Genomic DNA, 57,393 nt, shown 5'->3' with positions numbered 1-57,393 from the left:
GCGACCGGCTCGGGGAGGTCGGCCGGCACGTCGTACTCGCAGACCTCGTCGGCGAAGATGTACTTGGCCTCGAAGTCGTACCAGTCGCGGTCGCCGATCATCCGTACCTCGGCGAGCACCGACGCCTCGGGAGCGCCACCCGCCTCGCCCTCCAGCACGCCGCACTCGATCTCGCGGCCCACCACCGCGCTTTCGACGAGCACCTTGCTGTCGATCTCGCGGGCGGTGACGAGCGCGGCGTCCAGGTCGGCCCAGTCGTCGACCTTGGTGATGCCGAACGAGGAGCCGGCCCGGGACGGCTTGACGAAGACGGGCAGGCCCAGGCGCTCCTGGTCCTCCTCGCTCAGCGACATGCCGGCGCGCAGCACCGCGTACGGGCCGACCGGGATGCCCTCGGCGGCGCAGAGCTTCTTGGTGAACTCCTTGTCCATGGCCGCGGCGGAGGCGAACACGTTCGCGCCGACGTAGGGGAGGTCGGCCATCTCCAGCATCCCCTGGATGGTGCCGTCCTCGCCGTACGCCCCGTGCAGCACCGGGAAGACCACGTCCACGTCGGCGAGCGCCACCGGCCCCTGGGCCGGGTCGAGCACCATCAGGCCGCCGAGGGCGGGGTCGGCGCGCAGCACCAGTTCGGCGCCGGAGCCGGCGGTGATCTCGGGCAGTTTGCGGTCGGCGATGGCGAGCCGGCTCGGGTCGCCGTTGGCGAGCACCCACTGGCCCTGCCGGGTGATGCCGACCGGGATCACCTCGAACTCGTCCGGGTCGAGCGCGGCCAGCACGCTGCCCGCGCTGACGCAGGAGATGCCGTGTTCGGGGCTGCGGCCGCCGAAGACGATCGCCACACGGGTCTTACCTGGGGTGGTCATTGTCACCTCATCGTTCGCGGCTGCGGCTGGCCGTGCTCGCCGGTGGCGCTCACCCGACTGACCTTACTGTGCGTTGCCGCAAGCGGTGGTCGTTACCCGGAGAGAGGCGGAGTCGCGTGGCAAACGGTCAAGGTGACATATACGGGGAGTAACGGAACGGTGCTCACCAGGCCGGGTGCCGGGGCCTGCGGCCGACCGCGATGACCTTCACCCGCTGCCGGCCGGCCCGCACCATGCCCAGCGCCATGAAGGCGCCGGCGATCCGGTCGGCCGCCTCCCGGCTGCTCGCGCCGACCACCTGACGGCGGCGCTCGGGACTGGTCCGTTCGTCGCGCCACGCACTCGGACGCACGTCGGTGAGGACCACGAGGAACCTGGTCATCGCGGATCCCCTCCCCGTCTCGTGGGGCCAGCAGGGGCACGCGGCGGCCGGATCGTGGGGGAGTAAGAGATCCGGCCACCGCGCGCCCCGTCCCCTCCGGTCGCTCACCGCCACCGTCGCCACGACAACCGACGGTGAGGACGCCGTCACACATTGGCATGTTTACAAGCATGAATGCAACTCTCATCGACTTTCTCTCATGCCCGCTTTCCCAAAAGATGTGCGATCATCGATACATGGCGCCGAAGACCGCCCGGGCCCGACGGCTCGGCATCGCCCTGCGAACCCACCGGGAAGCCGCCGGGCTCACGCTGGAAGCCGCGGCTGACGAGATCAACAGCACCCGGAGCACGCTGTCCCGCTACGAGAACGCCCAGACGCTCGTCAGTCCCGCCACCGTGCGCGCGCTGCTGACCAGCTACGGCGTCGACCCGGCCGACATCGCCGCGGCGGTGGAACTGGCAAAGGACGCCCGCAAGCCGGGCTGGTGGGTCTCCTACTCGTACCTGCTGGACCGCCGCACCATCGACTTCATCGCGCTGGAGGCGGAAGCCACCGGCATCGCGAACTTCGAGCCGTCGGTGGTGCCCGGTCTGCTCCAGACCGCCGACTACATCCGCGGGGTGATGCGCGGCGGGCCGCACACGCTCAGCGACGAGCAGGTGGAGCAACGGGTCCGGCTCCGGCTGGATCGCCAGCAGCGGCTCTCCGGCGCCGAGCCGCCGATCCTCGACGCCATCATCGACGAGGCCGCGCTGCTGCGCCCGGTCGGTGACCGCTCGGTCATGTCCGGCCAGCTCCAGCACCTCCTGAAGACGATCGAGCTGCCGAACGTGACGGTGCAGGTGATCCCGCTGGCCGCCGGCTACCACCGGGGCACCCGGGGATCACTGCACATCCTGGAGTTCGCCGACCCGGAGGATCCGATCATCGCCTCGGTGGAGACCGTCGCCGGGCAGATGATCCTGGACCGGCCGGGTGACCTGCGCACCTGCGTCAAGATCATGGAGCACCTGCGGACCGTTGCGCTGAGCCCGGCGGCCAGTCGGGACCAGCTCCTCCGCCTGGAACGAGAGGTGACCAGATGAACGGCACGAACCGCGCCGCCCCGGCGCCGGCCGGCTGGCGTAAGAGCAGCCACAGCGGCGACGAGGGCGCCTGCGTGGAGGTGGCCTCGCTGACCGGCGCGGTGGCGGTCCGCGACTCGAAGGATCCGGCCGGCCCGGTGCTGGTGTTCGCGCCGCACGCCTGGGCCGCGTTCACCGCCGCGCCGCCGGGCGCCTGAGCGGTCCGCGTCAGCCGAGAGGGGCGGCGGCGGTGCGGGTGCCGCGTACCGCTTCCAGCGCCGCGATGGCCACCCCGCGCGCCCCGGCCATGTCCCGGTCCGGCACCAGCGCGAAGGTGGAAACCGCCCGCTGCTCCTCCCGGAGCACCGTGTGCTCGGCGACGGTGGCGAGGAACCAGTCCCGGAACTCCGGCGCCGCCTCCACCACACCCCCGCCGACGAAGTACGCGTGCGGATCGGTGAAGTTGGCCGCGATGGTGAACAGGCGGCCCAGCGCCTTCGCCTGCTGGGTGAACACCAGGCGGGCCAGCGGGTCGCCCCGCTCGCCGTATCCGCGCAGCAGCTTCGCCGCCCGGTCCGGCTCCTCCGCCGCGAGCGGGTGCTCCGGGTGCCGGGCCAGCCAGTACGGCAGCAGGTTGCGCCGGATCGCGGTGAGCGAGGCGACGCTCTCCGCGTCCCCGGTGAAGCCGCAGGCGCAGACCGGCGCCGCCTGGTCCGGCTCGACCAGGCCGTCCAGCGGGATGTGCACGTGCCCGAACTCGCCGGCCATGCCGGCCGCGCCGCCGACCACCCGGCCGGACTCCACCACGCCGCCGCCGAGTCCGGTGCCGACGATCGCCGACACCGACGACCGTGCCATCGCCGCGGCGCCGAAGTGCACGTGATGGGCGTAGAGCGCGGCGGCGTTGCCGTCGTTCGCGTACACCACCGGCAGGCCCAGCCGCCGCTCCAGCGCGCTGCGCACGTCGAAGCCGCGCCAGGCGGGCTGGGAGAAGTTCGTCGAGCCGCGGGAGGAGATGACGCCGGTGGCGCTGGCCGGGCCGGGCGTGTCCAGCCCGACCGCGCGGACCAGGTCACGCGGCACGCCGGTGTGCGCCAGCACGCCGTCGAACGCCCGCGCCAGCGCCTCCACCGCCGCCTCCGGGCCGGCGCCGACGTCGCTCGGGATCTCCAGCAGCCCGTCCACCAGGAACCGGCCGTCGACGGTCAGCACCGTGGCGTTGTCGCTCGTGCCCCCGTTGTCCAGCCCCACCACCACCGGCACACCTGCGCTGTCCACCGCCACCGCCTCCCGCCGCGCCTGATCCGAGGCTAGTTCCCGTCCTGGCCACCCGTCACGCCCCCGCGCGGACTCCCGTAGCGGTCAGCCGGGACGGCGGGCGGTGACCGCCGTGGCGTCCCACTCCTCGTCGCGTACCACTTCCGGGTCCAGCCCGGCGGCGGTGAACACGGCGCACAGCGACGGGGCCTGTGCGGCGCTCGCCTCGACCACGACGTGCCCGCCCGGGGCGAGCCACTCGGCCGCGCCGGCGGCGACCCGGCGCAACACGGCCAGGCCGTCCGCGCCGCCGTCCAGGGCCACCGGCGCCTCGTACAGGCGTGCCTCGGCCGGCAGCGAGGCCACTGCGGCGGTCGGCACGTACGGCGCGTTCGCCACCACCAGGTCCAGCCGGCCACGCCGGCCGGCCGGCAGCGCGTCGTACAGGTCGCCCTGGTAGACCGGGACGCCGAGTGGTTCGAGGTTGCGCCGGGCGCAGGCCACGGCCACCGGATCGATGTCGGCGGCGGCCAGCCAGCGCGGCGCGAGCCGCTCGTGCAGCACCACCGCGGCGGCGCCGGAGCCGCAGCACAGGTCGAGCACCGCCGGCGCCGGCCCGGCCAGCGCCGCCGCCGTGTCGACCAGCAGCGCGCTACGACGGCGCGGCACGAAGACCCCGGGGTGTACGGCGATCCGCCGGCCGCAGAACTCGGCCCAGCCGAGCAGGTGCTCCAGCGGCAGGCCGGCGACGCGACGGTCGACCAGCCGGGTCAGCGCCGGCGCCGAGTCGGCGGCGGCGATCAGCAGGTCCGCCTCGTCCTCGGCGAAGACGCAACCGGCGGCGCGTAACCGCCGGACGAGGGCCGGACGATCGGGAGTGAATACCGTGGATGCCATGGCAAGCCTTTCGGGAAGCGCTCGTCGGCGCCCCCGGCGTCGCCTCAGCTCCGAGGCGACGCGGACTCGGAGGGAGCGCCGGTCCTCTGCTTGGGAATCGGACTCACCTCCTCGGGTCGGGGCCGCACGGGCCGTGGCTGCCCGTCACCATAGCCCAGCGGCAGTCGCGCCGTCAGCCCGCCGCGTCGAGCGCGGCGGCCACGTCGGCGAGCAGGTCGGCGGTGTCCTCGACGCCGCAGGAGAACCGCACGAAACCCGGTGTGGTGGCATCGCCCCACTGGGCCCGCCGGTCGGCCGTCGTGTGCAGCCCGCCGAACGAGGTCGCGGCGGCCACCAGCCGGGAGGCGCCGAGGAACCGGGCCACCCGGCCCTCGTCGCCCAGGTCGAACGAGAGCACGCCCGGCACGCGCCGCATCTGGGCCGACGCGACCGGGTACGCCGGGTCGTCCGGCCGGCCGGGCCACCGCACGCCGGTGACGTCCGGCCGGGCCGCGAGCAGATCGGCCAGCGCCCCCGCGTTCGCGGTATGCCGGGCCAGCCGCAGGTCGAGCGTGGCCAACGAGCGGTGGGCCAGCCAGCAGTCGAACGCGCCCGGCACCCCGCCGGTGGTGGTGCGCCAGGTGGTCGCCGAGTCCCGCAGCCCGGCGTCCCGGGTGACCAGGTAGCCCAGCAGCAGGTCCGAGTGGCCGGTCAGCGCCTTGGTGCCGGAGGCGACCACCACGTCCGCGCCGAGATCCAGCGGGCGCTGCCCGAGCGGCGTGGCGGTGGTGTTGTCCACCGCCACCAGCGCACCGGCGGCGTGCGCGGCCCCGGCCACCGCCCGCACGTCGACGACGTCCAGGCCGGGGTTCGCCGGGGTCTCCAGCAGCACCAGCCGCACACCCTCGAACGACGGGTACGGCCCGGCGGTCGGCACGAGCACCACGCGCACGCCGAGCCGCTCCAGCGCGTCGGAGGCGAACGAGCGCACCGCGTAGTAGCCGTCGGCGGGCAGCAGGACCGTGTCGCCGGGGCGCAGCAGGGCCAGCAGCAGCCCGGTGATGGCGGCCTGCCCGCTGGCGAAGACCCGGCAGTCGCCGCCCTCCAGCTCGCCGACAGCGGTCTCCAGCAGCCGCCGGGTGGGGTTGTCCGGCCGCCCGTACTCGTCCGTCGCCGCCGACGGGCCGCGCTCCGGATCCAGGTGGTACGGCGCGGCGAAGACCGGGCCGGGCAGGAACGGCTGCCCGGGTACGGCGTCCGGCAGCCCGGCGTGCACGCTGCGCGTGCCGTCGCCCCAGTGCTCGCTGCCCATCCCGGCTCCCCTCACTCGTACGACTCGGGCTTGGCGGTACGGCTCATCAGCGCGTCCACCGCCAGGCGCGGATCCATCCCCTCGTGGCAGATCCGCTCGATCTGCTCGGTGATCGGCATCTCCACCCCGTGCGCCCGGGCCAGGTCACGGATGGCCAGGCAGCTCTTGACGCCCTCGGCGGTCTGCCGGGTGGCCGCCTGGGCCTGCTCCAGCGTCTCCCCCCGCCCCAGGTGCTCGCCGAAGGTGCGGTTGCGGGCCATCGGCGACGAGCAGGAGGCGACCAGGTCACCCATGCCGGCCAGCCCGGCGAACGTGATCGGGTCGGCGCCGAGCGCCACGCCCAGCCGGGCGGTCTCGGCCAGGCCGCGGGTCATCAGCATGGCCCGGGTGTTGTCGCCGAAGCCCATCGCGGTGGCGATGCCGTACGCCAGGGCGATCACGTTCTTCACCGCGCCGCCCAGCTCGCAGCCGATCACGTCGTCGTTCGTGTACGGGCGGAGGTACGGGGTGCGGATGGACGCCTGCACCAGCGCGGTCCGCCGGCTGTCGGTGCCCGCGACCACTGTGGCGGCCGGCTGCTCGGCGGCGATCTCCGGGGCCAGGTTGGGCCCGGAGACGACCACCACCTGGTCGGCGGGCACCCCGGCGGTCTCCATGATCACCTGGCTCATCCGCTTGGTGGTGCCCAGCTCGATGCCCTTCATCAGCGAAACCAGCGTGGCGTCCGGCGCCAGGTACGGCGTCCAGTCGCCGAGGTTGCCGCGCAGCGTCTGCGACGGCACCGACAGCACCACCACCTCGGCGCCCTCGATCGCCTCGGCGGCGTCGCCGGTCGCGGTCACCCGCTCGGGCAGCCGCACGCCGGGCAGGTACTCCGGGTTGTGCCGCCCGGTCCGGATCGCCTCGGCCACGGCGGCCCGGCGGGCCAGGACCGTGACGTCCCGCCCGGCGTCGGCGAGGATCTTGGCGAACGCGGTCCCCCAGGAACCGGCGCCCAGCACGGCGACGTGCCCGCTCATTCGGTGACCTCCCGGATGCCGGTGCGGGCGGGCCGCTGCCACAGCGGCGGTGGCGTGCCGCCGCGGATCTCCGCGACCAGATCCCGGATGCGCAGCATGATGGTGTCCGTCATCTCCTCCAGGATCGGCCGGGTCGGCGTGGCGCCGGCCCAGGGGCTCAGGTCCACCGGCGGCCCGGCGATCACCGTCACCGAGGTACGCGGGCGCAGCCCGAACCGGGCCGTACGCGGGTCGAACATCCGTTCCGGGCCCACCATGGCGATCGGGACCACCGGGGCGCCGGTGGCCAGCGCCAGCCGGGCCGCGCCGGTCTTGCCCTTCATCGGCCACAGGTCCGGCTCGCGGGTGGTGGTGCCCTCCGGGTAGATCACCACCGCGCCCCCCTCGGCCAGCGCGGCGACCAGCTTGTCCAGCGACTTGACCGCCTCGACGGTGTCGCGCTCGACCGGGATCTGCTGGCACCGGTGCAGGATCCAGCCGACCACCGGCACCCGGAACACGCTCGCCTTGCCGAGGAAGCGCGGCCAGCGCCCGGCGTCGTAGACGAAGTGCGCGACCACGAGCGGGTCGGCGTGCGAGATGTGGTTGGGCACGAGGATCACGCCGCCGTCGTGGCGCAGGTGTTCCATGCCCCGCCAGGCGCGCCGGGTCCAGACCGTCATCAGCGGCTTCACCAGCACCACGGCGAGCCGTCGCCAGAACCCCAGCCTCCGCCGTGCCACTGTGCCTCCTCGATCCGCCCACGCGCCCCGGGACAGAATCATGCCTGTTCGCCCCCGCTGCGGCCAGTGCGGGTACCGGCGCTCTCCGCTGGCAGGATGGTCGGCGTGTCTGAGGCCCGCTGGACCGTGGTGACGCCGGTGAAGCGCCTTCCGGCGGCGAAGAGCCGGCTGCGGGGCGCGCTGCCCGGCGTACCCCATGAGGAGCTGGCGCTGGCCCTGGCGGCCGACACGCTGCGCGCGGTGCGGGCGTGCCCGGCGGTCGCCGGGGTGCTCGTGGTCACCGACGACCCGCGGGTGAGCGCGGCGGCCGGCGCGGCCGGCGCCCGCGTCGTCGGCGACCCCGGCGGCGGGCTGAACGCGGCGTTCCGGCACGGCGCGGCAGCGGCCGGGCCGCGCGCCGCCGTGGCCGGCCTGACCGCCGACCTGCCGGCGCTGCGACCGGCCGAGCTGGCCGCCGCGCTGCGGGCCACCCACGGGGTACGCGGGTTCGTGGCGGACGCCCCGGGCGCAGGCACGGTGCTGCTGGCCGCGCCCACCGGGGCGGCGCTGGCGCCCTGCTTCGGGCCGGGCTCGGCCGCCGCGCACGCGGCGAGCGGGGCGCTGCCGCTGGCCGGCGACTGGCCCAGCCTGCGCCGGGACGTGGACACCCCGGCCGACCTGGCCGACGCCGCCGGGCTGGGCGTGGGGCCGCACACCGCCGCGCTGCTGGACCGGGTCGCCGGAGCGGTCCGGTACGGTGCTGGCATGCAGGGCACGGTGGCGACCTACGACGCGTCGACCCGCAGCGGCGTGCTGCTGCTCGACGACGGCACCGAACTGGCGTTCCCGGCCCGCGCGTTCGACGCCTCCGGGCTGCGGTTGCTCCGTTTGGGGCAGCGTGTCCGGATCGAGCGGGACGCCGACGGCGAGGTGGTCCGGGTCACCCTGCCGACGATGGCGTGAACAACCTGGCCCGAGTTCATTTTCCGTTCACCCTCTTCGGGGAATCATGAGGTGGTGAGCACCCCTCGCGAGCACCCCGACAGCCCGCCGCCGATCCTCGACCCCGGCACGCCCCGCAACGGCAGCCCCACCCGCGGCCAGGACGGGCGGTTCCGCCCGACCCGGCCCCCGGAGGAGCGCCTCGGCGCCGATCCGGACGCGGCCGGCGCGACCGGGCTGGACGAGCCGCTCGACCCGGTGGAGGGTCCCGGCCCGGCGGACGAGACCGCTGCGGACGCCGGCCCGCGGGCCGCGCCGCCGCTGCCGGAGGACCGCTTCCTCAACCGGGAGCTGTCCTGGCTCGACTTCAACGCCCGGGTGCTGGCGCTCGCCGAGGATCCGCGTACCCCGCTGCTGGAACGGGCGAAGTTCCTGGCAATCTTCGCCAGCAACCTGGACGAGTTCTACATGGTCCGGGTGGCCGGGCTGAAGCGGCGGCTCTCCGCCGGCCTGCCGGTACGCGGCGGTGACCGGCTGCCGCTGCGCACCCAGCTCGAACTCATCACCGAGAAGGCCGCCGGCCTGGTCGCCCGGCACGCCGCCTGCCTGGTCGACGACGTGCTGCCGAAGCTCGCCGCCGAGGACATTCGCATACTGCGCTGGAGCGACCTGGACGACGCCGAGCGGGAACGGCTGCGCACGTGGTTCCGGGAACACATCTTTCCGGTGCTCACCCCGCTGGCGGTCGACCCGGCGCACCCGTTCCCGTACATCTCCGGCCGGTCGCTGAACCTGGCCGTGTCGGTACGCGACCCGGACGGCGGCTCGGAGCTGTTCGCCCGGGTCAAGGTGCCGAACAACGTGCCCCGGTTCGTCCGGGTGCACCGCGACCAGCCGGGCGTGCGGTTCCTGCCGGTGGAGGACCTCATCTCGGTGCACCTCGGCCAGCTGTTCTCCGGCATGCAGGTGGTCGAGTGCCACCTGTTCCGGGTGACCCGCAACGCCGAGGTGGAGGTGGACGAGGACCGCGACGAGGACCTGCTCCAGGCGCTGGAGCGGGAACTGGCCCGGCGCCGGTTCGGCCCGCCGGTACGCCTGGAGGTCGCCGCCTCCGTCTCCGACCGCATGCTTGAGCTGCTGGTCCGCGAGCTGGACATGGACGGCCACGACGTGCTGCGCGTGCGCGGCCTGCTCGACCTGTCCGCGCTCTGGCAGGTCTACGGCGAGGCCGACCGGCCCGACCTGAAGGACCCGCCGTTCGTGCCGGCCACCCACCCGCGGCTGGCCGAGGGTGAGGTGCCGCGCAGCGTCTTCGCCACGCTGCGCGACGGCGACGTGCTGGTGCACCACCCGTACCACTCGTTCGCCACGAGCGTGCAGCGCTTCGTCGAGCAGGCGGCGGCCGACCCGAACGTGCTCGCCATCAAGCAGACGCTCTACCGCACCAGCGGCGACTCCCCGATCGTGGACGCGCTGGTCGACGCGGCCGCCGCCGGCAAGCAGGTGGTGGTGCTGGTCGAGCTGAAGGCGCGCTTCGACGAGGTGGCGAACATCGGCTGGGCGCGCACGCTGGAACGGGCCGGCTGCCACGTGGTGTACGGCCTGGTGGGGCTCAAGACGCACTGCAAGACCGCGCTGGTGGTACGCCAGGAGGGCAACCAGATCCGCCGCTACTGCCACATCGGCACCGGCAACTACCACCCGAAGACGGCCCGGCTCTACGAGGACTTCGGCATGCTCACCGCCGACCCGGAGATCGGCGCCGACCTGACCGACCTGTTCAACGTGCTCACCGGCTACAGCCGGCAGACCGCGTTCCGGCGGCTGCTGGTGGCGCCGCAGGGCATCCGCAGCGGCCTGATCGAGCGCATCGACCGGGAGATCGGACACGTCCGGCTGGGCATGCCCGGGCTGGTGCAGTTCAAGGTGAACTCCCTGGTGGACGAGGAGATCACCGACGCGCTCTACCGCGCGTCGCGGGCCGGCGTGCACGTGGACCTGCTGATCCGGGGCATGTGCACGCTGCGGCCGGGCGTGCCGGGGCTGTCGGAGAACATCCGGGTCCGTTCGATCCTCGGCCGGTTCCTGGAACACTCCCGGATCTTCCGGTTCGGCAACAAGGGCGACGCCGAGTTCTGGATGGGCTCGGCCGACCTGATGCACCGCAACCTGGACCGCCGGGTGGAGGCGCTGGTGCAGGTGAGCGACCCGGTGGCCCGGGCCGAGCTGGACCACGTACTCACCGCCGCGTTCGATCCCGGCGTGGACGCGTTCGAGCTGGCCGCGGACGGCACCTGGCACCGCCGCGCCGGGGACGGCGACACGGCGCTCACCCACCTTCAGGATCTGTTGCTGCGCCGGGTCGGCGGAAGGGCGGACTGAGCGGACCGTGGCGCGTGGCGGGCGGACATACGGTGAGCGGGTGAGCGACGACGAACCGGTACGGATCCGGGCCGCCGGCGGCGTGGTGTGGCGCCCGGGTCCGGCCGGCGTCGAGGTGTGCCTGGTGCACCGCCCCCGGTACGGCGACTGGTCGCTGCCGAAGGGCAAGCTGGATCGCGGCGAGCACCCGCTCGTGGCCGCCGTCCGCGAGGTGGCCGAGGAGAGCGACGTCCGCGCCGTTCCGCAGGTACGCCTGCCCACCGTCCGCTACCGCAGCGAGGGCCGCGCCAAGGCGGTCGACTACTGGTCCATGCGGGCCGTCGGCGCCGGCGGTTTCCAGCCCGGCACCGAGGTCGACGACGTGGCCTGGTTCCCGGTCGACGACGCGGTACGCCGGGTCGACTACCCGCACGACGCCGAGGTGATCGCGGCGTTCGCGGCGCTGCCGCCGGTCACCGCGACGGTGCTGCTGGTCCGCCACGCGCACGCCGGCAGGCGCGGCACCTGGACCGGCCCGGACCACGGCCGCCCCCTCGACGAGCAGGGTTGGGCGCAGGCGCGGGCACTGGTCCCGCTGGTGACGCTGGTGCGCCCGGCGCACCTGTTCTCCGCCTCGGCCCGGCGTTGCGTGCAGACGCTGGACCCGGCGGCGGCCCGCCTGGACCTGCCGATCGAGGTCTGCGGCGACTTCGACGAGCCGGTGCCGGGCCAGCAGGCCGAGGAGTGCGCGCTGGCCGCCGCGGCGCGGCTGACCGCGCTGGCCCAGGCTGTCGGGACGGCGGCGGTGTGCAGCCAGGGCAAGGTGATCCCGGGCGCGCTGGAACGGCTCACCGGCCGCGTGGACGACGACTTCACCACCGCCAAGGGCGGCGGCTGGCTGCTGCCGTTCGCCGGTGACCGGCTGGTCCTCCCCGACCGGTTGTGAGGCGGGCCGCGGCCGACGCCTGTTGTCGCGGCGGGCCGCGGCCGACGCCCGTTGTCGCGGCGGGCTCCGGGTCGTGCGGCGTCGGCTCAGGGCAGCGTGACGGTGAGCGTCACCGGGAGGTGGTCGCTGGCCCCGGTGCGCGGCGCGCGTACCTCGGCGGCGGTCAGGCCCGGCGAGACGAAGACGTGGTCGATCTGGGTGCGCGGATCGTCGGCCGGGCTGGTCCGCAGCGGCCGGGCCGGAGCCAGCGCGTCCACCAGACCCGCGCCTGTGAACTCGGCGAACGCCGGATCGTCCGGCTCGGTGTTCAGGTCGCCGCCGACCACGAGTGGACGGCCGTTCGCGTACCGGCGGGCGAACTCGGCCACCTCGCGTGCCTGCTCGACCGGATCCCGGCCGGGCGGCGGTTGCAGGTGCGTGGCCACCACAGCCAGTTCCCGGCCGCCGAGGTCGAGCGTGACGCCGAGAGCCTGCGCACCGGTCGGCGCACCGTGCGCGGTCAGCCGCCGGGTCTGCCCGGAGCGCGCCGGGAAGCGGCTGAGCACCGCGTCGCCCCAGACCGGGTCGGCGGCGGGCGCGAAGACGTACGGCATTCCCAGCCGCCCGGCCAGCAGCGCCAGCGTGTCGTGGCCGCCGTTGAGCCACCAGCCCCGGTCGACCTCGCTGAGCAGGATCACGTCCGAGCCGTGCAACTCCCGGGCCACCGCGTCCAGGTCCAGCCGGCCGTCCAGGCCGAATCCCATCCGGATGTTGTACGCGGCCACCCGCACCGCCGCCGGTGCGGTGGCGGCCCGGGCGTTTGTCGGTGGCACGTGCAGTGTGGCGGCGAGCCCGGCCAGCGCGGTCAGGCCGCCCAGGGCCGCCACCCGGACCAGGGTGGGCAGCACCGGGGCGGATGACGTCGCGCCAGGCACCGCCGGGACGGACCGGAGGGACGCGCCGACCGCCACCAGAGCCACCAGGAGGGCCGTGGCCACCGGTGCCCACCCGTTGGGGTACCCCAGGTCGTAGGCGGCGTAGTAGGCCACCGTGGCCACCGCGAACACCAGCATCCCGAGCGCCGCCGCCCGCCCGCGCCGCGCCCCCGCCCGCACGTCGCCGGCGGGCCGCTCGTCGGCGGCGGCCGAGTCGGCGAGCGCCAGGCAGCCGCCGAGACCGGCGGCGGTGAGCAGGTACGCCGGGACGAGGCGCCCGGTCACGAACAGCACCGAACCGGCGAGCAGCGCCAACGGCCACACCACCCGGGCCAGGCGCAGCGGCGCCCGGAACAACGCCGTCGCCAGGAACAGCAGCACCGCGAACGCGCCCGGCAGGACTCCGTTACCAGGGCGGGCGAGTCCGGGGAAGTCGGGCGATCCGGTGCCGGCGGCGGCGTTCCACAGCGCCGGGGCCAGCGCCACCTGGCTGGCCAGCAACAGTGCCGGCCCGCACAGCAGCCAGGCCCGCCGGCCCGGGGTACGCATGTGCGGGGCGGCGTCACCGTCCCCCACGCCCGCCGACGCGGCCGGCCGCCGACGCCGCGCCACCGTGGACGCGGCCAGGAACGCCGCCACCAGCAGGGCGCTCAGGCTCCAGCCGAGCGCGCCGCCGCGCCACACCAGATCCTCGGTGCCCAGCAGGGCGTGCCCGACCGCGTTGCCGGCAAGGCCGAGCGCCAGACCGGCGGCCGGGCGGGGCACCGACGCGGCGACGGCGGCGAGCCAGACCAGGCCGGCGAGCAGCCCGGCGCAGGCGAGCCAGAGCTGGGCCGGGCCGCCGGGTTGCGCGGTGAGCGCCAGCCGGGCCGCCGCCAGCACACCCGCGGCGACGAGTCCGACCGGGCCGGAACCGGCACGGCGGACCAGGGTGGGCGCGGCGAGGGCGAGCAGGAACCAGCCGAGCGCGAACGCGCCGAGCAGCTCGGCGGGCGTCTCGGCGGCCCGCCCGAACAGGGTGATGACCGAGGGCAGCCAGACCCGCAGCACGTCCAGCAGGACCGCGATGCCCAGCGCGAGCGCCAGGGTGGAGAGGTGACGGTGCCGCACGGGGCGCCTCTTCTCGTGACCGACGGGGGTGTTCGGCACGGCGATTCTGCGGCGCGGGGCGCCGGGCGGTCAACGCGTACCCATGCGAAAGGGCGTCCACCGCGAACGGTGGGCGCCCTTTCGTGGGTCGTCCGGTCAGCGCCGGGTGGCGGCCTTCTTGGCCGGCGCCTTCTTCGCGGGCGCCTTCTTGGCCGCCGTCGTCTTCTTGGCCGTGGCGGACTTCGCCGCGGTCGTCTTCTTGGCGGCGGTGGTCTTCTTCGCCGCGGTGGACTTCGCCGCCGTGGTCTTCTTCGCCGCCGTGGTCTTGGTCGCGGCGGCCTTCTTCGCCGGCGCGGCCTTCTTGGTCGCGGTGGTCTTGGTGGCCTTCGCCGCCGTGGTCTTCTTCGCGGCGCCGGTGGTCTTCTTCGCGGCGCCGGTGGTCTTCGCCGCCGTGGCCTTCGCGGCCCCGGTGGTCTTCTTCGCCGCGGCGGTGTCCTTCGGCACCTTGCCGCTGGCCACCATCTCCTTGAAGCCCGCGCCGGCCCGGAACGTCGGGACGGAGGTCTTCTTGACCTTCACCGCCTCGCCGGTTCGCGGATTGCGCGCTGTTCGGGCTCCCCGGACGCGCTTCTCGAACGCTCCGAAACCGGTGATCGCCACCTTCTCGCCCTTGGTGACCGCCGCCTGGACCTCAGCGAGAACCGCGTCGAGCGCGGCCGTCGCCGTCTTCCGGTCCCCCAGGCGAACGGCGAGCGCCTCGATGAGCTCGGCCTTGTTCACGACTTCCTCCCGATTGTGCAACTGACTCGACGCGAGCCATTCTGCGCGCACGGTATGCCCTGTGCTGCCTGGACACAAACATTCGGTGGAAAAAAGCCCTTGTGTCGCAACGGATTCGCCCCCACCGGATGCATCCGGTGGGGGCGAGAAGCGGTCTGGGGTCAGGCTACCGACGGCAGGAACGACGGCCGGGACGCCTCGAAGGCACTGATCTCGGCCTCGTGCCGGAGGGTGAGTCCAATGTCATCCAAGCCCTCCATCAACCGCCAGCGGCTGTGGTCGTCCAGCGGGAAGGCCCAGGTGGCATCCCCGGCGCGGACCTGGCGGGCGGCGAGGTCGACAGTGATCGGAGTGCTCGGCTCCGATTCCACGAGGTCCCAGAGTTCTTCCACGGCCTTCAATTCCAGCTCTACCGGAAGGAGGCCTTCCTTGAGCGAGTTGCCCCGGAAGATGTCGCCGAAGCGAGGCGAGATGACGGCCCGGAAGCCCCAGTCCCGCAGCGCCCAGACGGCATGCTCCCGGGAGGACCCGGTGCCGAACTCGGGACCGGCGATGAGAATCGACGCGCCCGAATGGGCGGGATCGTTGAGCACGAATGACTGCTCCTCCCGCCACGCGCTGAACAGCCCGTCGGCGAAACCGGTCCGGGTCACCCGCTTGAGGTACACCGCCGGGATGATCTGGTCGGTGTCCACGTTGGATCGGCGCAGCGGCACGGCGGTGCCGGTGTGGGTGGTGAACTTGTCCATCTCTCGGCTGCCCTTCTACAGGTCGGCGGGAGCGGCCAGGCGGCCGACCACCGCGGTGGCGGCGGCGACCGGCGGGGACACCAGGTGCGTACGCCCGCCCCGGCCCTGCCGTCCCTCGAAGTTGCGGTTGGAGGTCGAGGCGGAGCGCTGGCCCGGCTTCAGGGTGTCCGGGTTCATGCCCAGGCACATCGAACAGCCGGCGAAGCGCCACTCCGCGCCGGCGTCGGTGAAGACCTTGTCCAGCCCTTCAATCTCGGCCGCCTCCCGGACCGCGGCGGAGCCCGGGACCACCAGCATGCGTACGCCGTCGGCGACCCGCCGCCCGCGCAGCACCTCGGCGGCGGCCCGCAGGTCCTCCAGGCGGCCGTTCGTGCAGGAGCCGACGAACACCACGTCGACCGCGAGGTCGCGCAGCGGGGTGCCCGGGGTGAGGTCCATGTACGCCAGCGCGCGCCGGGCGGCGACCCGCTCCGGCTCGGTGACGAACTCCTCCGGGTCCGGCACCGTGGCGCCCAGCGGCAAGCCCTGCCCGGGGTTGGTGCCCCAGGTGACGAACGGCGTGATCCGGCTCGCGTCGAGCGTGACCTCGGTGTCGAAGGTCGCTCCCTCGTCGGTGGGCAGCGTCCGCCAGTACTCCAGCGCCGCGTCCCAGTCGTCGCCCTGGGGCGCGTTGGGCCGCCCCTTCAGGTACGCGAACGTGGTCTCGTCCGGCGCGATCATGCCCGCCTTGGCGCCCCACTCGATGGACATGTTCGCGATCGTCATCCGCCCCTCCATCGAGAGGTCGCGGATCGCCTCGCCCCGGTACTCGACGATGTGGCCGCGCCCGCCGCCGGTGCCGACCTGCGCGATCAGCGCGAGCACCAGGTCCTTTGCGGTGACGCCGGGCGCCAGCTCGCCGACGACGTTCACCGCCATGGTCTTCGGGCGGGCCTGGGGCAGCGTCTGCGTGGCCAGGACGTGTTCGACCTCACTGGTGCCGATGCCGAACGCCAGCGCCCCGAACGCGCCGTGAGTGGCGGTGTGCGAGTCGCCGCACACGATCGTCATGCCGGGCTGGGTGAGGCCGAGCTGCGGGCCGATGACGTGCACGATGCCCTGGTTCTCGTCGCCCAGCGGGTGCAGGCGGATGCCGAACTCGGCGCAGTTGCGGCGCAGCGTCTCGATCTGGGTGCGGGAGGTGGGGTCCGCGATCGTGAGCAGGTCGCCGCGCCGGGAGCGGAACGCCGGGTCGTCGTACCCGGTCGGGGTGTTGTGGTCCTCGGTCGCGATCGTCAGGTCGGTACGGCGGACCCCGCGCCCGGTCAGACGCAGCCCGTCGAACGCCTGCGGGCTGGTCACCTCGTGCAGCAGGTGCAGGTCGATGAAGAGCAGGTCCGGCTCGCCGGCGGCGGAGCGGACCACGTGTGCGTCCCAGACCTTCTCGGCCAGGGTCCTCGGTTGAGTGACTCCCACCATCTGGACATCCTAAATTCTGGGAGGTAAATTTCGGCTTGTGGGACACAGTATGAGCGGTGTCGGCGTTCTCGACAAGGCGGTGGTCATCCTGGCCGCCTGTGTCGACGGCGCCAGCCTGGCCGAACTCGTTGAACGCACCAAGCTGCCCCGGGCCACCGCGCACCGGCTGGCGCAGGCGCTGGAGATCCACCGGATGCTCGTCCGGGACACCCAGGGGCGCTGGCGCCCGGGTCCACGCCTGGGCGAGCTGGCGAACGCGGCGCCGGACGTGCTGCTGACCGCCGCCGAGCCGCTGCTCGCCGCGCTACGGGACGCCACCGGCGAAAGCGCCCAGCTCTACCTGCGCCGCGCCGACGAGCGGATCTGCGTGGCCGCCGCCGAGCGCGCGAGCGGCCTGCGGGACACCGTCCCGGTCGGCTCGGTGCTGCCGATGACCGCCGGTTCGGCGGCGCAGATCCTGCTGGCCTGGGAGCCGCCGGAGGCGGTCATGCCGCTGCTCCCCCGCTCCAAGTTCACCGGCCGCACGCTGGCCGAGGTGCGGCGGCGCGGCTGGGCGCAGAGCGTCGCCGAGCGGGAGGCGGGTGTGGCAAGCGTCTCAGCGCCGATCCGCGATCGCACCGGCCGGGTGATCGCCGCGATCAGCATCTCCGGCCCGATCGAGCGCCTCGGCCGCCGCCCCGGCGAGCGCCACGCCATGGCCGTCGTCCGAGCCGGCCAGCGCCTCTCCGGCCTCTGACCCACCCCACCCCTCGCGTTGATCATGAAGCTAGCGGCATTTTTGATCTCCCCGACTGCCGCTACCTTCATGATCAACGGAGCAGGGCGGGGAAGGGCGGGAATGCGGAACGGCCCGCCTCGCTCGACGCGAGACGGGCCGTTCGATGAACGTAGCCCCGACCGGATTCGAACCGGCGCTACCGCCTTGAGAGGGCGGCGTCCTGGGCCGCTAGACGACGGGGCCAGGCACTTTTCGTGCTTCACCGCCCTGCCGGGCGGCGCGGCAGTAGTCTAGCGGCATCGCGTCCGGCGTCACGCGGAGGGGGTCACCCCCTGCGCACGTGGGCCGGACAGCAGAAAGCCCGCCCCGGAAGACGGGACGGGCTGTCGGTGCTGTAGCCCCGACCGGATTCGAACCGGCGCTACCGCCTTGAGAGGGCGGCGTCCTGGGCCGCTAGACGACGGGGCCAGAACCTTCATTGCACTCCGACAGTGTGAGCTGCCGGAGTCCAGCGGCCGAGGATTCTCGCGAAACCTCGGTTGCGCTGGGGTACCAGGACTCGAACCTAGACTAACTGAACCAGAATCAGTCGGGCTGCCAATTACCCCATACCCCATTGGCCCCTTGCGGCGCCGGGAATGAACTTTACCCTCCCGGTGCCGACAGGCCAAATCCAACCCCTCGAAACCCACCTGACCAGCGGAAACGAGGCATCGGACCGAATCAGGCGACCGGGACGACAGGGTTGCTGAGCTCCCCGATCCCCTGGATGCGCACGGTGACGGTATCCCCCTCGGTGAGCGGGCTAACCCCCGCCGGCGTGCCGGTCAGGACCACGTCGCCGGGCAGCAGCGTCATGACGTGCGAGATGTACGACACCAGCCCCGGTACGTCGAACACCATGTCCTTGGTCCGGCCGATCTGGCGTACCTCCATCTCCTCCGGGTTGCGGCCCACCTCACAGCGGATCTCCAGGTCGCTGACGTCGAGCCCGGTGGTGATCCACGGCCCGATCGGGCAGAACGAGTCGAAGCCCTTGGCGCGGGTCCACTGCCCGTCGGAGCGCTGGAGGTCCCGCGCGGTCACGTCGTTGGCGCAGGTGTAGCCGAAGATGGCCCGCTCCGCGGCGGCCCGGTCGGCCCGGCGGGCGCCCGGGGCGCCGATCACCACGGCCAGTTCCGCCTCGTGCTCGACCTGCTTGGAGAAGATCGGCAGCCGGATGGCGTCGCGCGGGCCGATCACCGAGGTGGACGGCTTGAGGAAGAGCAGCGGCTCCTTCGGCACCTCGCTGCCGTGCTCGGCGGCGTGCTCGGCGTAGTTACGGCCGACACAGACCACCTTGCTGGGCAGGATCGGTGACAGCAGCCGGACGTCGGAGAGCGCCCAGCGGGCGCCGGAGAACTGGATCTGTCCGAACGGGTGGCCCTCGATCTCGGCGATGGTCAGGCCCTGCGGCCCGGCCTCCGGCTCGCCCTCGACGACCCCGAACGACATTCCCTTGGCATGAGCGAAACGAGCGATACGCACCCGGCCAATCTATCCCCGCCCGGCTGCGCCCGGTGACAGGCGGCATGCCCCGGCCGCCGCGCCCCGCCCCGCACCGGCCGCCACCGGCCCCGGACCGGCACGAGCCGGGCAGGGTACGCGCGATCGCGCCGGACGTGGCGGGAATGGCGGCTTCGTACCCGCCCGGCGGCCCCCGGCCCATAGCTTCGGGTCCGGAGGTTCGTTGGTATGCCTGCATCGAGACGACACCACAGGGCCCTGGCAGTGCTCGTGAACTGCCTCGGCGTCATCGCCGCCGTACCGGCGCTGTCCCCGGCGACGCCCCGCGCGGCCGCCGCCCCCGCCCATCCGGCCCCGCCCGCGGCGGTCGTCCGCGGTGCCGCGGCCACCCCGATCCCGACCGGCGTGCCGGCGGTGCCCCCGGCGGTGCCGACCACCGGCCCGGCTCAGGTCCGGCCGACGATGCCACCGGTCAGCGTGGCGGTGGGCGCGTCGGGCACCCCGGCGCCGGGGTACCGGATCGAGGTCCGCAACGCCGGCACGGCACCCGTCGAGACGATGGTCCGGCAGGAGCTGCCGAACGGGTCGCGGGCCACCACCGTGACCGGCGGTGGGCGGACCACCCGGCCCGCCGGGGCAAGCGCCGGGGAGGTGACCTGGCGGCTGCGGCTGCCGGCCAAGAGCACCACCACGTTGCACACCGCGCTGTCGGTTCCCGGCCCGGGCCGCTCGGTGACCGCGCCCACCTGCGTCTACGGCACGGACGGCACGCGCCCGTTCGACTGCGCCACGGCCACCTGGGTGGGTGCCGCGACGGCTCCGGCGGCCCAGATCACCGCCGCCCCGGCCTGGCGGCGGCCGCCGGTGCTGCTCGCCGCGTTCACCGCGCTGCTGGTGGTCACCGCCGGCGTGCTGTGGTGGGTGGTCCGGCGCCGCCGGCGCACGGCGGCGGGTAGCGCCGCGCCCGGCGCCGTGGTCCGCGGCACGACGGCGCACACCGGTACGCCCGGAAGCGGCGCGATGCCCACCGGCGCCCCCGCAGGCGGCGTGCCCGGCCGCGGCATGCCGAGCGGAGGCGGACCGGGCCAGGGGCCGGTCCAGCGGGGCACCGTCTATCCGCGGGCGTCCGTTCCGTCGCCTGCGAGCCGCCGTGGAAGGCCGCCGGTCTGGCTCGTGGTCGGCGTGGCGGCGGCGGTGCTCGCCGGCGTGGTCGGCGCGGCGGCCTGGTCGGCCACGCAGCGGGTGGCCGCGATGGACACCACCAAGCAGCCGACGAGCGGGGCGTGGGTGGGCAACAGCGTCACCGGCGCGCTGGGCCAGCCGCTGCGCGAGAACGCGTTCGAGTTCACCGTCTACCGGCTGAGCTGCGGCGCCGACGTGCTGCCGCCGGCGGCCGGCGGCGGCCGGCGGCGGCCGGCCGTGCCTGGCCACGATCGGGGTGCGCAACCTCACGTCCGAGGACCAGACCTGGCACGGGCAGTTGCAGCGCGCGTACCTGCCCAGCGGGAACTGGGTGGCCGCCGACGAGGACGCGACCCGGGTGGCGAACCTGGGCCGGGACGTCTTCGCCCAGCCGGTCACCGCCGGGCGGCGGGTGCTGCTGCCGCTGGTGTTCATGATGCGCGGCGACGAGCCGCCGAAGCGGCTGGAGCTGCGCAGCGGCGTCTTCTCCGCGGGCGTGCGGGTGGACGTGGCGTGATCCGGGCACGGGCGGCGGTCGTACCCTGGGGTGTGTGACCGCCGCCCTCGCCCCCGCGCTCGACCTGGCCGACTGGCAGGCGCGCAGGCACGCCCACGAGGCGCGGGTGGACGCCTGGCTGACGCCGCATCTGGCCCGCCGCCGCGCCGGGGTGAAGCACCCGGTGGAGGACTTCCTGTTCACCTACTACTCGCACCGCCCGGCGCAGTTGCGCCGCTGGCACCCGGGTGCGGGAGTGGTGCTGCGCGACGCCGACGCGGCCGTCTTCGGCCCGGACTACACCGCGAGCGCCGCCGGGCTCACCCTGGACACCGATCGGGTACGCGCGCGGCGCGCCGAGTCGATCGCCTGGATCCGTACGCTGCTCGCGGCGACCGCCGCACGCCCGGCGCAGCTTGGCTGTTTCGGCATGCACGAGTGGGCGATGGTCTACCGGCAGACCCAGGAGCAGGTGCGGCACAACGCCTGGCCGCTCCGGCTGAGCCCGGCGGCGACGGCGGCGGTGGTCGAGGAGCGCGGCGTGCGGTGCAGCCACTTCGACGCGTTCCGCTTCTTCACCGCGCCGGCCCGGCCGCTGAACGTGCTCCAGCCGACCCGGGAGGGTCAGCACGCGCTGGAGCAGCCGGGCTGCCTGCACGCCAACATGGATCTCTACAAGTGGTCCTACAAGCTGTCGCCGCTGGTGCCGTCGGAGCTGGTGGCGGACTGTTTCGCGCTGGCCCGGGAGATCCGGGCGCTGGACATGCGGGCCAGCCCGTACGACCTGGCCGACCTGGGCTACCCGCCGGTGCGGGTGGAGACGCCGGAGGGCCGGGCCGAGTATGCCGCCGCCCAGCGCGAGTTCGCCGAGCGCGCCGCCGGGTTGCGGGCCCGGCTGCTGGCCGGGCTGGACCGGGCCGTGCCGGCCGGCCACCGCTGAGCGCGGGACCGGCCGGCGCGGGGATCAGTTCGCGGCGCAGGTCAGCGCCGGCACCGGGTTCGGGACGGCACCGTCGGCCAGGAACCCGAACGTGGTCTGGGCGGCCGGGGCCAGGGCGCCGTTCCAGCTCGCGTTCCGGGCGGTCACTGTGGTTCCGCTCTGCGTCACGTCCGCGCTCCACGCCTGGCTGATCCGCTGGCCGCCGGTGAGCGGGAGGCTCACGGTCCAGCCGGCGATCGGCGCGGCGCCGCCGTTGCGGACGGTCACCTCCCCCTGGAAGCCGCCCGGCCACTGGCCGGCGAGGCGCCAGGTGGCGGTGCAGCCACCGGGCGCCGGCGTCGGGCTGGCGGTGGGCGACGGGCTGGTCGTCGGAGACGGGCTCGTCGTGGGCGACGGGCTGACGGTGGGCGACGGGGCCGGCGTGGTCCGGTCCAGCGCGGCGACCAGCGCCGGGTACCACCTGTCGGACATCTTCTGGTCCCCTGCGGCGTTCGGGTGCACGCCGTCGTACGTGTCGGTGGCGGTGCTGAACCCGGTCCACTGGTCGACCACCACGATCGGCGACGCGGCTGTGGTCCTTCCGGCCGCCCAGCCCTCGATCAGCGAGTTGAGCGCCACGGTCCGCTGGCCGCACTCCGGGCAGCTGGCCGGGTTCATCGGGATGATCTTCGCGACCAGCACGGTCATGGCCGGGTTGGCGGCCCGCATCTGGTCCACCAGTTTCGAGTACGCGGCCAGGATCGTGGCGGGCGCGATGTTGCTCCACACGTCGTTGGTGCCGAAGTGCATCAGCACGACGTCCGGGCGGGTGGCGGCCAGCCAGCCGGGCAGCAGGTTCTGGTTCGCCACGTTCGTCGCGAGGTAGCCGCCGTGCCCCTCGTTGTCGCCGTCGTACGGCACGCCGCAGCCCTGCGGTCCGAGCGTGCCGACGAAGTCGACGTCGGTGTGGCCGGTGGACTGGAGGCGGTTCCAGAGCACCGCCCGCCAGCAGCCGGGAGACCCGGTGATGGAGTCGCCCAGCGGCATGACGCGGACCGGGGTGGCCGCCGCGGCGGCCGTGGGCGGGTTGGCGGTGAGGGCGAGGCCGAGGGCGAGGACGGGCAGCAGCGCGGCGAGCGCGGTCAGCGCGGCGCGTACGGGGTTTCGGGACATGCGGAAGGGACTCCTGTCACGGTGACGTGGTGGTCGGTGACGGCCCTGACGCTCCCGTATGCATTGAAGCGCTTCGACGCCTCCGGCTCAACCCTCCGGGTGGCCCCGATGCTCGTTCCACTCCGGGGCGAGGATCGACATGACTGTGGCGTCCACCCAGTCGTCGCCGTCGCGCAGCACCTGTCGCAGCGTCCCCTCGGCGACGAAACCCACCTTCTCGTACGCCCGCCGGGCGCGCGGGTTGAACGCGAACACCTCCAGCCCGATGCGGTGCAGGCCGAGCTGCTCGAAGCCGTACCCGACGATCAGCCGGACCGCCTCGGTGCCGAGGCCGCGATCGCGCCCGCCGGGCCCGATCAGGGTGCGGAAGTTGCAGCCGGCGTTGGCCCGGTCCCACTCGTTGAGGACGACCTCGCCGACGCAGACGCCGCTCGCGCGGTCCACCACCGCGAGGTCGAGCCGGTCGTCCTGGCTGTTGCGGGTGCCGTACCAGGCCCGCAGCCGGGACGGCTCGAACGTCTCGCCGGCCGGGCTGCCGGTCAGCCGGGCCACCTCCGGGTCGGCCAGGATCTCGGCGAGCGCCGGCAGGTCGTCGTCGTGGAACGGGCGCAGCACCACCCGCTCGCCGGTGAGCGTGGGCTTGACGGAGAAGTCGATCACGTGGCGGGATTCTCCGGCCCGGGGCTCGGCGGCTCAACCCGTTTCCGGTCAGTCGCCGTCCACCCGGCGGTCGCGTTTGCGCTGGGACTGGCGCTTCTTCTCGGCCAGACGGCGCTCCTTGGCACCGCGGGAGGGTCGGGTCGGCCGGCGCGCCTTCGGCGGCGGGGCGACTGCCTCGCGCAGCAGCGCGGCCATCCGCTCGCGGGCCGCCTCCCGGTTGGCCAGTTGCGCGCGGTGCTCGCTGGCGGTCACCGTCAGCACACCGCCGACCAGGCGGCCGGCGAGCCGGGCCAGCGCCCGTTCCCGCAACGCCTCCGGCACGCTCGGCGAGCCGCCCAGGTCGAAGCTCAGCTCCACCCGCGAGTCGGTGGTGTTGACTCCCTGCCCGCCCGGCCCGGACGACCGGGAGAACCGTTCCCGCAGCTCGGCGGCGGGCACCACGAGCCGGTCGGTCACCCGCAGTCCGTCGTCCACGCCCCGAGGCTAGCGCCCGGCGCGACGACTCGGTGTGGGGGTGGCGCTCGGCGTGGGTCCGGCCCGTTCCTCGCCGCCGCCGGACGCCGCGTACGCGGCCGCGCCGAACAGCAGCAGGGCGATCACGGCGAGCTTGACGACCACGCCCCGGATCGCCAGCCAGGCGTTGCGCCGGGCGGTGGGGACTGTGGTCCGGGCCGTCCGGTAGTCCGTCCAGCCACGCTTCGCACGCGCGTAGGACGCGCCGACACCGGCGCCGATGACAAGGCCCACCAGGAGGAGGGCCGCAGTGACAGCTTGCTCCACCTCCGCCAGTATCCATACTCAGCGTAATATTTCCATGCTCCGATCATTGCGCGCCGGATATCCGACAGTTCGCACCGATCTTGCGCTACTTGTGCAGGTCAGCGCCCCGGGCGGGACGGCGGTCGGCCCCGCGCGGGACACCACGCGGGCGGCTCAGCCACCCCGGCCGATGATGGTGTCGGCGGTCTGCTGGACCTGGTCGATCGGGATGGCGAAGCCGATGCCGATCGAGCCGCTGCCGTCGATGGTGGCGATCGCCGTGTTCACGCCGACCACCTCACCGCGCGCGTTCACCAGCGGCCCGCCCGAGTTGCCCGGGTTGATCGAGGCGTCGGTCTGCACCGCCGTGTGCCGGCCGTTGCCGATCCGCACCTGCCGGTCCAGCGCGCTGACGATGCCCGCGGTGACGGTCCCGGCCAGGCCGAGCGGCGACCCGACCGCGAGCACCGGCTCCCCCACCCTCGTCGAGTTCGCCTTGGCCAGCGGCAACGGCGGCAGCCCGGCCGACGCGGGCACCTTGAGCACCGCGAGGTCGCTGGCCGGTTCCCGGCCCACCACCTCGGCCGGGAAGCGCCGCCCGTCCGAGGTCTCCACAGTCACCGCGCCGGCGCCGCCCCGGGCCAGGATGTGGTCGTTGGTGACGATGTGCTGCTCGTTGTCGATGGCGAACCCGGAGCCGGACGCGGACGCGCCGGAGCGGCCCCCGACCATCACCGAGACCACCCCGGGCACCGTCTTGCCCGCGGCGGTGACCAGTTCGGCCGGCACCGGCGCGGCGGACGCCGCCGCCGGTCCCGGCGTGCCCCGGTCGGCCGCCCAGGTGCCGGCCGCCGCGCCGGAGACGGTGGAGAGCGCCACCACCGCCGCCACGCTCAGCAGCCGGTGCCGCAGGCTCCGCCGCCCGGCCTCCGGCCCGCCCCCGGGTACGTCCCGGTAGCCGCGCCCGTCCGGGCCCAGCTCGGGCGAGACGAACCACGGGCCGCGTGGCTCGCCGAGTCCGGTCTGCACTGCCATGCCTGGCTCCTCACGTGTCGTGCGGTCGTACGGTCGTGGTGCGGGTCAGGGCAGCCGGGAGAACCACCGCAGCGAGCCGGCCGCGGCGCCCATCGCCAGGACCAGCCCGAGGCCGATGAAGCGGGCCGAGATGTCCTGCCGCTCGGTGCGGTAGCCGACCGAGGTGCCGATGTCCTCGTAGACGTCCTTCAGCTCGGCGGTGGTGGACGCCTCGTGGAAGCCGCCGCCGGTCTGCTCGGCGACCGCCCGCAGCGTCTGGCCGTCCACCGGCACCTGGATCGCCCGGCCGCCCCTGTCGACCGAGCCGCCGGGCGTGCCGAACGAGATGGTGTGCACCGGCACCTTCGCGGCGACCGCCTGGTCGGCGGCCTCCATCGGGTCCATGCCGGAGGTGTTCGCGCCGTCGGAGAGGATGATGATCCGGGCCGGCGGCGGATCCTTGGCAGCGGTCGCGTCCAGGCTCTTGACCGCGCCGAGCGAGGTGCTTATCGCCTCGCCGATGGCGGTGCCCTGCACGCCGGTGATGCCCTCGGCCAGCCGCCCGATGCCGTCGTGCAGCGCCTCCCGGTCGGTGCTCGGCGGCACCAGCACCGCCGCGCTGCCGGCGAACGCGACGAGGCCGACGTTGAACTCGTCCGGCAGCCCGTCGACGAACCGCCGGCCCGCCTCCTTGGCCGCCGTCAACCGGTCCGGGTCCACGTCACCGGCGAGCATCGAGGTGGAGACGTCCACCGCGACCATCACCGTGGCCCGCTCGCGGGGCACCCGCACCTCCGCCTCGGGCCGGGCGAACCCGACCACGAGCAACGCCAGCATGGCGAGGAACAGGCCCGCCGGGACGTGCCGCCGCCACGCCGGGCGGCGCGGTGCGACCCGGTCGAGCAGGCGCAGGTTGGTGAAGCGCACCGCGTACCGGCTCTGCCGCCGTTGCAGCACCAGGTAGCCGGCGACCAGCGCGACGACGGCGAGCAGCAGCCAGAGGCGGGCGGGTGACTGCCAGGTCATGCGACACCTCCGCGGGCCGCGGCCGGCACGGTGGCCAGCCGGCGCTGTTCGTGCACGTACCGGACGACGTCCGCGCACCAGTCCCGGTCGGTGCACAGCGCCAGGTGGGTGGCGCCGGCCCGGCGCAGCGTGCGGCGTACCTGGTCGCGCTGCTCGGCGGCGGCGCGCGCGTACCGCTCGCGCAGGCCCGGGTCGCCGGTCCACACCTCGCGGCGCCGGCCGCTCTCCGGGTCGACCAGCGTGACCAGGCCGACGTCCGGCAGTTCCAGCTCGCGCGGGTCGGTCACCTCGACCGCGAGCACCTGGTGCCGTACCGCGAGGCGGCGCAGCGCCGCGGCCCAGGGCGGCGGCGCGGCGTCCGGGTCCTCGGGCAGCTCGTCGAGGAAGTCGGAGACGATCACCACGAGGCCGCGCCGGGTGGCCACGCGCTGGAGACCGTCCAGCCCGTCCACCAGGCCCGGCGGCGCGTCCGTCCGGCCCGCGCCGGCCGCGCCCGCGCCGTCGGAGTCCGGCAACTCGCCGGTACGCGGGGCGCCGAGCAGCGCGCGGAGCAGCCCGAGCAGATGGGTACGCCCGCTGCGGGCCGGGAACCGGCGCAGCCCGTCCGGGGTGAGCACCTGGGCGCCGAGCCGGTTGCCGACTCCGGCGGTGAGGAAGCCGATCGCCGCCACGGCGGCCACCGCGAGTTCCCGTTTGTCCAGCGTGGATGTGCCGTACTCCATGCTGGGGCTGGCGTCGACGAGCAGCCAGGTGGTCAGTTCCCGGTCCGCGTCGACCTCCCGTACGTGCGGAACCGTGGTCCGGGCGGTCACCGCCCAGTCCATCCGGCGTACCTCGTCCTCGCCGGGCCGGTACTCGCGGCTGCCGGCCGCCTCACTGCCGGGACCGGGCAGCAGGCCGCGGTACCGGCCGTGCAGCAGGCCGTCGAGCCGGCGGGTCACCGTCAGCTCCAGCCGGCGCAGCCGCTGGTCCGGGGCGAGATCGGCGAGCGCGGGTTCGGCCGCGCCGGTCATGCCGCCGCCAGGTCGGACATCGTCTCCGTGGGCCCGTTCACCAGCCGGGGCGGCGGCACCGCCTCGACCACGCGGCGCACCACGTCCTCGCCGGAGATGCCGTCGGCGATCGCGTCGAAGGAGAGCACGAGCCGGTGCGCCAGCACGTCCACCGCCAGTTCCCGGATGTCCTCGGGGAGCACGTAGTCCCGGCCGTGGATGAGCGCCTGGGCGCGGGCTGCGGCCACCAGGCCGAGCGTGGCCCGAGGGCTGGCCCCGTACGCCAGCAGGGGCGCGACGTCGGCCAGGCCGAAGCGCTCCGGGTCGCGGGTGGCGAGGATGAGGCGGACCACGTACTCGGCGAGCGCGTGGTGGACGAAGACGTCGGTGGCGCGGCGCTGCAGTTCGCGCAGCCGGACCGGGTCGAGCACGGTACGCGCGGTGGGGCGCTCGGTGCTCATCCGGTAGAGGATGGCCAGCTCGTCGGCGTCGCTCGGGTAGTCGACCACGACCTTCATCAGGAAGCGGTCGCGCTGCGCCTCGGGGAGCTGGTAGACGCCCTCGGACTCGATCGGGTTCTGGGTGGCCAGGACCAGGAACGGGTCCGGCACCGGCCAGCTCCGGCCGGCGATGGAGACCTGCCGCTCGGCCATCGCTTCGAGCAGCGCCGACTGCACCTTGGCCGGGGCCCTGTTGATCTCGTCGGCGAGCACCAGGTTCGCCATGATCGGCCCCAGCTCCACGTCGAACTGCTCCTTGGAGGCACGGTAGATGCGTGTGCCGACGATGTCGGACGGGACCAGGTCGGGGGTGAACTGGATGCGGGAGAACGTGCCACCGACCACTGTGGCCAGCGTCTGCGCCGCCAGCGTCTTGGCCACCCCCGGTACGCCCTCCAGCAGGCAGTGCCCGTTGGCGACGAGGGCGGTGAGCAGGCGGTCGACGAGTCGATCCTGCCCGACGATCACGCGTTTGACCTCGACGAGGGTCTGTTCCAGCTCGACGCCGCTCGCGTCGGCATCGACCAGGCTGGGCACGCTGGCGCGGGTGTCCGAGATGTCCGTCACGGTGCTTGCTTCCCGTGGCGGGCCTGCGACAAACGTCGGATTATCGGCCCCTGGGCGGTGGTGGCCGGGCCGGACCGGCAGCATCTCCCCAGCCGGGGCGCAACGGCACGAAGCGGCGCGGCACCGGCCGGATCGGCACGGAACACGACACCGGGTAGCCTGACCGTCATGATCACCCTGCCGGGGCTGCGCCGGGCCGGCACCCGGGGCGGACGCCTGGCCACGGCCGCGTGCTGGCTCGCCGTCGCGCCGGTCGCCGCGTGGGCGCTGGTCCGCCTGGCCGGGCTGGAACGGGGTCCGCTGGTGCCGGCGATCGCCTTCACGCCGTACGTGGCCGCCGTGGCCCCGGTGGTGGCGGTGGCGGCGCTCGCCCTGCGGCGACGCGCCCCAGCGGTGGTCGCGGTGCTGGCCGCGCTGGCGCTGATCGGCGCGGTGGCGCCCCGCGCGATACCCGGCGGCCCGCCCGCCGCCGACGGGCCGACGGTACGCCTGCTCACCGCCAACCTGCGCCTCGGCTCGGCCGACCCGGCCGCGCTGGTGGACCTGGTCCGGACGCGACGGGTGGACGTGCTCACGGTGCAGGAACTCACCCCGCCGCTGGCTGCCGAGCTGGACCGGCTCGGCCTGGCCACGCTGCTGCCGCACCGGTCGTTGAGCCCCGAGGTCGGCTCGACCGGCTCGGGCGTCTACGCCCGCCACCCGCTGCGCGACGGCGGTCACCGGCGCAACCAGGGCTTCTTCTTCGCCCAGGCGTACGCGACAGTGACGGTGCCCGGTGCGCCGCCGCTGCGAGTGGAGTCCGCGCACCCGGCCGCGCCGTACGCCCTCGACGTGGTCCCGGACTGGTGGACCGACCAACGCGCCCAGCCACCGGCCACCCCGGACGGCGGGCTGAGTGTGCTGGCCGGGGACTTCAACGCCACGCTCGACCACGCGGCGCTGCGGGACCTGATCGCCACCGGCTACACCGACGCGGCGGACGCGGCCGGAGCCGGGTTCGGCGGCACCTGGGGCCCGTACGACGGCGACCCGATCCCGCCGATCACCATCGACCACGTACTGGTGGACCGGCGCGTCGCGGTGCGCGCCGCCGGCATCTTTCCGGTGCCGGGCAGCGACCACCGCGCGCTGCTGGCCGAGCTGCGCCTGCCGGCCGGCTGAGTCAGGCGGTCGTACCGCCCGCCACCCGGGACCGGTCCAGGCCGTAGGTGAGCGCGTCGACGAGCGCGTGCCAGCTCGCCTCCACCACGTTCGGGTGCACGCCCACCGTGGTCCAGTCCCGGCCGGCGCCGGCGGTCTCCACGAGCACCCGGGTGACCGCGCCGGTGCCGTGGCTGCCCTCCAGGATGCGCACCTTGTAGTCGGCCAGCCCGAAGTCCCGCAGCTCCGGGTAGTGCCGGGCCAGGCCCACGCGCAGCGCCTCGTCCAGCGCGTTGACCGGACCGTTGCCCTCGGCGGTGGCGATCACCCGCTCGCCGCGTACCCGGACCTTCACCGTCGCCTCGGACACCACCGCGCCGTCCTCGCGGTGCTCGACGATCACCCGGTACGACTCCAGCGCGAACGGCCGGGCCGGCCCGGCATCCGGCAGCTCGGAGCGGACCAGCAGCTCGAACGAGGCGTCGGCGGCCTCGAACGACCAGCCGTCGGCCTCCATCTCCTTGACCCGCCGGGTGACCCGGGACAGGGCGTCCGGATGGCCGGCCAGGTCCAGACCGAGCTCGCGGCTCTTGAGCTCGATGCTGGCCCGGCCGGCCATCTCGGTCACCAGGATCCGCATGTCGTTGCCCACCACGGCGGGTTCCACGTGGTTGTAGAGCAACGGGTCGACCTTGATCGCGCTCGCGTGCAGCCCTGCCTTGTGAGCGAAGGCGGCGGCCCCGACGTAGGCCTGGTGGGTGTCGGGGGCGATGTTGGCGATCTCGGCGATGGCGTGCGAGACCCGCACCATCTGTTCCAGGCAGCCCTCCGGTAGGACGGGCATGCCCAGCTTGAGCTGGAGGTTGGCGACGATCGCGAAGATGTCGGCGTTGCCGGGGCGCTCGCCGTACCCGTTGGCGGTGCCCTGCACGTGCCGGACGCCCGCCTCGACCGCGGCGATCGTGTTGGCGACCGCGCAGGCGGTGTCGTTCTGCGCGTGCATGCCGAGCCGTTCCGGCGCGATCCCGGTCCGCGCCACGAGTCCTTCGATCACGGCGGTGACCTGGGAGGGCAGCATGCCGCCGTTGGTGTCGCAGAGCACGAACCGCTCCGCGCCGGCGGCCAGCGCGGTCTCCGCCACCGCGGAGGTGTAGCCGGGATCGAAGTGGTACCCGTCGTAGCAGTGCTCCCCGTCGACGAAGACGCGCCGCCCCTGCGCCACCAGGTACGACACGGTGTCGCGGATCATGGCGAGGTTCTCCTCGGCGGTGGTGCGCAGCGCCCGCTCCACGTGCCGCAGATCCGCCTTGGCGACCAGCGCCACGGCCGGGGTCTGCGCGTCGAGCAGGCCGCGCACCTGCGGGTCGTCCTCGACGGCGAGGCCGGCCTTGCGGGTGGCGCCGAACGCGACCAGGATCGCGTGCCGCAGCTCCAGTTCGGTGCGGGCGCGGCGGAAGAACTCGGTGTCCTTCGGCACCGCGCCCGGCCAGCCGCCCTCGATGAAGCCGACTCCGAGGTCGTCCAGCAGGCGGGCGACCGCCAGCTTGTCGACCACCGAGTACGTGAGTCCTTCGCGCTGCGCGCCGTCACGCAGCGTCGTGTCGTACACCTGGAACGTCATCGGGGTCCTCTTCTCGTGCCCTGGGGGAGCAAACAAAAAGACCCCCCGCGGATGCGGGAGGTCTGCGCGCTCGGCGAGGGAAGGCCGGCGCGCTAGCTGCTAATGATCAGGACGAAGCTGGTCACAACCCGCACTCTGCCACCCCGCTCCGGGTTTTGGGAGGCCTAACCCATATTCCGGGACGACGAAACCGATCCAGTTACTGGCCCGCGTTTGTCGCCGAGTCACGCTCAAGGACGGAGGACCGGCGCCGCCACCGTGGCGTCGGCCCTCGGCGGGTTGGCACCCGGACGGGGTGGGTAACCGTACCGGCGCACGACGCGCCGCGACGGCCGCGGCTGTCGGGACGGGAGGCGGCACATGGACGGACTGGACCCGCGCGCCACGCACGGCGGCACCGAGCCGATCCTCGACGACGGCCGGGGCGCGGTCGCCGGCGGCGCTCCGGCGGGCGCCTTCGACCCGTGGCGCTACCGCGACGAGGCGGGTGTCGAGAGCGCCGACCTGACCGGCTACAAGGTCGAGGCCACCGACGGCGCGATCGGCAAGATCGACCAGGCGAGCCACGACGTGGACGACAGCTACCTGGTGGTGGACACCGGGCCGTGGATCTTCGGCAAGAAGGTGATGCTCCCGGCCGGCACGGTCAACCTCGTCGACCACGACTCCCGCACCGTGCACGTCGACCGGGACAAGGACCAGATCAAGGCCGCCCCGGAGTACGACGAGGCCAGCCACGCCGACCCGGGCTACCGGGACCGGCTGGGCGGCTACTACGGCGAGCACCACTCGGCGCTGCCGCCGGACGTACCGCCGCGGATCTGACAGCTCGGCGACGGCCGGCGGGGACGTGCGAACGCCTCGCCGGCCGCTACCGTGTCAGGCGTGGACGCCCCGGAGAACCCCTTCCCCGCCCTGTTCAACTTCCGTGACGTCGGCGGGTACGCCGCGGCCGGCGGCCGCACCGTCCGGCGCGGCCGGCTCTACCGCTCCGACTCGCTGCACCGCATCGACGAGACCGACCGCACGGCGTTCACCGCGCTCGGCATCCGTACCGTGATCGACCTGCGCCGGCCGTCCGAGGTGGAACGCGACGGGCGGGTGCCCGCCTACGACGGGCTGGCCTACCGGCACATCCACCCCGAGCACGACGACTGGGCCGCGAAGTCGTTCGGCTCCTCCGGCGTCAGCCTGGCCCGCTACCTCGCCGACCGCTACGCCGACCTGGCGCGTACCGGCACCGCCGGGCTCGCCGAGGCGGTCGGGTTGATCGCCGACAGCGCCGACGCCCCGGTGGTGGTGCACTGCGTCGCCGGCAAGGACCGCACCGGCATCGTCTGCGCGCTCACGCTCTCCGTGCTCGGGGTGCCCGACGAGGACGTGGTGGCCGACTACGCGCTCAGCACCGCCGCCTCGCGGCGCTTCAGCGAATGGGTGCGCGCCACGCTGCCGGACGCGGAGGAACCACCGCCGCCGTTCCTGGAATCACCGGCCGAGACGATGGAGCTGTTCCTCGCCGAGTTGCGCGAGGGCTACGGCTCCGTCGAGGGTTACCTGACCCACGCCGGCGTCACCGAGGCGCAGTTGGAGTCCCTCCGCACCCACCTCCTGGACTGACCCCACCACGGCGGTGGTCGAGGAGTGGACTCCTCGACCACCGCGCGGGGTGTCAGAGGACGCGGGTGACCCAGCCGTGCCGGTCCTCGGCGCGGCCGCGCTGGATGTCGACCAGCTTCTGGCGCAGCGCCGTGGTGGTCCGGCCCGACTCGCCACCGCCGATGAGGAACTCGCCGTCCGGGAAGCGCACGCCGCCGATCGGGGTGATCACGGCGGCGGTGCCGCAGGCGAAGACCTCGCGCAGCCGCCCGCTCGCGGCGTCCGCCTGCCAGTCGGCGAAGTCGACCGGCGCCTCCCGCACCTCGTGCCCGGCCTCGGCGGCGAGGGTGAGGATCGCGTCGCGGGTGATGCCCGGCAGGATCGTGCCGCCCAGCGGCGGGGTGACGATGCTGCCGTCGTCGTAGACGAAGAAGACGTTCATGCCGCCCAACTCGTCGACGTACCGCCGCTGCACCGCGTCCAGGAACACCACCTGGTCGCAGCCGGCCTCGATCGCCTCGGCCTGGGCCGCCAGCGAGGCGGCGTAGTTGCCACCGCACTTGGCCGCGCCGGTGCCGCCGGGCGCGGCCCGGGTGTAGTCCGGCGAGACCCACACCGTCACCGGCTTCACGCCGCCGGCGAAGTACGCGCCGGCCGGCGAGGCGATCACGCAGTAGAGGTATTCGTTCGCCGGGCGGACGCCGAGGAAGACCTCGCTGGCGAACATGAACGGACGCAGGTAGAGGCTGCTGTCCTCGTGCTCCGGGATCCACGGCTGGTCGATCTCGATCAGCCGGCGCAGCGAATCCACGAACGTCGCCTCCGGCAGTTCCGGCATGGCCAGCCGGCGGGCGGACGCGTTGAACCGGGCCGCGTTGGCCTCCGGGCGGAACATCGTCACCGCGTCACCCGAGCGGTACGCCTTCAGCCCTTCGAAGATCTCCTGCGCGTAGTGCAGCACCGCCGCGGCCGGGTCCATCGGGATCGGCGCGCGCGCCTCCAGGCGGGCGTCGTACCAGCCCTTGCCCTCGGCGTAGCGGATCGTGACCATGTGATCGGTGAACACCCGGCCGAAGCCCGGGTTCGCCAGCAGGGCGGCCCGGTCGGCGGCGGATACCGGCGCGGGATTCGGACGGATCTCGAAATCGAGCATGTCACCACCGCTCATCGCGCTGACCTCCCTGCGGGTTCCCGGCGTGCGGGATCGCACGCCGACGTCACTGGTGCCAGAAACTTACCCCGAACGTTCGTTCAGCGGATAGCTCCGCCCCGGCGGATGCGACGCGCCGGACGGTCGAGGTGGGCCCGGTGACGGGTCTGGCGGCCCGGTACCGGGCCGCCAGGAGGGTCGGCCCGGTCAGGCTACGGCGTACCCGGCGAGGCGGTCGCCGACCTCCTCGGTGCGCAGCGGCGCCCCCGGCGTACGCCCGGCCAGCTCGGTGCCGACCGCGGCGGTGACCCGGGCGGCGGCGTCGGCGTGGCCGAGCTGGTCCAGCAGCAGCGCGGCGGACAGCACCGCGGCGACCGGGTCGGCGACGCCCTGGCCGGCGATGTCCGGCGCCGAGCCGTGCACCGGCTCGAACATCGACGGGTAGCGCCCCTCGGGGTTGATGCAGCCGCTGGCCGCCAGCCCGATGCCACCGGTCACGGCGGCGGCGATGTCGGTGAGGATGTCGCCGAAGAGGTTGTCGGTGACCACCACGTCGTACCGGGACGGGTTGGTCACCAGGAACATCGCGGCGGCGTCGATGTGCTGGTACTCGGTGGTCACGTCCGGGTGCTCGGCGGCCACCGCGGCGAAGGCGCGCGCCCAGAGCGACCCGGCGTGGGTGAGCACGTTGGTCTTGTGCACGAGCGTGACCTTGCGGCGCTCCCGGCGGCCGGCGCGGGCGAACGCGTCGCGGATCACCCGCTCGACGCCGTGCCGGGTGTTCAGGCTCTCCTCGGTGGCCACCTCGGCCGGGGTGTCCCGGTGCAGCGCGCCGCCGGCGCCCGCGTACAGCCCCTCGGTGCCCTCGCGGACCACCACCAGGTCGACCTCGCCGGGCTTGACCGCGGCGAGCGGACCGGCCACGCCGGGCCAGAGCCGGGACGGGCGCAGGTTGACGTACTGGTCGAAGGCGAACCGCAGCTTGAGCAGCAGACCGCGCTCCAGCACGCCCGGCGGCACGGTCGGGTCGCCCACCGCGCCGAGCAGGATGGCGTCGTGACCGGCCAGCTCGTCGAGGACGGAGTCGGGCAGCACCTCGCCGGTGCGGTGATAGCGCGCCGCGCCCAGGTCGTACTCGGTGGCCTCGATCCCGGGCACCACCGCGTCGAGGACCTTGCGGGCCTGCGCGACCACCTCGGGCCCGATGCCGTCGCCGGCCACCACCGCGATGTGTGCCACCTGACGCTCCTCGTCTCGTCGTTAGGCGCCACGGTAGTCGCCGTCCCGGCTCCCGGTACGAATCGTCCACCATTCGGGAATCCTGAATCACAGGATGCTCCCAGCCGGCACTCATGGTGTGGTCATCTCCACTGCTTAGGGTCGGTTCACCGGGTCGACGAAGCCCGGGGCCGGCCACCGCCGTGACACGGCGGCGACCACGAGGGGCAGGTGTCATGCGAATCGAGCACCGGCGGGCCCACTGGGCGGACCAACAACCACGCACCCGTTGGGTCGACCAGGCCGCCTTCCGTCCGGTCCGCCCCGACCTGCACCTGGGCGCCAGCAACCACCGCGTCGAGCGGTCCGGCTCCGGCGCGTCCGGCCGGATCAACGTCCGGCACACCGTCAGCACCTCGACCGCCGACTACACGCTGCTGCTCAACGCGCCCGAGTGGCTGGGGCACCGGGTGGTCGGCGAGGCACTGCGCGACGCCGTCGCCGAGCTGCGCGCCATCGACCTGGCCTACGGCCCGAACCGGCCGGAGAGCCTGGTCTCCCGGCTGCGCCGCGACGAGATCAGCCCTGACTCGTACCCCCCGCTGGCCGGCCTGGTCGACCTCTGCGCGGCCATGCGGGCCGCGACCGACGGCTGGTTCGACGCGTGGGCCGTGCCCGGCGGCTTCGACCCGGGCGGCCTGCTCGGCGGCTGGGCGGTGGAGCGGGCCGCGACGCGGTTGCGGGCCGCCGGCATCCACGACTACGCCGTGCTCTCCGGCGCCGACCTGACGGTACGCGGGCGCGCGGCGCACGGCGGGCCGTGGCGCGTCGCGGTGCACCACCCCACCGACACCAGGCGTACGCCGGTCGTGCTGGAGATGACGTCGGGCGCGGTGGGCACCTCCGGTGTCACCGGGCGGCGGGGGCACGTCGTCGACCCGCACACCGGCGAGCCGACCGAGCGCCTGTCGGCCGCCACCGTGATCGGCCCGGACCTGGCCGTCGCCGACGCCTACGCCACCGCCCTCTACGCCGCCGGACCGGCCGGGCTGGCGTGGTTCCGCCACGACTGCGAATACCGGCCGCTGTTCGCGCACCACCGGCGCTGATCCGCTGCCTGCCGGCACGACACCGGCGGGAGAGCGCGATCGGCCCCCACGGTCTCGGCAACGACAGTGAGGGCCGGTCAGCGACGAGTGCGCGTGGCTCGCGCAATCGAGGGGTGCGGGCCGAGGGGCCGGGTGCCCGGCCGCGCCACCCGAAGACGGGCCGGGAATCGACTCAGCGGTAACCGCATCGGTACGCTAGCGAATCGACGCAACTCGACGCAAGAGTCTCCACAGCGGACGCCGGGTGAACGAAGTCGCCGATCAGCCGTGAAGGCACGGTGGGGCAGAGGTGACGGGCGCGGGTCCCGGATGGCACGCTGTCCGCCGTGAGTTTCGATCTGAGCGTGTGGGCCCTGCCGGGCGGGGCGACACCGGAGCAGGTGCGGGCGGCGGCGCAGCAGTGCCGCGAGGGCTGGCACGGCAGGCAGCAACCCGACGCGAGGTTGGTCGCGTTCTACCGGGAGGTCACAGCGAGCTACCCGGACGGTCCGGCCCGTCCGGGCACGCCGTGGGAGGCGCCGCTGCACACGGCCGCCGACCACATCGAGATGAACCTGAACCCGGCCTGCCCCGATCAGGTCCTGCTGGACATCGAGCGGCTGGCCGGCGAGCACGACCTGATGCTCTTCGACGCCCAGGACGGTTCGGTCTACCCGCCACCGGCCCGCGTCCGTTCCTGAGCCACGGGACGACGAAGGGCCCGGCCGATCCGGCCGGGCCCCGATCTGTCCTGTCCGGACTACACGTCGCGCAGGTCGGCCGCGCTGGCCGCGACCGCGCCGATCGAGTCGGCGGCGGAGGTGAGCAGGTCGGCGCCGAGCGCCTGGTCGACGGTGAGCGTCATCAGCGTCTCGCCACCGGCCTCGCGGCGAGCCACCTGCATGGCGGCGATGTTGACGCCCGCCTCGCCGAGCAGCGTGCCGACGGTGCCGACCACGCCGGGCCGGTCGGCGTAGCGCAGGAAGACCAGGATGCCCTCCGCGCCGATCTCCACGTCGAAACCGTCCACCTCGGTCAGCTTGAACACGTCGCGGGTGCCGGTGTGCGCCACCGTGCCGGAGACGCGGACGGTACGCCCGTCCGGCAGCGCCCCGCGCACGGTCACCAGGTTCGGGTGGTCGACGGTCTCGCCCGGCGTGGCGAGCGTGACCTCGACGCCCCGCTCGGCAGCCAGGTGCGGCGCGTTGACGTAGGTGACCTGCTCCTCCACCACGGAGCTGAACAGCCCCTTGGTCGCGGCGAGCTTGAGCACCGACACGTCGTGGGCGGCGATCTCGCCGCGCACCTCGACGGTGACGCTGGCGGCCACCCCGCCGGCCAGGGCGGTGAACGCCCGGCCCAGCCGCTCGGCCAGCGGCAGCAGCGGGCGGACGTCCTCGGCGACCACGCCGCCGGCCTGCACGTTCACCGCGTCCGGGACGAACTCGCCCTGCAGCGCGAGCTTGACGCTCTTGGCCACCGCGAGACCGGCCTTGTCCTGCGCCTCGTTCGTGGAGGCGCCCAGGTGCGGGGTGGCCACCACGTTGTCGAAGGCGAACAGCGGCGACGAGGTGCACGGCTCCTTGGCGTACACGTCGACGCCGGCACCGGCGACCCGGCCCTCGGCGATCGCGTCGGCGAGCGCCTGCTCGTCGACCAGACCGCCCCGGGCGGCGTTGACGATCCGGACGCCCGGCTTGACGATCGCCAGCTCCTTCTCGCCGATCAGGCCCACCGTCTCCGGCGTCTTGGGCAGGTGGATCGAGATGAAGTCGCTCTCCCGCAGCAGTTCCTCCAGCCCGACCAGGCGGACGCCGAGCTGTGCGGCGCGGGCCGGCTGGATGTACGGGTCGTACGCGATCAGCCGGGTGCCGAACGCGGCGATGCGCTGCGCGAACAGCACGCCGATGCGGCCGAGGCCGACCACGCCCACGGTCTTGCCCTGGATCTCGACGCCGGTGTACTTGGACCGCTTCCACTCCCCCGCCTTGAGCGCGGCGCTGGCGCTGGCGGTGTTGCGGGCCACCGCGAGCAGCAACGCGACCGCCTGCTCGGCGGCGGAGACGATGTTGGAGGTGGGCGCGTTGACCACCATGACGCCCCGCGCGGTGGCGGCCGGCACCTCCACGTTGTCCAGGCCGACACCGGCCCGGGCGACCACCTTCAGCCGCGGCGCGGCGGCGATCGCCTCGGCGTCGATCTGGGTGGCGCTGCGTACGATCACCGCGTCGGCCTCGGAGAGGGCGGAGAGCAGAGCGGGGCGGTCGGTGCCGTCCACGTGGCGCACGTCGAAGTCGTGCGCGAGCACCTCGATGGCGGCGGGGGCGAGTTCTTCGGCGATCAGTACGACAGGATTCATCGGTCCTCGTAGACGCTCGGTAATGGTCGGCCTGGGACGCCCGGGGCGCCGCACTGCGCCCTGCGCCGATTCGTGCCATGGCCGTCGGGTGCGCTCGGGCACCACACCAAGGATGGTAGGTGGCCGCCCGCCCGGCGTGTCCCGGACTGCGGGGTGAGGGCCCTCACAGAGGCCCGTCGCACGCCTGTCATCCCCCGTTCACCGGGGGACGGCACGGCACGAGGCGTTACTCACCGTGTCCCAGCACGTGAACGGACGCGGCCCGCGGTCCGACGCCGGGGAGAGCGTCGGGCCACGGGCCGCACGAGGGAAGAACTCAGGCGGTCTCGGTGATCGGCCGGTCGACCCAGCTCATCATGCCGCGCAGCTTCTGCCCGGTCTCCTCGATCGGGTGTGCCGCGCCCTCGGCCCGCCACTTGGCGAAGTGAGGCCGGCCGGCCTCGTCCTCGGCCACCCACTCGCGGGCGAACTCGCCGGACTGGATCTCGCCGAGGATCTTGCGCATCTCCTCCTTGACCCGGGAGTCGATGACGCGCGGGCCCCGGGACAGGTCGCCGTACTCGGCGGTGTCGGAGATGCTGTAACGCATCCGGGCGATGCCGCCCTCGTACATCAGGTCCACGATCAGCTTCAGCTCGTGCAGGCACTCGAAGTAGGCCACCTCGGGCGCGTAGCCGGCCTCGGTGAGCACCTCGAACCCGGTCTGCACCAGCGCCGCCGCGCCGCCGCACAGCACCGCCTGCTCGCCGAACAGGTCGGTCTCGGTCTCCTCGGTGAACGTGGTCCGGATCACGCCGGCCCGGGTGCCGCCGATCGCCTTGGCGTACGCCAGGGCCAGGCCGAGCGCGTTGCCGCTGGCGTCCTGCTCGACCGCGACCAGGCAGGGCACGCCCTTGCCGTCGACGTACTGGCGGCGGACCAGGTGACCGGGGCCCTTCGGGGCGACCATCGCCACGTCCACGTCGGCCGGGGGCTTGATCAGGCCGTACCGGATGTTGAAGCCGTGCCCGAAGAACAACGCCTTGCCGGCGGACAGGTTCGGCGCGATGGCCTCGGCGTAGAGACCACGCTGGGCGGTGTCCGGCGCCAGGATCATGATCACGTCGGCCTCGGCCGCCGCCTCGGCGGGCGTCAGCACCCGCAGGCCCTGCTCCTCGGCCTTCGGCCGGCTCTTCGACCCGGCGGGCAGGCCGATCACCACGTCGACGCCGGAGTCGCGCAGCGACAGCGCGTGCGCGTGGCCCTGACTGCCGTACCCGATCACGGCGACCTTGCGGCCCTGGATCAGGCCCAGGTCGGCGTCGTCGTCGTAGAACACCTCAACGCTCATTGACTTCCCTTTCGTACGGCGGTGCCCGTCGGCCCGTCGAAAAACTTGTGGGTACGGATCAGGCGGCGCGCAGGGACGGTCCGGCGGTGATGGCCCGCGAACCCCGCCCGATCGCCACGGTGCCGGACTGGACCATCTCCTTGATGCCGAACGGCTCCAGGTCGCGCAGCAGCGCGTCGAGCTTGTCCGGCGTACCGGTGGCCTCGACTGTCAGCGTGTCGGGCGCGACGTCGACCACCCTCGCGCGGAACAGGCCGACCGTCTCCAGCACCTGGGCGCGGGCGGTGCGGTCCGCGCGGACCTTGACCAGCAGCAGCTCCCGGGCCACCGACACCTGCGGGTCCAGTTCCACGATCTTGAGTACGTTGACCAGCTTGTTGAGCTGCTTGGTCACCTGCTCCAGCGGCGAGGACTCGGCGTTGACCACGATGGTGATGCGGGAGACGTCCGGGTTCTCGGTCTCGCCGACGGCGAGGCTGTCGATGTTGAACCCGCGCCGGGAGAACAGCCCGGAGACCCGGGCCAGGACCCCCGGCTTGTTCTCCACCAGCACGGACAGCGTGTGCATAGTCATTAAAGTTCGTCCTCGTCGAAAGCGGGGCGCACACCGCGCGCGAACATGATCTCGTCGTTGCTGGTGCCGGCGGCGACCATCGGCCACACCATCGCGTCCTTGCCGACCACGAAGTCGATGACCACCGGCGCGTCGTTGATCGCCATGGCCGCCTCGATGGTCTTGTCCACGTCGGCGGCGTTCTCGCAGCGCAGCCCGACGCAGCCGAGCGCCTCGGCGAGCTTGACGAAGTCCGGGATGCGGTGCTTGTGCGTGCCCAGCTCGGTGTTGGAGTAGCGCTCCCCGTAGAACAAGGTCTGCCACTGCCGCACCATGCCGAGGTTGCCGTTGTTGATCACGGCGACCTTGATCGGGATGCCCTCCAGCGCGCACGTGGCCAACTCCTGGTTGGTCATCTGGAAGCAGCCGTCGCCGTCGACCGCCCACACGGTGGTGTCCGGCCTGCCGACCTTCGCGCCCATGGCGGCCGGGACCGCGTAGCCCATGGTGCCCAGGCCACCGGAGTTGAGCCAGGTGTTCGGCTTCTCGTACGAGATGAACTGGCTGGCCCACATCTGGTGCTGGCCGACGCCCGCCACGTAGACCGCGTCCGGGCCGGCGATCTCGCCCAGTCGCTCGATCACGTACTGCGGGGAGAGCGTGCCGTCGGCCGGCTCCTCGAAGCCGAGCGGGTACCGCTCGCGCAGGTCGTCGAGCTGGGCCCACCAGTCGGTCAGGTCCACCGACGGATGGGCGGCCTGCTCGGCGGTGACCGCCACGATCAGCTCGTCGATCACGTGCCGCGCGTCACCCACGATCGGGACGTCGGCGTGCCGGTTCTTGCCGATCTCGGCCGGGTCGATGTCGGCGTGCACCACTGTCGCGTCCGGCGCGAACGAGTCCAGCCGGCCGGTCACCCGGTCGTCGAAGCGGGCGCCCAGCGCCACGATCAGGTCGGCCTTCTGCAGGCCGTAAACGGCGGCGACGGTGCCGTGCATGCCGGGCATGCCCAGGTGCTGGCGGTGCGAGTCGGGGAACGCCCCGAGCGCCATCAGCGTGGTGACCACCGGGATGCCGGTCTGCTCGGCCAGCTTGCGCAGTCCCTCGGTGGCGCCGGCCTTGAGCACGCCGCCGCCGACGTAGAGGACCGGACGACGGGCGCCGGTCATCAGCCGTGCCGCCTCGCGGATCTGCTTGCCGTGCGGGTGCAGCGTGGGCCGGTAGCCGGGCAGGTCGAGCGTGGGCGGCCAGGAGAAGGTCGCCGGCGCCTGGAGCACGTCCTTGGGGATGTCGACGAGCACCGGGCCGGGGCGGCCGGTCGCGGCCAGGTGGAACGCCTCGGCCAGCACCCGGGGGATCTCGTCGGCGGTCTGCACCAGGAAGTTGTGCTTGGTGACCGGCAGCGTGATGCCCTGGATGTCGGCCTCCTGGAAGGCGTCGGTGCCGATCGACGGCCGGGCCACCTGACCGGTGATCGCCACAATCGGCACCGAGTCCATGTACGCGTCGGCGATCGGGGTGACCAGGTTCGTCGCGCCCGGTCCGGAGGTGGCGATGCACACACCGACCCGGCCGGTGGCCTGCGCGTACCCGGTGGCCGCGTGCCCGGCGCCCTGCTCGTGGCGGACCAGGATGTGCCGGACCGTGGAGTCGTACAGCGGGTCGTAGGCGGGCAGGATCGCGCCACCCGGAATGCCGAAGACCACGTCGACGCCGAGCGCCTCGAGCGACCGCACGAGCGAACCGGCGCCCGAGACCTGCGCGGTGACGGGCTCCCGTACGGGCGTCTCGGCGTGCGCGGCCGCTGGAACGGCACGGCCGGGGCGGGCGGCGGGGTCGGAGTCACCGGCCGCGCCGGTGCCGGAGCGGGCCCGGCGGGCGGAGTGGGCGAGGGTCTCTGGCGTGGGTCTCGTCATGGCGGTTCAAGCCTTCGGAAGTCAGTGGGTGACGCGCTTCTCAGGATGGGACGCGGAGGTCCCGCGGTGGTCCGACGGCAACAAAAAAGCCCTCGTGCAGGATGCACGGGGCCAGCGCACTCTCGGTGGGAGAGTGCGCTCAGGTAAGTACTCGCGGCGACCGGTTCGACGACATGCGGCTAAGCCTGACGCATCTCACGCGATGAGTCAACTGATCCCACATTTTGGTTCACGGACGTGGGCGTGTCGACCGTCGGCACCCTCTCCGCACCCGGCGCCACCTGCGAAGATCCTTCCATCGAGGGACGCGGGGCGGGCGGGTTGTCGCGCAGCCGGGGCAGCAGCGGAGACGGGGTGCGCGCCGGTGGGGCGGGCGGCGCCGGCGGCATCGCCGTGTGCCGGTTGCCGGGCGCTGTCGCCGCCTCCAGCATCGCCTCCAGGTGCTCGGCCGGTACGCCCCAGCCGAACAACGCGCCCTGGCCGAACCGGCAGCCGGCGGCCACCACCGCGGCCAGCTCGGCAGGGTTGGTGACGCCCTCGGCGATCACCTCCAGCCCGAGCTGGTGACCCAGGCGCATGACGATGTCGACCATCGGGGCGAACGCCGGGCCGTCCCGCCCGACCGGCCGGACCGGCTCGTGCTCGGCGACCAGACTGTGATCGATCTTGAGGATGTCGATCGGCAGCCGCCGGAGCTGCCCGAGCGACGAGTAACCGGCGCCGAAGTCGTCCAGCGCGATCCGGACGCCGGTCAGCCGCAGCGCGGTGAGCCGCCGGATCAGCTCGTCCAGATCGGTGGCCACCGCGTGCTCGGTCACCTCCAGCACCAGCCGTTGCGGCGGTACGTGGTGCGCACGCAGCGCTTCGGCGACCTGGACCACGTACTCCGGAGCGTGCAGCTCGCGCGGTGAGACGTTCACCGACACCCAGACGTCGTGCCCGTCGGCCAGCCAGCGGGAGAGCTGGTAGCAGGCCTGGTGCAGCACCCACGCGCCGAGCTTGGCGATCATCCCGCACTCCTCGGCCAGCGGGATGAACTCGTCCGGCCGCACGTTGCCCAGCTCCGGGTGCCGCCAGCGCAGCAGCGCCTCCGCGCCGACCGGTCGCACCGACGGCAGCGAGGCCACCGGCTGGAAGACCAGCCGCAGCTCGTCGCGCTCGATCGCGCCGCGCAGCTCGTGCTCCATCCGGGTGCGCCGGCTCAGCAACTGGTCGTACGTGGCGTCGTAGCGCTCGATCCGGTTCTTGCCCCGCTGCTTGGCGTAGCGCAGCGCCAGGTCGGCGTTGCGCAGCAGCAGCTCGACGTCCTGCTCCCCCTGGCCGGCGGCCACCCCGATGCTCACCGACAGGAAGACCGGCCCGTCCCCCTGCTCGTAAGGGCGGCCGAGCACCCCGAGCAGGCGGTCGGCGACCGGGCCCGGATCGACCGGCCCGGGCATCAGCACCGCGAACTCGTCACCACCGAGCCGGGCGGCCAGGTCACCCGGGCGCAGGTTGCCCCGCAGCCGCCGCCCCACCTCGACCAGCACCGCGTCGCCCACATCGTGCCCGTACATGTCGTTGACGTTCTTGAAGCCGTCGAGGTCGAGCCCGAGCAGCACGCACGGGCGGCCCGACTCGGCGCAGCGGTGCAGAGCACGCAGCAGCCCGCGCCGGTTCGCCAGCCCGGTGAGCGGGTCGGTGTGCGCCAGCTCGCGGAAGTGCGCCTCCCGCTCGGCCAGCCGGACGGCGTAGCCGCGTACGTCGTTCAGGGCCAGGTACTGCCGGGTCACCAGGGCGAACCCCTCGACGGTGCCGGCCACGATGGCGTACCCGTCGAATCCGCCGCCCTGCACCAGGTGGTACATCGCGGAGGCGGCCAAGGCGAACATCGGCACGAAGGCGTACTCGCCGTCGCGGCGGATGAAGCCGACGTCGAGCTGCGTCAGGTCGGCGCGGCGCCCGGCGACGGCGGTGGCCAGCAGGCCGGCGGCGGTCAGCACGGCGCCGGTGAGCACCATGCCCGGGCCGGCCTGGCAGAGCCCGGCGGCCACGGCCAGCCCGCCGGCCGCCACCGCTGTCGCCGCGGCGGCGAGCAGCGTCAGCCACCCGCGCGGCGGCGCGACCCGCAGCACGACGATCACCGTGAGCCCGATGGTGAGCGCCGCGCTCACCGTCGCCAGCACGATCGGCAGGCAGGCGACCGGAGTCGCGTCACCGAGCAGCCGGGTCGGTTCGCTGACCGCCACCCAGCCGACGAACCAGAGCGCGCAGCCCATGATCAGGCCGTCGAGCAGCAGCCGGGCGGTGGCGGCCCGGGTCGCGGCGGCGCCGGGCAGCCGCAGCACGGCGGCGCCGAGACCGAGCGCGGCGAGCGTCGTGCCGACGGCGACGAGGACCGCCCACACGGTCCGCTGGCCCTGCCGGTGCGCCCAGTGGTCCCCGGCGGCCAGCAAACCGCCGAGGCCGATCAGCAGGCTGAGCAGGGCCGCCCCGGCGGCGAGCGCCAGCAGCAGGTGGGCCGGCCCGCGGGGGCCGGTGCGGCGCCGCGCGGACACGGCGAGCAGCACCGTGGCGGCGGCCGCGGCGACCCCGCTCAGCGCCGCGACGGTGACCATCCCCGGGGACGACTGCACGCGTCAACTCTGCCGGATGAGCGCCTCCCGTGGGGCACCGGGTGTGCAACTGTTGGGACACGGGGGTGCGCGCCGCCGGATCGCCGCGCGGATGGTGTCAGACTGGTTCTCATGCCTGAGCTGCGGTCGAGGACCTCCACCCACGGTCGGACGATGGCCGGCGCCCGGGCCCTGTGGCGGGCCACCGGGATGACCGACGACGACTTCGGCAAGCCGATCGTCGCCATCGCGAACAGTTTCACCCAGTTCGTGCCCGGCCACGTCCACCTCAAGGACCTCGGCGGCCTGGTCGCCGACGCGGTGGCCGAGGCCGGCGGCGTCGGCCGGGAGTTCAACACGATCGCCGTGGACGACGGCATCGCCATGGGCCACGGCGGCATGCTCTACTCGCTGCCCAGCCGGGAGCTGATCGCCGACGCGGTGGAGTACATGGTCAACGCGCACTGCGCGGACGCCCTGGTCTGCATCTCCAACTGCGACAAGATCACCCCCGGGATGCTGCTGGCCGCGCTGCGGCTCAACATCCCGACCGTCTTCGTCTCCGGGGGCCCGATGGAGGCCGGCAAGACGGTGGCGATCGAGGGCGTCGTGCACTCCAAGATCGACCTGATCGACGCCATGATCGCCTCCTCGAACGAGGCGGTCACCGACGACCAGCTCGGCGAGATCGAGCGGTCCGCGTGCCCGACCTGCGGCTCCTGCTCCGGCATGTTCACCGCCAACTCGATGAACTGCCTCACCGAGGCCATCGGCCTGGCGCTGCCCGGCAACGGCTCGACGCTCGCCACCCACGCCGCGCGCCGGTCGCTGTTCGTCGAGGCCGGGCGCACCGTCGTCGAGATCGCCAAGCAGTGGTACGAGCAGGACGACGCCTCGGTGCTGCCGCGCTCGATCGCCGGCCGGGAGGCGTTCGAGAACGCGATCGCCCTCGACGTGGCCATGGGCGGCTCGACGAACACCGTGCTGCACCTGCTCGCCGCCGCCCGCGAGGCGGAGCTGGACTTCGGCGTGGGCGACATCGACGAGATCTCCCGCCGGGTGCCGTGCCTGGCCAAGGTCGCCCCGAACTCGCCGAACTACCACATGGAGGACGTGCACCGGGCCGGCGGCATCCCGGCCATCCTCGGCGAGCTGGACCGCGCCGGGCTGCTGCACCGTGACGTGCGGGCGGTGCACTCCCCCGGCCTCGACAAGTGGCTGGCCGACTGGGACGTGCGCGGCGGCTCGGCCCGGCCGGAGGCGATCGAGCTGTTCCACGCCGCCCCGGGCGGCGTGCGCACCACCGAGCCGTTCTCCACCGCCAACCGCTGGTCGTCGCTGGACACCGACGCGGCCGGCGGCTGCATCAGGGACCGCGAGCACGCGTACAGCGCGGACGGCGGGCTGGCCATCCTGCACGGCAACCTCGCGCCGGCCGGCTGCGTGGTGAAGACCGCCGGTGTGCCCGAGGAGTGCCTGACGTTCCGCGGCCCGGCCAAGGTCTACGAGTCGCAGGACGACGCGGTGACCGCGATCCTCGCCAAGGAGATCGTCGCCGGGGACGTGGTGGTGATCCGGTACGAGGGCCCGAAGGGCGGCCCCGGCATGCAGGAGATGCTCTACCCCACCTCGTTCCTCAAGGGCCGTGGGCTGGGCCGCTCCTGCGCGCTGCTCACCGACGGCCGGTTCTCCGGCGGCACCTCCGGCCTGTCCATCGGGCACGTGTCTCCCGAGGCGGCCTCCGGCGGGCTGATCGCGCTGGTCCGCGACGGCGACGAGATCGTCATCGACATCCCGGGCCGGTCGATCGAGCTGAACGTGCCCGCCGACGAACTGGAGACGCGCCGGGTGGCCGAGGAGAAGCGGGACCGCCCGTACACCCCTGTCGACCGGCAGCGTCCGGTGTCGGCGGCGCTGCGCGCGTACGCGTCGATGGCGACCTCGGCCAGCGACGGCGCCTACCGCCGCGTCCCCGAGTGACGTAAGGCAGGGCCCCCTCTTAACGCCTCCGGTAGAGGAGGGGGGCCCTGCCTAAGACCCGACGTCTGTGAAGCGAACCGGTTCCGCCAGTACGGCTACTGCCGCATCCAGGTCGGCGAGGCGTGCCGCCACGGTCGCGACGGCGAGCCGCTCGGGTAGGGCTGCGCCGAATTTGAGGCCGGCGACAGCCCGCCGGTCGATGTCGGGAAGGCACAACCGTTGACCGGCGTCGGTCACCAGGGCTCGCCACTGGTCCCTTGTCACATCCCGGCGGAGGCGAATGGCACAGTCGTCGAAGCGCTGCGAGGGGTCAACCACCGCACTGAGCGTGGCGGCCAGAGTAGCGTTGCCCCGTAGACCCGCCCAGGTCCACCAGTGAAGCTCGCCGCGGGAACGCACGACACAGGTGCCGCCCAGGTGAACCTGGGACGAACGCTCCTCACGGATCGCCGCGAGCCGGTTCGCCGCCCGCGTGGTCAACCGCACCGGCGGGTCCTTCCCGAGCAGTACCTGCCGCATGGCTTGAGTCAACGGAAAGCTCGCCCCGAGCCAGCCCTGCGAGGTCCACCGGGCCCGGCCGCCGCCGTCCGCGAGTTCCACGAAGCAGCGCCGCCGTCGCCAGTCGACGTAGTTGACCCGCCAACTCCGGCCGCCCAGCAGCAGTCGGCGGTCTCCCCGCACCTCCTCGGTGAGCAGGCTCGGGTCGATCCGCCCCAGTTCCTGCCGCCCGTGCAGGACGGTGAACTCCGGCGGACCCGTGAACACAGCGGTCAGCTCCATGAAGTGCCGCCGGCCGAACCGCTGTTCTGCCTGCAGGCCGATGAACAGCAGCCCGCCGTCGCTGTCGAGGTAACCCTGGTCCGTCAGATGGCGCACGACCGGCTCGGCGCTCCGGTCGAACGGGGGCAAACCGTTCCACGCCTGCGTCCAGAGCCGGTCTCCGACGCGGCCTTCCTGCAAACAGAGCGCGAGCATCTGCTGGGCGACGATGTGGCGAGGTTCGGGCGGAGGGAGGACCGGCTCCACCCAGCCTTCGCCCCACAGCGACAGCAGAGCGGCGGCCCTGGTCAGCTCCGTCGCGCTGCGGCAGAGGAAGAGGCAGTTGCGCGAATTGCCCGGTCTGCGCCCACTGCGACCGAGCCGCTGCAGGAATGAAGCCACGGTCGTCGGGGAGTCGATCTGGATCACCCGATCCAGGTCACCCACGTCGATACCGAGTTCCAGCGTGCTGGTGGACACGATGACACAATCCCGGGCCTCGGCGAATGCGTGCTCTGTCCGGCGCCGTTCGTCGAGTGAGAGCGAGGCGTGGGAGAGGAAGGTGGTGACGCCGCGTTCGCGGAGCAGCTGTGCCAGTTCCTCGACCGTTCGCCGGGACTCGCAGAAGACCAGCCGCTTCTCCCCCCGGTGCAGGGCAGCGATGACAACGGCCGCGTTGGCCAGCGATCCCACGTAGTCGAGTTCGACCTCACCTGGCGGAGGCCCACCAACGGGACGAACGTCGGTGACCTGGTCGGGGGCGACGACGGTGCCCGGACGGCTGCCCGCTCCCGACCCCTGCAGCCAGGTGAGAAGCTGTTCTGGGTTGCCCACGGTGGCGGAGAGTCCGACCCGCTGCAGGGGTCGGCCGGTCACCCGCACCAGTCTTTCGAGCAGCGCCAGCAGGTGCCAGCCGCGGTCGTCGCCAGCGAAGGCATGCACCTCATCCACCACTACGGCGCGCACACCGGCGAGGAAGAACCGGTGGTCGACCTTTGCACTCACCAGCATGGACTCGATCGATTCGGGTGTGGTCAGCAGAATGTCAGGGTGTTGCCACAATGCTCGGCGACGAGCCGTCGCGCTCACATCACCGTGCCAGAGTGCGACCGTGCGCCCTAGCCAACCGGCGTACCGTTCCAGCCGCGGATGCAGGTTGTTGAGCAGCGCTTTCAGTGGGCACAGGTAGAGCAGCGAGGTGCCGCTCCAATGCTCACCCGCCATGCGGGTGAGCAGCGGGAAGATCGCAGCTTCGGTCTTGCCCCCGGCCGTCGCGGCGAGCAGCAGCGCGTCGTCGCCGCGCGCCACCGGCGCGAGGGCGGCACGCTGCAGCGGACGTAGATCCGGCCAGCCGAGGCTGTTGACCACGTGGTGCAACAGCACCGGGTCCAGCGGGATGCCCTCGCTCACATCGACAGCTCGACGTCGTCGGCCGCGACCGCGTTCCGCTCGACGTCGGTCAGCTCATCGGGCCGCAGGGTCAGTCCGTAGTGCTGGCGCGGGTCCCAGTCGGGGAACTGGTCGACGCGGTCCAGGACATCCGCGACGAGCTTCTTGAGATAGACCCGGGGCGCCACCCCGACCTGGCCGCCCAGCCGTCCGGCTACCGCGCGGGCGAGTTCACCGAGGTAGCCGTCATCGACGAGCGCGAACACCCGTGCCTCACCGTAGATATCCCGGACCCGGACGCCGAGTTGAACCAGAGACTCCTCGGTGAAGCCGGGGAGTCGGAGTTGGGTGGCGCGGGGATTGTCCCAGCGGGGTTCCGGGCCGAAGTCGGTGGCGAGTCGTTGAGCGAGCGGGGCGAGCCGCTGGACGCCCTGCGGGCCGTCAAAAAACGCCGGTGTGCCGGTGATCATCAGGAAGAGTCCGGGGAAGCGGCCAGCGTAGATGTCGTCGACGAGTTGCCGCAAGGCGTTGAGTGCCTTGTCCCGTGCATCCGCGCGAACCCGCTGCAGCGTTTCGACCTCATCGAGTACCAGAAGCAGACCAGGGTGGCCACTGTCGCGCAGCACGGCCAGCAGGCCACGTAGGAAGTTGAGCGCACCGAAGTGGTCAAGGTCGCCCTTCACCCCAGCGACTCGCCGGGTGGCCGCAGCGACGTGCGGCTGCCCGCCCAACCAGGCGGCGAGACCACCCGCAGTGACATCGTCGCCGTCCGCGAGCGCGGTACGGTAGCCGCGCAGTGCCGCCGCGAACGCGGGGGTGCTCCGCGAGATGTCCGCCAAGCGGCTTTCGAGCAGCGCACCCACCGCGCGGTCGAGCGCTTCGGCGTCCGCCTCGGTAGCCGTGCCGGCAGCTAAGACATCTTCCTCCAAGGCGAAGATCCAGTTGTCGAGTACGGGCCGCAGCGCGCTCGGTGGGAACTGTTCGGTGGACAACTGCTCGACGAGTCGCCGGTAGACCGTCTCCATCCGGTGCAGCGGCGTCTCGAGTTCGGAGATCTGCACTTCGGCCACCGCGAAGCCGCGCCGTTTCGCCCGTTCGCCGAGCCACCGGGTGAAGAAGGTCTTTCCGGCCCCGTACTCACCTCGGACCGCCTTGAACACGCTGCCCGCACCGGCCACCCGGTCCAGGTCCTCGTCGAGGGCTGCCGTGAACCGGTCGAGGCCGACCGCGAGCGCGTCCAGACCATTGGCGGGCACGACGCCCCGGCGCAACGCGTCGATGATGTCCCGTCGGCGGCGGGCGCTGACCTCGACCGTCATGAGGGCCCCAGCACAAACTGCTCGATCATCAGGGGGATGTCCAACTTCGCCGTTCGACCGTCCGGGTCGAGGCTGAGGACCGGGTAACCCTCGACCTGCAACAGCCGCCGGAGCGCGGTGAAGGTGGCGGACATGCGGTGTACCGGCACGCCCGCCCGGGTGGCCAGCGTCTCCAGGGTGGCCCGGCCGTTGCCGGCGAGGAGGGCGGTGACCATCGCGGCCACCCGCTCGTCGGGGATGGGTGCCCGACTTCCCCGCCGGTCGGCGTAGACCTGGCTGGCGAGCAGCGCCTCCACGAGCGCGGACGATGGGTCGATCGGGGCCGGCGGACCGGCGGGCGGGGACGGGACCGCTGCCACCGGTGCCTGGGGCGGCACGTCGAACAGGCTCTCGTCCTGGACGGCCGCTCGGGGACGGCGGGTCGGACGGGCCGCCGCCGTGCGAGGGACGGGCAGTGCGGGCTGGTCCTCGGGTGCGGTCTGCCGAACCGGTTCCCGCCACCAGTCCGGGCTGGCGACCGGCGCTCCCGACCATCCGGGGACGGCCGCGTCGTCACCGGAGGCGAAGAGCAGCAGCGGGATGACCGTCTCGGCCGGGCTCGCGCCCCCGTGGTAGCCGGCCTTGCGCGGGCCGTACCGCAGTTCCTCCCGCCAGGGCAGGATCAGGTCGCCGCCCCCGAGCGCCACCCGGCTGCCCCGGAAGCGCAGCTCACCGTCGGCAGGCTCGCCGGTGGGGGGACGCCATCGGTTCTCGCTGCTCTCCGACCGGCACAGCACGGCCTCGGAGCCGCGGTCGACGACGTGCCCGTGGTCGGAGACCAGCACCACGATCCGGTCCTGGGCGACAGCAAGCAGGTCGCGCAGCCCTTTGACCGTGTCAGCGCTCCACTCGACGGTACCCGGGTCGCTGCGGTCGAGCGCGTCGTCGATGGTGTTGATGACGGCGGCGACAAGCGGGACAGTCGGATCCTCGATCGAGGCGGCTACCTCATGGTCGACGGCCAGCCCGGCCGGCGTCCGCAGGTCGGCCTTGTGCAGCAGCACCGCGCCCGGGAAACGGGCCCTGAACCCCTTCAACTCGTCGCCGCGGTCACCGACTCTGATCATGCCGGTGAACAGGCTGCACCGGTTGACGGCGGTGACCGTGGGCAGTGCGGCGAGGGCACCGGTGCGCTGCCCCCCGTGCGGGGTGAGTTCGGTCCAGGCGCCGCTGCGCCCCAGTGACTCGGCGATCTCGATACCCGCCGCCGCTCCCATGCCGTCGAGAAGCAGCAGCAGGACGCGCCGGCCGTGGTCCAGGATCGGCTGGACCACCCGGTCCAGCAGGTCTTCCACGCGCAACAGGGCGCCGGGGTCACGCTCCGCACCGGTGGTGTCCTGCAACAGCTCGGCGAACTCACGGTCGTGACGGGACCTGCGGGCGTGCACCGCCTGGTGCAGGATCCGGTACGCCTCACCGACCTGCTGGTCGACGTCGCCGTCGAAGATGTCGAGCCGGGCTCGGTCGACCCAGCCGTCCTCGCGGATCTGCCGGTGCACGGCGTCGAGCATGGTGGCGGGCGACGCCTGCTCGGGTGTGGCCAACCAGCGCAGAAGCCGGACGGCCATCCGAGCGGTCTCCACCCGCGCCCGGTCGGCCGACCGGTGGGCTTCCACCTCTGCCAACCGATCCTGTGCCCGCTCGATCAGGTCACCGGCGGGCGCGGCGCCTCCGGCAACCGGCAGTGCCAGCCGTACCGCGGCGCCGAAGGCCCGCATGCGCTGGGTGAAGCCGGCCGGGAGCAGGGTGGAGGCGGCGAGCCGGCCGGACACGCCGATCTCCCCCGCGATATCCTCGGCTCGGCGCAGCATCCGGTGTGCCTCGTGCCGGACCGCCTCGTCGTCGAGTGCCCGGTAGATCCACGCCTCGGCGGCTTCGGTGAAGGCCCATGCCTGCGTTTCGGTGAGCCGAGTGCCGGCGAAACGCGGCTCCAGCCGGGTCCGGGCCACCGCGAGCTCGACATCCGACGCCTGCGCGGAGTCACGCGGCCAGAGCACGCCGGCCAGCAGGCCCAGCGGGATGGCGTCGACCCCTTGCCCGGCGCGCACGGCCGCCAGCACCGGTACGGCGACCGCACCGGCAACGTCGACCAGGAACGTGCCGAGCCCGTCGATCCATTCGGCCGACAGTTCGCTGAGGCGCATCTGCGCCGCAGCGTCGGTGCTCCAGTGCAGCAGTCCCGCGGCGTCCAGCCCGTCGGGTTCGAGTCCGAGTACCGTCCCGGCGAGGTGCCTCAACGCGTGGTCGCGCGTCAGGATGGTTCCCGTCGGTGGCGGCCAGCCCTCGGCCGGCGCCAGTTCGGTGAGCGCGTCGGCAACCCAGCGACCGGTGCGCACCAGCGTCGAGTCCGGTCGCACCTGGCCACCGAACGCCTGGCTGACCAGGTCCCAGGGATCCACACTGCGTCCGGTCTGGAGGCTGACGTGCGCCAGCAGCCCGTCACCCAGCTCGCTGTCGGTGAGGTCGGTGAGCAGGACGAGCTTCTCCTGCGCCGACCGGTCAGCCAGGGCAGCTCGCGCCGCCAGAGGCGTCGGGCAGGGCACCACCCGCACGGTTCTGCCACCCACGGTCAGCACGGGCTCATCGGTCCAGTGCGGCCGGGCCAGCAGCACGATGGCGTCGGCGTCGTCCCGCTCGGCGAGCCACGACTCGACCTTGCGGCGCACCGCCGCCGGGCGAACAGTGGCCCGTGGCACGCTCATACCTGCTGCTCCGGAAGGACGACCCGCCAGACGATCGAAACCGGACGTCCGGCGGAAACCGCCGCTCGAATCCCGAGGACAACTTCCTCCAGCGCATCCAGGTCGTGGACTGTCGTCTCCCCGGGGACCGCCGGTGTCGGCTCGACGGGCGTGTTGCTGCCGTTCCCTCGCTGCCGGGGGATCAACGGCTGGACGACGTCAGGCCCTGAATCGACGACCGGATCCTGGTTACCTCGTGCAACGCCCGCCCCCGGCGGAGCGGGGGGCGGCGGCGGGGGCGAGGGCGGCGGCGGGGGCGAGGGCGGCGGCGGGGTCACCGGTCGCTGTGCCGCGAGCATCTCGACCGACGCTTCGACCGCTCGCCGCACCGCCTCGGCCAGATCCGTACCGTGCTGCTCGTCACGCCCCGCGGCGTGCAACTGGTCCATGATGCTTCGAGCGCGCGGGTCGTCCTGCGCCGCTGACCGCCGGCTGATCGCGTCGATCACCGACCACTGCGCGTCGGTCAACGCGTGGGTGAGTTCCTGCGCTCGCTTGAACACCTGGCTCGCGGCATGGCCGTCCACACCGCCGAGGCGTCGCTCGCCCTCGGCGACCACGGCGACGAGCACCACGTCGTCGGGTTCCTGGGCGACCTCGGTGAGTAGCTGCGCGACCCGCCGTGCCGTGGCCAGCCGACCGGACTCGGCGAGCGGGTCGAGTCCGAGACGCGTCGCGTTCGACTCCAGCTTCTCCACGAGTTGACCGGCGGGCCGTGCATACCGGGTGGCGACCTCGCGCATCGTGCCCGCCAGAGCGCCCAGGTTGGCCGGATTGCGGAACCGAGGCAGAACCTCGCCGAAGAAGGGCTGGCCGAAACTCACTGCCGCCTTCCAGGTCTCGTCGTCCGGCATCGGTGGGTGGCGCAGCTCGAAGCGGTCCTCCACGCCGTTGACCGCCGCTACGCTGATCTTGCCGCCGTTTTCGTACCAGCTGAGCTGCTGCTCGAACGCGAAGACCGCGATGATCAGATTTTGCAGCTCCCGATCGAAGCCGCGGGCCTTAGGCACGTCGAGCAGCTTGCGCAACGCGTGTACCGGCCAGCGGTCCCGGTAGTCCTGCCGGGCCGCCTCCTGCAGCAGGTGCCGGCTCCAGAAGCAGGTGCTGATGTCGAGAACGTAGCGGTGGTCGACCACCTCACCGAGCTGCAGCGGGTTGCAGATTCGGCGCAGCGTCTTCTGGTCGGCCGGGGAGTCGATGGAGACGCCGTGGGTAGGATCGGCGGCAGCGCGCTTGGCGTATTCGAACACCTTCAGCAGGTCGGCCCGGGCGAGCGGCTTCTCGTCGACCGGCAGCGCGGGGGTGCCCGGGTACGACCAGTCCAGCAGCTCGCCGGTGAGGTTGCGGAACGCGTCGGCGAGCGTCCCGCCCCTCGGATCACCGACACGCAGTCCCTCGGCCAGTGTGTGCAGCACGCCGACGCTGTCGGAGTGCACGTCGGACGGCTGCGGACTCGCGGCCCCGTACGCCTGCTTGAGCGCGGTTATCAGGCCGTCGCGGAGCTGGGTCTGGCGCTGCAGCAGGTAGACCCGGCCCTGCTGCCGATCGGCCTGGGGCCAGTCGGCGGCAAGTGTGTTGAGCCGCTCCCCCGCGCCACCCACGCCGAGCAGATAGTTGATTTTTGCGAGCTGGGCGACCCGGCTCATCATGTCGTCGGTCAGGTACAGCGGCAGCCAGAACACGGTATTGGAACCCCGGGGCAGCTCGTCGATCCGAGCTCGGTCCGCGTTCCGGGGAAAATCCTGCGGATCGAACGGATAGTCGATGACGATTCGCCAGGACTCGCCAGGAGCGATCAGGGCGGCGACCGGCATGGTGAGCGGGTTGCGGACGTTGCCGAACTTGACCTGTACGACGTGCCGCCGCCCCCGCCACTCGCGGGGGTGCTGCAACTCACCGTGGCTCCCCTCGGTGCCGGTCAGCCCCATCTCCGCGCTGATCAGCTCGCGGAGCAACTGCTGCCGTACGCCCGCCGAGGTCTCGTTGTGCGGCACCAGGTCCAGCAGCTTGTCGAAGTCGACGGTGTGCAGCTTGAGCGACACGACCGGGTCGTGCTCGTCGGTGAGGTGCAGCTCGCCGGCGTCCTGCGAGATCTTTCGCAGCCGGGTGAGCACCATGGTGTTCTCGTAGCCGGGAATCGGCGAGGCGATCGAACCGAAGTTGAGCGCGTGCAGCTTGGCCGCGGTCAGGTTGTGCAGCGCCGGCACCTCGGGCACCAGCGCGCCGAGCAGGATGGTCTTGACCAGCTTGTCGTCGAGCTGGAACTGGGGGTGTGCTGCTGCCCGTTCTTCGTCGATGCCGTTGAGGGTGAGCAGCAACGGGCGCAGCTTGCGCAGATAGAGGTTGCGGGCGGCGTCGAACTGCTGCCGTAGCTTCGGGCGGTCCGGCAGCTCGCCGTGCAGCACCAGCGGGTCGAAGAGCGCGGCGACCCCGATCAGGTCGTTGACCTTCAACGTGTCACGCCGCTCGACCAGCAGCTCGGTCATCACCTTCAGCGCGGTCCGCTCGCGCTGCAACGCCTGCGACAGCGCGACCAGGGTGGCCACCAGAGCCGGCGAGAACGGATAGAGCTGGCGGAACGCGGTGGCGTCGGACCCGATACCCGCGTCGCCGTACTGTGCGCCGAGCAGCAGAATGTCCCACACCTCGCGGTTGTGCCGGACGGCGGCGAACGCGTTGTCGATGACCGCCCGCGCCGCCTCGTCGTTGGGGTGCAGCAGTCGCTTCTCGGTGATCTCCGGCAGGTTGGTGTCGGCGAGGACGATCTCCCCGAGCCGACCCTGGACGCTGCGCATCACGTGCGCCAGCGCCTCCCGCTCGGTGCCGCCGACCTGCGGGCCAAGGAACTCCTCCAGGTTGCGCTGCCGGGCGACGAAGGAGATCAGCGGCAGCGGCCGGGCCGCGTCCGCGGACTCGACCAGCTTGTTGAGCTTGGCTCCCTCGGTGTTGACGAATGTGTAGTCGGCGATGCGGCCGGACAACCAGAGGATCAACTCGTCGAGGAAGAGGACGATCCCGTCGTACCCGAGGGACTTGGCATGCCGGGTGATGACCGCGAGGCCGGTGTCCAGGTCGAGGTATTCGGCGCTGTGTACCGCGCCGCTGAAGAACGTCTGGGTGAGCGCACTGACGAGCGCGTCGCGGTCCTTCGTGCCGGGTGGCTGCGCGGCCGCCTCCGCGTACCGCTGCGGGGTCCAGCCCTCGGCCTGGGCCCGCATCGCGGCCAGGCCGAGGCCGCCCGCGCCCGGCGCGGCGGCACCACCGCGCAGCGCCGCGAAGAACTTGTCGTCGCCCAGCGTCCGCCGCAGGCCCGCTGCGTTGTCCAACAACGCATCCGACCGGTGTACGGCAGGTACCGGCGCGTCCGGGTGCGCGGCGGTGATCTGGCGTAGGTAGCCCTCGAGGATCGCCTGCTCGACCGAGCGCGCGTCGAGCATGTGCAGCGTCAGGGCGAGGAACTTCCGTCCAGGGAGCCAGGAATCGGCCGCGACCACCGGGCCCTCGAGCCCTTTGATCTTCCGGGCGTCGGGGTTGTGCGCCAGGATCTCCCGCAGCACGGCCATGAAGTGCGACTTGCCGGAACCGAACGAGCCGTGCAGGAACATGGCCTGGGAGCGACCGGTCGTGACCGCGTGGCCGATCCGCTGCAACGCGGTAGCGAAGTTGTCGCGAAGCTGGTCGGTGACGACGTACCGATGAAGGTCGGCGCCCTCGGCCGCCTTCACCACGAAGTCACCCTCGCCGACGGACGTCGGGATGTTAATCAGGTCGCGCAGCAGCGTCACCGGTGGTTCCTCCAGCCTCCCCAGGGGTGTCCGACACGCTACCCATCGGTCCGATTGCTGCCCACCACGCCGATTGGCCGGAATCCTGCCCGCCTGACGGAAGCCGCCGTGGAACGCCGATCTCCGCGTCGGCCGATCGTCCGAGGAACCGCAGATCAGGGGCAGCCCTTGCCGCACCTGCGACTGGCGACGGACATGAGCATGAGTCGGATTCTGGACAGTCGCGCGCGTCGCTACAGCCCGGTCAGGTCGGTGGCCTCGGCGAGCAGGCGCTGCACCGTCACCGTCGTGGCGGTGCAGCGCGCAGCCGGATGCGGCTCGGTGAGCCGCATCCGGCAACGGACAGGTCACGAGGTCAGGATCACCAGGAGCAGCACGAACAGCAGCAAACCGCCAACGGCGAACCCGAGGCCACCGGTCCCGTTGGTCTCCGTCGTCGTGGCCGGGCGCTCTCGATAATGCGAACGCACCCACGCGCCGTTGCTGCGCTGGTGGGCTGCTTGACCGGGGTCTTGATGCCGTGGCCTGTGCTTTCGTAGCCGGAGTCGGCCAGGGCGGGTAGGTCGAGTTCGGCGGCGGACCAGT

The 57,393-nt window shown here is 73.1% G+C and carries 45 protein-coding genes, 3 tRNA genes and 2 pseudogenes (1 of these 50 only partly in view); 15 read left to right on the top strand and 35 right to left on the bottom strand.

The annotated features are described in order from the left end of the window. Both ACFYO8_RS18030 and ACFYO8_RS18025 read right to left on the bottom strand, forming a co-directional pair. Positions 1 to 866, bottom strand: partial view of a D-alanine--D-alanine ligase family protein gene (locus tag ACFYO8_RS18030; protein WP_355093686.1) — the 5' portion only. It extends 238 nt beyond the left edge of the window; 866 of the gene's 1,104 nt are visible here — the first part of the coding sequence; the start codon lies at positions 864 to 866; the stop codon falls past the left edge of the window. A gap of 163 nt (positions 867 to 1,029) precedes the next feature. Next, on the bottom strand, positions 1,030 to 1,248 hold the full coding sequence (locus ACFYO8_RS18025; RefSeq protein ID WP_354865855.1) for a hypothetical protein: 219 nt from the start codon (positions 1,246 to 1,248) through the stop codon (positions 1,030 to 1,032). Between the two features lie 236 nt (positions 1,249 to 1,484). Between ACFYO8_RS18025 and ACFYO8_RS18020 the strand changes: the two genes are divergently transcribed. Then, the gene (locus tag ACFYO8_RS18020; protein WP_354865857.1) at positions 1,485 to 2,336 is read left to right on the top strand and encodes a helix-turn-helix transcriptional regulator; all 852 of its coding nucleotides are present in this window, start codon (positions 1,485 to 1,487) and stop codon (positions 2,334 to 2,336) included. Further along, on the top strand, positions 2,333 to 2,533 hold the full coding sequence (locus tag ACFYO8_RS18015; RefSeq protein ID WP_355093688.1) for a DUF397 domain-containing protein: 201 nt from the start codon (positions 2,333 to 2,335) through the stop codon (positions 2,531 to 2,533). Before ACFYO8_RS18020 ends, ACFYO8_RS18015 begins: the two co-directional genes overlap by 4 nt. Before the next feature lie 10 nt (positions 2,534 to 2,543). On the opposite strand, the gene ACFYO8_RS18010 is transcribed toward ACFYO8_RS18015, so the two are convergent. The 5 genes from ACFYO8_RS18010 to ACFYO8_RS17990 all read right to left on the bottom strand — a co-directional run bounded on the left by ACFYO8_RS18010 (position 2,544) and on the right by ACFYO8_RS17990 (position 7,501). After that, positions 2,544 to 3,593 carry an ROK family protein gene (locus ACFYO8_RS18010; protein WP_355093690.1) on the bottom strand — a complete coding sequence of 350 codons (1,050 nt, stop codon included), beginning with the start codon at positions 3,591 to 3,593 and terminating at the stop codon, positions 2,544 to 2,546. A gap of 84 nt (positions 3,594 to 3,677) precedes the next feature. Further along, positions 3,678 to 4,469: a putative protein N(5)-glutamine methyltransferase gene (locus ACFYO8_RS18005; protein WP_355093692.1), complete on the bottom strand. Its 792-nt coding sequence runs from the start codon at positions 4,467 to 4,469 to the stop codon at positions 3,678 to 3,680. Between the two features lie 172 nt (positions 4,470 to 4,641). Continuing rightward, the gene (locus tag ACFYO8_RS18000) at positions 4,642 to 5,760 is read right to left on the bottom strand and encodes a cystathionine gamma-lyase (protein ID WP_357707650.1); all 1,119 of its coding nucleotides are present in this window, start codon (positions 5,758 to 5,760) and stop codon (positions 4,642 to 4,644) included. Positions 5,761 to 5,771: 11 nt separating this feature from the next. After that, a complete protein-coding gene (locus ACFYO8_RS17995) occupies positions 5,772 to 6,779 on the bottom strand; it encodes an NAD(P)H-dependent glycerol-3-phosphate dehydrogenase (protein ID WP_357707648.1) in 1,008 nt (335 codons plus the stop codon). Next, entirely contained in the window at positions 6,776 to 7,501 is a 726-nt protein-coding gene (locus ACFYO8_RS17990) for a lysophospholipid acyltransferase family protein (protein WP_387257345.1), read from the bottom strand. The genes ACFYO8_RS17995 and ACFYO8_RS17990 overlap by 4 nt, the downstream gene beginning before the upstream one ends. Before the next feature lie 96 nt (positions 7,502 to 7,597). Here ACFYO8_RS17990 and cofC point away from each other — a divergent pair. The 4 genes and pseudogenes from cofC to ACFYO8_RS17970 form a co-directional block, all read left to right on the top strand. Beyond that, positions 7,598 to 8,221: pseudogene (gene cofC, locus ACFYO8_RS17985) on the top strand (2-phospho-L-lactate guanylyltransferase); the annotation flags it as partial. A 24-nt stretch (positions 8,222 to 8,245) separates the two neighbouring features. Continuing rightward, positions 8,246 to 8,443 carry a cold-shock protein gene (locus ACFYO8_RS17980; RefSeq protein WP_043330566.1) on the top strand — a complete coding sequence of 66 codons (198 nt, stop codon included), beginning with the start codon at positions 8,246 to 8,248 and terminating at the stop codon, positions 8,441 to 8,443. A gap of 54 nt (positions 8,444 to 8,497) precedes the next feature. Further along, entirely contained in the window at positions 8,498 to 10,804 is a 2,307-nt protein-coding gene (locus tag ACFYO8_RS17975; RefSeq protein ID WP_354865871.1) for an RNA degradosome polyphosphate kinase, read from the top strand. Between the two features lie 7 nt (positions 10,805 to 10,811). Then, the gene (locus tag ACFYO8_RS17970; protein WP_354865873.1) at positions 10,812 to 11,729 is read left to right on the top strand and encodes an NUDIX hydrolase; all 918 of its coding nucleotides are present in this window, start codon (positions 10,812 to 10,814) and stop codon (positions 11,727 to 11,729) included. A gap of 86 nt (positions 11,730 to 11,815) precedes the next feature. Here ACFYO8_RS17970 and ACFYO8_RS17965 read toward each other — a convergent pair whose 3' ends face one another. The 4 genes from ACFYO8_RS17965 to leuC form a co-directional block, all read right to left on the bottom strand. Next, complete coding sequence (locus tag ACFYO8_RS17965) at positions 11,816 to 13,753, bottom strand: endonuclease/exonuclease/phosphatase family protein (protein WP_354865875.1); 1,938 nt, start codon at positions 13,751 to 13,753, stop codon at positions 11,816 to 11,818. A 135-nt stretch (positions 13,754 to 13,888) separates the two neighbouring features. Then, positions 13,889 to 14,512 carry an HU family DNA-binding protein gene (locus ACFYO8_RS17960; protein ID WP_355015009.1) on the bottom strand — a complete coding sequence of 208 codons (624 nt, stop codon included), beginning with the start codon at positions 14,510 to 14,512 and terminating at the stop codon, positions 13,889 to 13,891. A gap of 161 nt (positions 14,513 to 14,673) precedes the next feature. Next, complete coding sequence (gene leuD, locus ACFYO8_RS17955) at positions 14,674 to 15,261, bottom strand: 3-isopropylmalate dehydratase small subunit (protein WP_354865879.1); 588 nt, start codon at positions 15,259 to 15,261, stop codon at positions 14,674 to 14,676. Positions 15,262 to 15,276: 15 nt separating this feature from the next. After that, positions 15,277 to 16,719: a 3-isopropylmalate dehydratase large subunit gene (gene leuC, locus ACFYO8_RS17950; protein WP_354865881.1), complete on the bottom strand. Its 1,443-nt coding sequence runs from the start codon at positions 16,717 to 16,719 to the stop codon at positions 15,277 to 15,279. 49 nt (positions 16,720 to 16,768) lie between these two features. Between leuC and ACFYO8_RS17945 the strand changes: the two genes are divergently transcribed. Next, positions 16,769 to 17,455: an IclR family transcriptional regulator gene (locus ACFYO8_RS17945; RefSeq protein WP_013284529.1), complete on the top strand. Its 687-nt coding sequence runs from the start codon at positions 16,769 to 16,771 to the stop codon at positions 17,453 to 17,455. Between the two features lie 152 nt (positions 17,456 to 17,607). Here ACFYO8_RS17945 and ACFYO8_RS17940 read toward each other — a convergent pair. From ACFYO8_RS17940 to ACFYO8_RS17925, 4 genes are all read right to left on the bottom strand, one after another. Continuing rightward, positions 17,608 to 17,680: transfer RNA gene (locus ACFYO8_RS17940), tRNA-Glu, on the bottom strand. A 152-nt stretch (positions 17,681 to 17,832) separates the two neighbouring features. After that, positions 17,833 to 17,905: transfer RNA gene (locus ACFYO8_RS17935), tRNA-Glu, on the bottom strand. A 76-nt stretch (positions 17,906 to 17,981) separates the two neighbouring features. Then, positions 17,982 to 18,053 (bottom strand) — tRNA-Gln (locus tag ACFYO8_RS17930). 107 nt (positions 18,054 to 18,160) lie between these two features. Beyond that, complete coding sequence (locus tag ACFYO8_RS17925) at positions 18,161 to 18,964, bottom strand: fumarylacetoacetate hydrolase family protein (protein WP_210898861.1); 804 nt, start codon at positions 18,962 to 18,964, stop codon at positions 18,161 to 18,163. Positions 18,965 to 19,171: 207 nt separating this feature from the next. Between ACFYO8_RS17925 and ACFYO8_RS17920 the strand changes: the two are divergent. Both ACFYO8_RS17920 and ACFYO8_RS17915 read left to right on the top strand, forming a co-directional pair. After that, positions 19,172 to 20,642 (top strand): annotated as a pseudogene (locus ACFYO8_RS17920) (hypothetical protein). 34 nt (positions 20,643 to 20,676) lie between these two features. Then, positions 20,677 to 21,561, top strand: a complete 885-nt coding sequence (locus ACFYO8_RS17915; protein WP_354865886.1) for a 3-methyladenine DNA glycosylase — start codon at positions 20,677 to 20,679, stop codon at positions 21,559 to 21,561. A 24-nt stretch (positions 21,562 to 21,585) separates the two neighbouring features. On the opposite strand, the gene ACFYO8_RS17910 is transcribed toward ACFYO8_RS17915, so the two are convergent. The 8 genes from ACFYO8_RS17910 to ACFYO8_RS17875 form a co-directional block, all read right to left on the bottom strand. Further along, the gene (locus ACFYO8_RS17910) at positions 21,586 to 22,713 is read right to left on the bottom strand and encodes a cellulose binding domain-containing protein (protein ID WP_354865888.1); all 1,128 of its coding nucleotides are present in this window, start codon (positions 22,711 to 22,713) and stop codon (positions 21,586 to 21,588) included. An 87-nt stretch (positions 22,714 to 22,800) separates the two neighbouring features. After that, positions 22,801 to 23,373: a GNAT family protein gene (locus tag ACFYO8_RS17905; protein ID WP_354865890.1), complete on the bottom strand. Its 573-nt coding sequence runs from the start codon at positions 23,371 to 23,373 to the stop codon at positions 22,801 to 22,803. 48 nt (positions 23,374 to 23,421) lie between these two features. Then, positions 23,422 to 23,847 carry an alternative ribosome rescue aminoacyl-tRNA hydrolase ArfB gene (arfB, locus tag ACFYO8_RS17900; protein WP_120571223.1) on the bottom strand — a complete coding sequence of 142 codons (426 nt, stop codon included), beginning with the start codon at positions 23,845 to 23,847 and terminating at the stop codon, positions 23,422 to 23,424. A 9-nt stretch (positions 23,848 to 23,856) separates the two neighbouring features. Continuing rightward, on the bottom strand, positions 23,857 to 24,153 hold the full coding sequence (locus ACFYO8_RS17895) for a hypothetical protein (protein WP_354865894.1): 297 nt from the start codon (positions 24,151 to 24,153) through the stop codon (positions 23,857 to 23,859). A 153-nt stretch (positions 24,154 to 24,306) separates the two neighbouring features. Then, a complete protein-coding gene (locus ACFYO8_RS17890; RefSeq protein ID WP_355015008.1) occupies positions 24,307 to 25,167 on the bottom strand; it encodes a trypsin-like peptidase domain-containing protein in 861 nt (286 codons plus the stop codon). Positions 25,168 to 25,212: 45 nt separating this feature from the next. After that, positions 25,213 to 26,172 carry a VWA domain-containing protein gene (locus ACFYO8_RS17885; RefSeq protein ID WP_013284520.1) on the bottom strand — a complete coding sequence of 320 codons (960 nt, stop codon included), beginning with the start codon at positions 26,170 to 26,172 and terminating at the stop codon, positions 25,213 to 25,215. Beyond that, complete coding sequence (locus tag ACFYO8_RS17880; RefSeq protein ID WP_354865898.1) at positions 26,169 to 27,185, bottom strand: DUF58 domain-containing protein; 1,017 nt, start codon at positions 27,183 to 27,185, stop codon at positions 26,169 to 26,171. The genes ACFYO8_RS17885 and ACFYO8_RS17880 overlap by 4 nt, the downstream gene beginning before the upstream one ends. Further along, positions 27,182 to 28,231, bottom strand: a complete 1,050-nt coding sequence (locus ACFYO8_RS17875; protein ID WP_354865900.1) for a MoxR family ATPase — start codon at positions 28,229 to 28,231, stop codon at positions 27,182 to 27,184. The genes ACFYO8_RS17880 and ACFYO8_RS17875 overlap by 4 nt, the downstream gene beginning before the upstream one ends. 168 nt (positions 28,232 to 28,399) lie before the next feature. On the opposite strand from ACFYO8_RS17875, the gene ACFYO8_RS17870 reads away from it, so the two are divergent. Beyond that, positions 28,400 to 29,392 (top strand): endonuclease/exonuclease/phosphatase family protein, encoded by a 993-nt coding sequence (locus tag ACFYO8_RS17870; RefSeq protein WP_354865902.1) that lies wholly within the window; start codon positions 28,400 to 28,402, stop codon positions 29,390 to 29,392. Position 29,393: 1 nt separating this feature from the next. Here the strand turns inward: ACFYO8_RS17870 and cimA are convergent, their stop codons facing one another. Beyond that, on the bottom strand, positions 29,394 to 30,992 hold the full coding sequence (cimA, locus tag ACFYO8_RS17865) for a citramalate synthase (RefSeq protein ID WP_354865904.1): 1,599 nt from the start codon (positions 30,990 to 30,992) through the stop codon (positions 29,394 to 29,396). Between the two features lie 360 nt (positions 30,993 to 31,352). Here cimA and ACFYO8_RS17860 point away from each other — a divergent pair, with 360 nt between their 5' ends. Then, complete coding sequence (locus tag ACFYO8_RS17860; protein ID WP_354865907.1) at positions 31,353 to 31,817, top strand: PRC-barrel domain-containing protein; 465 nt, start codon at positions 31,353 to 31,355, stop codon at positions 31,815 to 31,817. Between the two features lie 51 nt (positions 31,818 to 31,868). Next, positions 31,869 to 32,609, top strand: a complete 741-nt coding sequence (locus ACFYO8_RS17855) for a tyrosine-protein phosphatase (protein ID WP_355096434.1) — start codon at positions 31,869 to 31,871, stop codon at positions 32,607 to 32,609. Between the two features lie 52 nt (positions 32,610 to 32,661). Here ACFYO8_RS17855 and ACFYO8_RS17850 read toward each other — a convergent pair whose 3' ends face one another. Both ACFYO8_RS17850 and ACFYO8_RS17845 read right to left on the bottom strand, forming a co-directional pair. Beyond that, entirely contained in the window at positions 32,662 to 33,756 is a 1,095-nt protein-coding gene (locus ACFYO8_RS17850; protein WP_354865911.1) for a branched-chain amino acid aminotransferase, read from the bottom strand. Positions 33,757 to 33,945: 189 nt separating this feature from the next. Beyond that, positions 33,946 to 34,977, bottom strand: coding sequence for a 3-isopropylmalate dehydrogenase (locus ACFYO8_RS17845; protein ID WP_354865913.1), 1,032 nt, complete (start codon positions 34,975 to 34,977; stop codon positions 33,946 to 33,948). 215 nt (positions 34,978 to 35,192) lie between these two features. Between ACFYO8_RS17845 and ACFYO8_RS17840 the strand changes: the two genes are divergently transcribed. Next, positions 35,193 to 36,065, top strand: a complete 873-nt coding sequence (locus tag ACFYO8_RS17840) for an FAD:protein FMN transferase (RefSeq protein ID WP_354865915.1) — start codon at positions 35,193 to 35,195, stop codon at positions 36,063 to 36,065. A 326-nt stretch (positions 36,066 to 36,391) separates the two neighbouring features. Beyond that, positions 36,392 to 36,745 (top strand): hypothetical protein, encoded by a 354-nt coding sequence (locus tag ACFYO8_RS17835; RefSeq protein WP_355095775.1) that lies wholly within the window; start codon positions 36,392 to 36,394, stop codon positions 36,743 to 36,745. Between the two features lie 59 nt (positions 36,746 to 36,804). On the opposite strand, the gene serA is transcribed toward ACFYO8_RS17835, so the two are convergent. From serA to ACFYO8_RS17810, 5 genes are all read right to left on the bottom strand, one after another. Continuing rightward, positions 36,805 to 38,403 (bottom strand): phosphoglycerate dehydrogenase, encoded by a 1,599-nt coding sequence (serA, locus tag ACFYO8_RS17830; protein ID WP_120571297.1) that lies wholly within the window; start codon positions 38,401 to 38,403, stop codon positions 36,805 to 36,807. 316 nt (positions 38,404 to 38,719) lie between these two features. Continuing rightward, positions 38,720 to 39,733: a ketol-acid reductoisomerase gene (ilvC, locus tag ACFYO8_RS17825; protein ID WP_355095777.1), complete on the bottom strand. Its 1,014-nt coding sequence runs from the start codon at positions 39,731 to 39,733 to the stop codon at positions 38,720 to 38,722. Positions 39,734 to 39,791: 58 nt separating this feature from the next. Continuing rightward, positions 39,792 to 40,307 carry an acetolactate synthase small subunit gene (ilvN, locus tag ACFYO8_RS17820; protein WP_354865921.1) on the bottom strand — a complete coding sequence of 172 codons (516 nt, stop codon included), beginning with the start codon at positions 40,305 to 40,307 and terminating at the stop codon, positions 39,792 to 39,794. Then, positions 40,307 to 42,202 carry an acetolactate synthase large subunit gene (locus ACFYO8_RS17815; protein ID WP_355095779.1) on the bottom strand — a complete coding sequence of 632 codons (1,896 nt, stop codon included), beginning with the start codon at positions 42,200 to 42,202 and terminating at the stop codon, positions 40,307 to 40,309. Before ACFYO8_RS17815 ends, ilvN begins: the two co-directional genes overlap by 1 nt. A 179-nt stretch (positions 42,203 to 42,381) precedes the next feature. Next, complete coding sequence (locus tag ACFYO8_RS17810; protein WP_387257341.1) at positions 42,382 to 44,817, bottom strand: putative bifunctional diguanylate cyclase/phosphodiesterase; 2,436 nt, start codon at positions 44,815 to 44,817, stop codon at positions 42,382 to 42,384. A gap of 111 nt (positions 44,818 to 44,928) precedes the next feature. On the opposite strand from ACFYO8_RS17810, the gene ilvD reads away from it, so the two are divergent. After that, positions 44,929 to 46,776, top strand: a complete 1,848-nt coding sequence (gene ilvD, locus ACFYO8_RS17805; protein WP_357707630.1) for a dihydroxy-acid dehydratase — start codon at positions 44,929 to 44,931, stop codon at positions 46,774 to 46,776. 51 nt (positions 46,777 to 46,827) lie between these two features. Here ilvD and ACFYO8_RS17800 read toward each other — a convergent pair whose 3' ends face one another. The 4 genes from ACFYO8_RS17800 to ACFYO8_RS17785 are packed head-to-tail and all read right to left on the bottom strand — an operon-like array spanning position 46,828 to position 56,808. Beyond that, positions 46,828 to 48,945 carry a DEAD/DEAH box helicase gene (locus ACFYO8_RS17800; RefSeq protein WP_357707628.1) on the bottom strand — a complete coding sequence of 706 codons (2,118 nt, stop codon included), beginning with the start codon at positions 48,943 to 48,945 and terminating at the stop codon, positions 46,828 to 46,830. Next, a complete protein-coding gene (gene brxD, locus ACFYO8_RS17795) occupies positions 48,942 to 50,243 on the bottom strand; it encodes a BREX system ATP-binding protein BrxD (RefSeq protein ID WP_357707626.1) in 1,302 nt (433 codons plus the stop codon). The genes ACFYO8_RS17800 and brxD overlap by 4 nt, the downstream gene beginning before the upstream one ends. After that, positions 50,240 to 52,984, bottom strand: a complete 2,745-nt coding sequence (gene pglZ / locus ACFYO8_RS17790) for a BREX-2 system phosphatase PglZ (RefSeq protein ID WP_357707624.1) — start codon at positions 52,982 to 52,984, stop codon at positions 50,240 to 50,242. The genes brxD and pglZ overlap by 4 nt, the downstream gene beginning before the upstream one ends. After that, positions 52,981 to 56,808: a phage resistance protein gene (locus ACFYO8_RS17785; RefSeq protein ID WP_387257339.1), complete on the bottom strand. Its 3,828-nt coding sequence runs from the start codon at positions 56,806 to 56,808 to the stop codon at positions 52,981 to 52,983. Before ACFYO8_RS17785 ends, pglZ begins: the two co-directional genes overlap by 4 nt. Positions 56,809 to 57,393: the final 585 nt, after the last annotated feature.

Origin of the sequence: Micromonospora sp. NPDC005257 (genome assembly GCF_042872445.1) — a bacterium.
Classification (GTDB): domain Bacteria; phylum Actinomycetota; class Actinomycetes; order Mycobacteriales; family Micromonosporaceae; genus Micromonospora.
The sequence above is the reverse complement of the archived record's forward strand: the minus strand, read 5'-3'. Positions and strand labels throughout refer to the sequence as shown.

Coding starts and splice junctions, on each gene's coding strand:
- ACFYO8_RS18025 (WP_354865855.1), bottom strand. CDS start 1,248: ATGACCAGGTTCCTCGTGGTCCTCACCGACGTGCGTCCGAGTGCGTGG.
- ACFYO8_RS18020 (WP_354865857.1), top strand. CDS start 1,485: ATGGCGCCGAAGACCGCCCGGGCCCGACGGCTCGGCATCGCCCTGCGA.
- ACFYO8_RS18015 (WP_355093688.1), top strand. CDS start 2,333: ATGAACGGCACGAACCGCGCCGCCCCGGCGCCGGCCGGCTGGCGTAAG.
- ACFYO8_RS18005 (WP_355093692.1), bottom strand. CDS start 4,469: ATGGCATCCACGGTATTCACTCCCGATCGTCCGGCCCTCGTCCGGCGG.
- ACFYO8_RS18000 (WP_357707650.1), bottom strand. CDS start 5,760: ATGGGCAGCGAGCACTGGGGCGACGGCACGCGCAGCGTGCACGCCGGG.
- ACFYO8_RS17995 (WP_357707648.1), bottom strand. CDS start 6,779: ATGAGCGGGCACGTCGCCGTGCTGGGCGCCGGTTCCTGGGGGACCGCG.
- ACFYO8_RS17980 (WP_043330566.1), top strand. CDS start 8,246: ATGCAGGGCACGGTGGCGACCTACGACGCGTCGACCCGCAGCGGCGTG.
- leuD (WP_354865879.1), bottom strand. CDS start 15,261: ATGGACAAGTTCACCACCCACACCGGCACCGCCGTGCCGCTGCGCCGA.
- leuC (WP_354865881.1), bottom strand. CDS start 16,719: ATGGTGGGAGTCACTCAACCGAGGACCCTGGCCGAGAAGGTCTGGGAC.
- ACFYO8_RS17945 (WP_013284529.1), top strand. CDS start 16,769: ATGAGCGGTGTCGGCGTTCTCGACAAGGCGGTGGTCATCCTGGCCGCC.
- ACFYO8_RS17910 (WP_354865888.1), bottom strand. CDS start 22,713: ATGTCCCGAAACCCCGTACGCGCCGCGCTGACCGCGCTCGCCGCGCTG.
- ACFYO8_RS17890 (WP_355015008.1), bottom strand. CDS start 25,167: ATGGCAGTGCAGACCGGACTCGGCGAGCCACGCGGCCCGTGGTTCGTC.
- ACFYO8_RS17885 (WP_013284520.1), bottom strand. CDS start 26,172: ATGACCTGGCAGTCACCCGCCCGCCTCTGGCTGCTGCTCGCCGTCGTC.
- ACFYO8_RS17880 (WP_354865898.1), bottom strand. CDS start 27,185: ATGACCGGCGCGGCCGAACCCGCGCTCGCCGATCTCGCCCCGGACCAG.
- ACFYO8_RS17870 (WP_354865902.1), top strand. CDS start 28,400: ATGATCACCCTGCCGGGGCTGCGCCGGGCCGGCACCCGGGGCGGACGC.
- cimA (WP_354865904.1), bottom strand. CDS start 30,992: ATGACGTTCCAGGTGTACGACACGACGCTGCGTGACGGCGCGCAGCGC.
- ACFYO8_RS17860 (WP_354865907.1), top strand. CDS start 31,353: ATGGACGGACTGGACCCGCGCGCCACGCACGGCGGCACCGAGCCGATC.
- ACFYO8_RS17850 (WP_354865911.1), bottom strand. CDS start 33,756: ATGAGCGGTGGTGACATGCTCGATTTCGAGATCCGTCCGAATCCCGCG.
- ACFYO8_RS17840 (WP_354865915.1), top strand. CDS start 35,193: ATGCGAATCGAGCACCGGCGGGCCCACTGGGCGGACCAACAACCACGC.
- serA (WP_120571297.1), bottom strand. CDS start 38,403: ATGAATCCTGTCGTACTGATCGCCGAAGAACTCGCCCCCGCCGCCATC.
- ilvC (WP_355095777.1), bottom strand. CDS start 39,733: ATGAGCGTTGAGGTGTTCTACGACGACGACGCCGACCTGGGCCTGATC.
- ilvN (WP_354865921.1), bottom strand. CDS start 40,307: ATGACTATGCACACGCTGTCCGTGCTGGTGGAGAACAAGCCGGGGGTC.
- ACFYO8_RS17815 (WP_355095779.1), bottom strand. CDS start 42,202: ATGACGAGACCCACGCCAGAGACCCTCGCCCACTCCGCCCGCCGGGCC.
- ilvD (WP_357707630.1), top strand. CDS start 44,929: ATGCCTGAGCTGCGGTCGAGGACCTCCACCCACGGTCGGACGATGGCC.
- brxD (WP_357707626.1), bottom strand. CDS start 50,243: ATGACGGTCGAGGTCAGCGCCCGCCGCCGACGGGACATCATCGACGCG.
- pglZ (WP_357707624.1), bottom strand. CDS start 52,984: ATGAGCGTGCCACGGGCCACTGTTCGCCCGGCGGCGGTGCGCCGCAAG.